Annotated in this window: 41 protein-coding genes (1 of these 41 cut by a window edge); 11 read left to right on the top strand and 30 right to left on the bottom strand. The window is 67.2% G+C overall.

What is annotated here, in order from left to right; all coding sequences use genetic code 11:
* Positions 1 to 171 precede the first annotated feature (171 nt).
* From trxA to QZ670_RS03695, 7 genes are all read right to left on the bottom strand, one after another.
* The gene (trxA, locus tag QZ670_RS03725; RefSeq protein WP_007404159.1) at positions 172 to 492 is read right to left on the bottom strand and encodes a thioredoxin; all 321 of its coding nucleotides are present in this window, start codon (positions 490 to 492) and stop codon (positions 172 to 174) included.
* A 52-nt stretch (positions 493 to 544) separates the two neighbouring features.
* Positions 545 to 3,988, bottom strand: coding sequence for a double-strand break repair helicase AddA (gene addA, locus QZ670_RS03720; protein ID WP_294252392.1), 3,444 nt, complete (start codon positions 3,986 to 3,988; stop codon positions 545 to 547).
* A 102-nt stretch (positions 3,989 to 4,090) separates the two neighbouring features.
* Positions 4,091 to 7,030, bottom strand: coding sequence for a double-strand break repair protein AddB (addB, locus tag QZ670_RS03715; protein WP_294252390.1), 2,940 nt, complete (start codon positions 7,028 to 7,030; stop codon positions 4,091 to 4,093).
* 213 nt (positions 7,031 to 7,243) lie between these two features.
* Positions 7,244 to 7,996, bottom strand: a complete 753-nt coding sequence (locus tag QZ670_RS03710; RefSeq protein ID WP_294252388.1) for a nucleotidyltransferase family protein — start codon at positions 7,994 to 7,996, stop codon at positions 7,244 to 7,246.
* The gene (locus tag QZ670_RS03705) at positions 7,993 to 8,964 is read right to left on the bottom strand and encodes a phosphotransferase (protein WP_294252409.1); all 972 of its coding nucleotides are present in this window, start codon (positions 8,962 to 8,964) and stop codon (positions 7,993 to 7,995) included. The genes QZ670_RS03710 and QZ670_RS03705 overlap by 4 nt, the downstream gene beginning before the upstream one ends.
* Entirely contained in the window at positions 8,961 to 9,419 is a 459-nt protein-coding gene (tsaE, locus tag QZ670_RS03700; protein WP_294252386.1) for a tRNA (adenosine(37)-N6)-threonylcarbamoyltransferase complex ATPase subunit type 1 TsaE, read from the bottom strand. The genes QZ670_RS03705 and tsaE overlap by 4 nt, the downstream gene beginning before the upstream one ends.
* Entirely contained in the window at positions 9,416 to 11,755 is a 2,340-nt protein-coding gene (locus QZ670_RS03695) for a PAS domain-containing sensor histidine kinase (protein ID WP_294252384.1), read from the bottom strand. Before QZ670_RS03695 ends, tsaE begins: the two co-directional genes overlap by 4 nt.
* 331 nt (positions 11,756 to 12,086) lie before the next feature.
* Between QZ670_RS03695 and QZ670_RS03690 the strand changes: the two genes are divergently transcribed.
* On the top strand, positions 12,087 to 14,999 hold the full coding sequence (locus QZ670_RS03690; protein ID WP_294252382.1) for a TonB-dependent receptor: 2,913 nt from the start codon (positions 12,087 to 12,089) through the stop codon (positions 14,997 to 14,999).
* Positions 15,000 to 15,173: 174 nt separating this feature from the next.
* Here QZ670_RS03690 and ahcY read toward each other — a convergent pair whose 3' ends face one another.
* On the bottom strand, positions 15,174 to 16,592 hold the full coding sequence (ahcY, locus tag QZ670_RS03685) for an adenosylhomocysteinase (protein ID WP_294252407.1): 1,419 nt from the start codon (positions 16,590 to 16,592) through the stop codon (positions 15,174 to 15,176).
* Positions 16,593 to 16,712: 120 nt separating this feature from the next.
* Entirely contained in the window at positions 16,713 to 17,285 is a 573-nt protein-coding gene (locus tag QZ670_RS03680; RefSeq protein ID WP_294252380.1) for a YqgE/AlgH family protein, read from the bottom strand.
* A 102-nt stretch (positions 17,286 to 17,387) separates the two neighbouring features.
* Between QZ670_RS03680 and QZ670_RS03675 the strand changes: the two genes are divergently transcribed.
* Positions 17,388 to 17,870, top strand: a complete 483-nt coding sequence (locus QZ670_RS03675) for a peroxiredoxin (RefSeq protein ID WP_294252378.1) — start codon at positions 17,388 to 17,390, stop codon at positions 17,868 to 17,870.
* Positions 17,871 to 17,965: 95 nt separating this feature from the next.
* The gene (gene dcd, locus QZ670_RS03670) at positions 17,966 to 18,520 is read left to right on the top strand and encodes a dCTP deaminase (RefSeq protein ID WP_010543264.1); all 555 of its coding nucleotides are present in this window, start codon (positions 17,966 to 17,968) and stop codon (positions 18,518 to 18,520) included.
* A gap of 190 nt (positions 18,521 to 18,710) precedes the next feature.
* On the opposite strand, the gene QZ670_RS03665 is transcribed toward dcd, so the two are convergent.
* The 4 genes from QZ670_RS03665 to QZ670_RS03650 all read right to left on the bottom strand — a co-directional run bounded on the left by QZ670_RS03665 (position 18,711) and on the right by QZ670_RS03650 (position 26,327).
* A complete protein-coding gene (locus QZ670_RS03665) occupies positions 18,711 to 19,736 on the bottom strand; it encodes an aspartate-semialdehyde dehydrogenase (protein ID WP_294252374.1) in 1,026 nt (341 codons plus the stop codon).
* Positions 19,737 to 20,044: 308 nt separating this feature from the next.
* Positions 20,045 to 21,865, bottom strand: a complete 1,821-nt coding sequence (locus QZ670_RS03660; protein WP_294252373.1) for a methyl-accepting chemotaxis protein — start codon at positions 21,863 to 21,865, stop codon at positions 20,045 to 20,047.
* Positions 21,866 to 22,160: 295 nt separating this feature from the next.
* The gene (locus QZ670_RS03655; RefSeq protein ID WP_294252371.1) at positions 22,161 to 24,020 is read right to left on the bottom strand and encodes a methyl-accepting chemotaxis protein; all 1,860 of its coding nucleotides are present in this window, start codon (positions 24,018 to 24,020) and stop codon (positions 22,161 to 22,163) included.
* Between the two features lie 129 nt (positions 24,021 to 24,149).
* On the bottom strand, positions 24,150 to 26,327 hold the full coding sequence (locus QZ670_RS03650; RefSeq protein ID WP_294252405.1) for a DPP IV N-terminal domain-containing protein: 2,178 nt from the start codon (positions 26,325 to 26,327) through the stop codon (positions 24,150 to 24,152).
* 255 nt (positions 26,328 to 26,582) lie between these two features.
* On the opposite strand from QZ670_RS03650, the gene QZ670_RS03645 reads away from it, so the two are divergent.
* Positions 26,583 to 26,999 (top strand): hypothetical protein, encoded by a 417-nt coding sequence (locus tag QZ670_RS03645; protein WP_294252369.1) that lies wholly within the window; start codon positions 26,583 to 26,585, stop codon positions 26,997 to 26,999.
* Between the two features lie 28 nt (positions 27,000 to 27,027).
* Here QZ670_RS03645 and QZ670_RS03640 read toward each other — a convergent pair whose 3' ends face one another.
* Entirely contained in the window at positions 27,028 to 27,420 is a 393-nt protein-coding gene (locus QZ670_RS03640) for a GAF domain-containing protein (protein ID WP_294252368.1), read from the bottom strand.
* 390 nt (positions 27,421 to 27,810) lie between these two features.
* On the opposite strand from QZ670_RS03640, the gene QZ670_RS03635 reads away from it, so the two are divergent.
* The gene (locus QZ670_RS03635) at positions 27,811 to 28,119 is read left to right on the top strand and encodes a hypothetical protein (RefSeq protein WP_294252366.1); all 309 of its coding nucleotides are present in this window, start codon (positions 27,811 to 27,813) and stop codon (positions 28,117 to 28,119) included.
* Between the two features lie 168 nt (positions 28,120 to 28,287).
* Here the strand turns inward: QZ670_RS03635 and rplS are convergent, their stop codons facing one another.
* Genes rplS through QZ670_RS03610 form a run of 5 tightly spaced genes read right to left on the bottom strand, consistent with a single transcriptional unit; the run spans position 28,288 to position 30,471 of the window.
* Entirely contained in the window at positions 28,288 to 28,674 is a 387-nt protein-coding gene (rplS, locus tag QZ670_RS03630) for a 50S ribosomal protein L19 (protein WP_064309669.1), read from the bottom strand.
* A gap of 1 nt (position 28,675) precedes the next feature.
* On the bottom strand, positions 28,676 to 29,410 hold the full coding sequence (gene trmD, locus QZ670_RS03625) for a tRNA (guanosine(37)-N1)-methyltransferase TrmD (protein WP_294252364.1): 735 nt from the start codon (positions 29,408 to 29,410) through the stop codon (positions 28,676 to 28,678).
* Positions 29,407 to 29,784 (bottom strand): type II toxin-antitoxin system VapC family toxin, encoded by a 378-nt coding sequence (locus QZ670_RS03620; protein ID WP_294252362.1) that lies wholly within the window; start codon positions 29,782 to 29,784, stop codon positions 29,407 to 29,409. The genes trmD and QZ670_RS03620 overlap by 4 nt, the downstream gene beginning before the upstream one ends.
* Positions 29,777 to 30,046 carry an AbrB/MazE/SpoVT family DNA-binding domain-containing protein gene (locus QZ670_RS03615; RefSeq protein WP_294252360.1) on the bottom strand — a complete coding sequence of 90 codons (270 nt, stop codon included), beginning with the start codon at positions 30,044 to 30,046 and terminating at the stop codon, positions 29,777 to 29,779. The genes QZ670_RS03620 and QZ670_RS03615 overlap by 8 nt, the downstream gene beginning before the upstream one ends.
* A 56-nt stretch (positions 30,047 to 30,102) precedes the next feature.
* Positions 30,103 to 30,471, bottom strand: a complete 369-nt coding sequence (locus QZ670_RS03610) for a type II toxin-antitoxin system VapC family toxin (protein WP_294252357.1) — start codon at positions 30,469 to 30,471, stop codon at positions 30,103 to 30,105.
* Between the two features lie 55 nt (positions 30,472 to 30,526).
* On the opposite strand from QZ670_RS03610, the gene QZ670_RS03605 reads away from it, so the two are divergent.
* A complete protein-coding gene (locus QZ670_RS03605; RefSeq protein WP_294252355.1) occupies positions 30,527 to 31,429 on the top strand; it encodes an NAD(P)/FAD-dependent oxidoreductase in 903 nt (300 codons plus the stop codon).
* A 13-nt stretch (positions 31,430 to 31,442) separates the two neighbouring features.
* Here the strand turns inward: QZ670_RS03605 and QZ670_RS03600 are convergent, their stop codons facing one another.
* From QZ670_RS03600 to ffh, 4 genes are all read right to left on the bottom strand, one after another.
* Positions 31,443 to 32,864 carry an aspartyl protease family protein gene (locus QZ670_RS03600; RefSeq protein WP_294252354.1) on the bottom strand — a complete coding sequence of 474 codons (1,422 nt, stop codon included), beginning with the start codon at positions 32,862 to 32,864 and terminating at the stop codon, positions 31,443 to 31,445.
* Positions 32,865 to 32,963: 99 nt separating this feature from the next.
* Entirely contained in the window at positions 32,964 to 33,464 is a 501-nt protein-coding gene (rimM, locus tag QZ670_RS03595) for a ribosome maturation factor RimM (RefSeq protein ID WP_294252352.1), read from the bottom strand.
* A gap of 63 nt (positions 33,465 to 33,527) precedes the next feature.
* Positions 33,528 to 33,914, bottom strand: coding sequence for a 30S ribosomal protein S16 (gene rpsP, locus QZ670_RS03590; RefSeq protein ID WP_294252351.1), 387 nt, complete (start codon positions 33,912 to 33,914; stop codon positions 33,528 to 33,530).
* Between the two features lie 48 nt (positions 33,915 to 33,962).
* Positions 33,963 to 35,444 carry a signal recognition particle protein gene (ffh, locus tag QZ670_RS03585; protein WP_294252349.1) on the bottom strand — a complete coding sequence of 494 codons (1,482 nt, stop codon included), beginning with the start codon at positions 35,442 to 35,444 and terminating at the stop codon, positions 33,963 to 33,965.
* 236 nt (positions 35,445 to 35,680) lie between these two features.
* On the opposite strand from ffh, the gene QZ670_RS03580 reads away from it, so the two are divergent.
* The gene (locus tag QZ670_RS03580) at positions 35,681 to 37,279 is read left to right on the top strand and encodes an EAL domain-containing protein (RefSeq protein ID WP_294252347.1); all 1,599 of its coding nucleotides are present in this window, start codon (positions 35,681 to 35,683) and stop codon (positions 37,277 to 37,279) included.
* Here QZ670_RS03580 and QZ670_RS03575 read toward each other — a convergent pair.
* Positions 37,254 to 37,832: a DUF924 family protein gene (locus QZ670_RS03575; protein WP_294252345.1), complete on the bottom strand. Its 579-nt coding sequence runs from the start codon at positions 37,830 to 37,832 to the stop codon at positions 37,254 to 37,256. The genes QZ670_RS03580 and QZ670_RS03575 overlap by 26 nt on opposite strands.
* Between QZ670_RS03575 and mtaB the strand changes: the two genes are divergently transcribed.
* The 4 genes from mtaB to QZ670_RS03555 are packed head-to-tail and all read left to right on the top strand — an operon-like array spanning position 37,832 to position 42,370.
* Positions 37,832 to 39,058, top strand: a complete 1,227-nt coding sequence (gene mtaB, locus QZ670_RS03570; RefSeq protein ID WP_294252343.1) for a tRNA (N(6)-L-threonylcarbamoyladenosine(37)-C(2))-methylthiotransferase MtaB — start codon at positions 37,832 to 37,834, stop codon at positions 39,056 to 39,058. The genes QZ670_RS03575 and mtaB overlap by 1 nt on opposite strands.
* The gene (gene ftsY, locus QZ670_RS03565; protein ID WP_294252341.1) at positions 39,055 to 39,990 is read left to right on the top strand and encodes a signal recognition particle-docking protein FtsY; all 936 of its coding nucleotides are present in this window, start codon (positions 39,055 to 39,057) and stop codon (positions 39,988 to 39,990) included. The genes mtaB and ftsY overlap by 4 nt, the downstream gene beginning before the upstream one ends.
* A complete protein-coding gene (locus QZ670_RS03560; RefSeq protein ID WP_294252339.1) occupies positions 39,983 to 40,606 on the top strand; it encodes a septation protein A in 624 nt (207 codons plus the stop codon). The genes ftsY and QZ670_RS03560 overlap by 8 nt, the downstream gene beginning before the upstream one ends.
* A 6-nt stretch (positions 40,607 to 40,612) precedes the next feature.
* A complete protein-coding gene (locus tag QZ670_RS03555; RefSeq protein ID WP_294252337.1) occupies positions 40,613 to 42,370 on the top strand; it encodes a chloride channel protein in 1,758 nt (585 codons plus the stop codon).
* Between the two features lie 40 nt (positions 42,371 to 42,410).
* Here QZ670_RS03555 and QZ670_RS03550 read toward each other — a convergent pair whose 3' ends face one another.
* The 6 genes from QZ670_RS03550 to QZ670_RS03525 form a co-directional block, all read right to left on the bottom strand.
* Entirely contained in the window at positions 42,411 to 43,034 is a 624-nt protein-coding gene (locus tag QZ670_RS03550; protein ID WP_294252335.1) for a superoxide dismutase, read from the bottom strand.
* Between the two features lie 102 nt (positions 43,035 to 43,136).
* Positions 43,137 to 44,492: a family 43 glycosylhydrolase gene (locus QZ670_RS03545; protein ID WP_294252333.1), complete on the bottom strand. Its 1,356-nt coding sequence runs from the start codon at positions 44,490 to 44,492 to the stop codon at positions 43,137 to 43,139.
* Entirely contained in the window at positions 44,489 to 46,036 is a 1,548-nt protein-coding gene (locus tag QZ670_RS03540; protein WP_294252402.1) for an alpha-L-arabinofuranosidase C-terminal domain-containing protein, read from the bottom strand. Before QZ670_RS03540 ends, QZ670_RS03545 begins: the two co-directional genes overlap by 4 nt.
* Entirely contained in the window at positions 46,036 to 49,287 is a 3,252-nt protein-coding gene (locus QZ670_RS03535) for a glycoside hydrolase family 2 TIM barrel-domain containing protein (RefSeq protein ID WP_294252331.1), read from the bottom strand. The genes QZ670_RS03540 and QZ670_RS03535 overlap by 1 nt, the downstream gene beginning before the upstream one ends.
* Before the next feature lie 81 nt (positions 49,288 to 49,368).
* Positions 49,369 to 50,874, bottom strand: a complete 1,506-nt coding sequence (locus QZ670_RS03530) for a tryptophan halogenase family protein (protein WP_294252329.1) — start codon at positions 50,872 to 50,874, stop codon at positions 49,369 to 49,371.
* Positions 50,875 to 50,976: 102 nt separating this feature from the next.
* On the bottom strand, positions 50,977 to 53,578 hold the 3' portion of the coding sequence (locus QZ670_RS03525) for a TonB-dependent receptor (RefSeq protein WP_294252327.1). The gene runs 185 nt beyond the window's last position; the window shows 2,602 of its 2,787 coding nt (coding positions 186-2,787); its start codon lies off the right edge, out of view; its stop codon occupies positions 50,977 to 50,979.

Here is a 53,578-nt window from a genome sequence, read left to right as displayed (position 1 = left end):
TGCGGGAGGGGCTATTTTCTGCCGGTTGCGTTGGACTGAACACACCCCTCCCGCTTGCGGCGGGGGTTTTTATGCCGGGTGCGTCGGGCTGGGCACGCCCCTCCCGCAGGCGGGAGGGGACCGAGGGGAGGGAAGGTGTCTCACCGAGACCGTCCCGAAACCGTCTACACCTTACAGCGCGCCTTCGAGCCAGGCCTTGATCCGGCCCTTGGGCTCCGCGCCGACCTTGGTCGCGGCGGCGGCACCGCCCTTGAACAGAATCATCGTCGGGATACCGCGCACACCGTAACGGCCGGGCGCGTCGGGATTGTCGTCGATGTTCAGCTTGGCGATCGTCACCTGCTCGCCCAGTTCCTCGGACAGTTCCTCCAGCGACGGGCCGATCATCTTGCACGGTCCGCACCACTCGGCCCAGAAATCGACCAGCACCGGCTTGTCGGAGTTCAGGACGTCCGCTTCGAAGCTGGCGTCGGTGATCTGCTTGGTTGCCATAGTCTCAATACTCCTTGGATTGTCATCCATCTAGGACGCCCGGGTCGGTCGCTCAACCACCGAGCGCCAAGCTTTGCTCCCGGTCGCGATAGCCGGGCTTGTGCGCCGCCAGCAGTGCGTCGGGCACGGTGATCAGGCGCGGCCCGGCCGTATAAAGCAACGAGACCGACACCCGCCGTCCCGGGAAGATCACCTCCAGCGCGGCGGCATAACCCGCCATTTGCGCCAGATGGAATGCGGGCACATCGTCGATCTTGCCGGGGGCGCGGCGCCCCGTCTTATAGTCGATCAGACGGATTTCGTCCGCGCCGATCAGCAGCCGGTCGACCCGACCCGAAACGACAAGCCCATTGGCCAGCGTCGCGGCGATCGGCGCTTCGGCGAGCGAACCGGGCCCGAACAGCGGCGCAAAGGCCGGATCGTCGAGGATCGCAAACACGGCACCCGTCACGTCGGAGCGCAGGGCGGCATCCTCGACACCTGCGGCTTGGGAAAGCCAGCGCTCGGCCGCCCCCCGCCGCTGCTCCGGCACCACCGGTGGCAGGCGTTCGAGCAAGCAGTGGATCAACCGTCCCCGCTCGGCCGCGGCGCGCATGGCGGGTGTGGGGGGCGGATCGGCGACCATGTCCTCGCCCAGCTGCGACGGTGCGAGCGGGCGCGGCGGTCGCGACTCCTGCGGCGCGGGAGTATGAACCCAGTCGGGCAGCCGCGTTTCCTCACGCGCCGTCGACACGATCACGGTGCCGGTGCGAGCCGCGACCGGCGGTTGTGGCAAGATGCCGAGGAACTGGCGCGACCGGCCGTCACCCGGCTCGACCTCGGGCACGCCCAGCGCGGTCATCGCGCGGGCGCAGGTCGCGTACCAGCTATGCATCGGCGGCACGCCCGCCGCCCGCTTGCCAAGCGCCCCGCCGACCACCAACTGCTCCTCCGCCCGCGTCGCCGCGACGTAGAAGAGCCGCCAATGCTCGGCCAGTTCGCGCGCGGCGATCTCGGCGGCCACGGCATCCAGCGGCCCGCCCCGTTCGTCGGCGCGCGGCGGGAAGACCGGGATCGGCAAGGCCCCCGGCTCGGGCGTCCAGCGCAGGATCGAGCGGGGGCTCGCGGTCGGATCGGCGGTGGCGTCGGCCAGGATGACGAGCGGCGCCTGCAATCCTTTCGAGCCATGGGCGGTCATCACCCGCACCGCGTCAAGCGGTGCCGAGGGATCGCGCACGATCTCGACATCGCCGCGATCGAACCAGTCGAGGAAGCGCTGTAGCGACGGCGTCGCGCGCGTCTCGAAGGTGAGCGCGGCGTTGAGCAGTTCCTCGATCGGATCGCGCGCCTCCTCGCCCAGCCGCAGCAGCAGCTTGCGCCGCCCCTGCAGCGGGCCGGACAGGATTTCCTCGAGAAAGCGGTAGGGCGTGGCGAGGTCGGCGCGGCGCAGCAGGTCGTAGAGCGGCGCCAGCTTCTCGGCCGGCTGGCGCTCGCGCAGGTGCCGCCACAGTCCGCCGCGCTCGCGCACGGCCGCGGCCATCAGCTCCTCCTGGCTCCAGCCGATCAGCGGCGAGACCAGCAGCGATGCCAGCGACAGATCGTCCTCGGGCTGGAGCGCGAAGCGGATCGCCGCGAGCAGATCCTGCACCGCCAGCGGCGCGTTCAAGCGCAGCCGGTCGACGCCGGCAACCGGCACGCCCTCGGCATAGAGGCGGGCGACGATCAGCGAGGCGAGCTCGCCACGCCGCTTGACCAGCACCATCACGTCGCCCGGGGCGAGCATCCGGCCCTTGCTGGCGAGCGGCAGGTTGCCCACCCAGCCCTTGATCTGCCGGGCGATGCGGGCGGCGAGCGCGCGGGTGGCGTCGCCGATCCACTCTTCCTCGTCGGCCTCGCTGCCGCCCTCGATCACCGGCGGCCACAAAGTCACCGTGCCGGGGCCCGGCACTTCGCTGGCGTGCGGCTCGCTGTCGCTCATCGGGCCCATGCCGGGCTCGGGCAGCAGGTCCAATGCGGTATCGACGAACTCCAGCACCGGGCGGGTCGAGCGGAAGCTGTGGGTCAGCGACAGCGATTCCAGCTCGCGTGCCTCCACCTCGTAGTCCGGACGGAAATTCGCCAGCCGCTTGAACCGCTCGAACGCCGCCTGGAAGAAGATCGGGTCGGTGCCCTGGAAGCCGAAGATCGCCTGCTTGTAATCGCCCACGGTGAACAGCGTGCGCAGCCGATCGCCGCGTGCACCCTCGCCCGCGAAGAACTCGTCGGCCATTGCCGAGACGATCGCCCATTGCCGCGGATTGGTATCCTGCGCCTCGTCGATCAGCACATGCTCGGTCACCTGGTCGAGCTTGTAGCGCACCCATTCGCCCATCCCTTCCTGGCGGAGCAAGGCGATGGTGCGGCCGATCAGGTCGTCGAAGTCGACCGCGCCCAGCCGGCGCTTGGCGGCGGTATAAGCGCGGGCATATTCGCGGCCGGCTTCCAGCCCGCGCGCGAGCAGGTCGACATAGGCGGCACGCACTCGCATCGCGAGCAATTCGCCGCAGCGGCCATGGAGCCGCATCGCCGCCTCGGCATAGTCGGGATCCTGCGGCGCCTGGCCCTTGGCGAAGCTGCGCGGATCGCCCTTGGCCGTTGCCCAGACGAGGTGGAGATCAGCCAGCGTGTCGGCGCGCTGCTCCGGCGAGCGCGCAAGCCAGGCGGCGATCACGTCCGCGCGCTCCAGTCCGCGGGCAGTGCCCCATTCCCTGTTGGCAGAAGCGATAGTGCGTAGCGTTTGCACATCGAACCCATCGTCGCAGCAGCTTGTTGCGAGCGACTCCGCGATATCGCCCACGGGCAGGTCGAACGCCCTCCGCAGCCAGGGCTGGATGCCGATGGGCAGCCCCTCCAGCGCCTCGCCGGCCCGTGCGCATTGCTGCAGGAACCCTTCCGCCCCACCCTCGCCGAGCCGCAAGGAGAGCGCGCCGATCGCATCGATCACGCCTTCACGGCCCTCGCGCCGGGCCTCGACCAGCATCTCCGCGAGCGTTTCGCGGGCCAGCACCGCCTCCTCGCGCGCTTCCAGCGGGCGGAAGCCGGGCACCAGTCCCGCCTCGATCGGGAAGGCGGCGAGCAGCGACTGGCAGAAGCTGTGGATCGTCTGGATGCGGATGCCGCCGCCTGGCGCATCCAGCACCTTCGCGAACAGCGTGCGGGCAACGGCACGGCTCTCGGGGCCGATGCTCTCGCCCAGCGCGGCGAGATCGGCGGCGAGCTCCTCATCCTTCGCCCGCACCCAATAGGCCAGACGGCCGGTAATCCGCTCGGACATCTCGGCCGCGCCGGCCTTGGTGAAGGTGAGGCACAGGATCGCCGAGGGATCGGTGCCCGCGAGCAGCAGCCGCCACACGCGCGCGGCGAGCACCTGCGTCTTGCCGGTCCCTGCCGAGGCCGACAGCCAGATATGGCGACGCGGATCGCTGGCGCGCTGCTGGTTGCCCTTCAGCGGGTGAAGCTTGGCGGGACTGCGGCTCATGGGCGGCGTTCTTCCACCCTTGCCCCTGCGAAAGCAGGGGCCCAGGAGTCGCGAGGGAATCCCGTGTGGTCCTGGGCTCCTGCTTTCGCAGGAGCACTGAACTTACTCACGCCCATACCATTCATCCCGGCGCATCAGCTGGTCATATTCCGCATAGGGCGCGTATTCCGGCACCAGCTTGGCGGTGAACGGGCGCTCGCCGGTCAGCCACTCGCCCGCCGCCGCGGCGAAATGCTCGGCGGCGATGCTGACGAAATCCTCGGCCGGCACCGGCTCGCGCTTCTTCGGATCGACCGGCGAATCGACATAGCCGAACGCGCCGCTCTTCGGATTGCGCGCCAGCGACCAATATTCGAATGCCCGCGCCGCGCCCTCGATACCCTCGAACCCGCCGCGCTCGGCGATCAGCCCCAGCAGCCCGAGCTGCAGGCTGAACCCTGCCTTCACCGCGCGCGTGCTCGGCGGCTGCCCGGTCTTGTAGTCGACGATCGCCAGCGCGCCGCCCTCCAGTCGATCGAGCCGGTCGAACTTGCCGCGCAGCGTCACGCCGGCGAAGTCGATCGAACCGTCCCGCTCCACCGCCAGCACCGTGCGGCCCCTCACCCCCTGTTCGACCAGCTCGCCAGCGATCCAGTCGATTGCCTCGATCAGCCGCGGTTGCCACAGCGCGCGGATCAGCGGGTGGGTACGCGTGTCGGCCAGCATCGCCTCGGCGCGGGCCCGAAGCAGGTCCGGGCGGCAATCGTCCTCTTCGAACCAGCGCTGGAGCACGTCGTGCACCGCGGTGCCGCGCCACGCCGCGCTGGGATCGGCATCGACGGGATCGAGCGGCATCAGCCGCAGCATCCGCCGCGCGTAGAAGGCATAGGGATCCGCCTTGAGGCGATCGACTTCGGTGACTGAAATCACCCGGGGCCGATCCTTGGCGGGCGGCGAAGGCTCGGGCCGCGCGACCGGCGCAAAGGCGCCCGGCGCGTCGATCGCCGCCATCCACGCGGCGAGGTCGCCTGCCCGCTCCAGACCACCCGACAGCGCCTCCAGCCGCAGCCAGAAGCGCGAAGCGATGGTCGGCGCGCTCGCGTCACGGCGGGCGCGGGTAAGCAGCACATCCTTCGCCCCCAGGCCGATCGCGAGATCATGCGCCGAGACGCCGATCCGCCGCTCCAGCCCCGGCAGCCCCAGCTCGGCACGGATGCGCGGCGCGAGCCACGGGTCCGGCGCGGGCAGCCCCGGCCACACGCCCTCGTTAAGCCCGCCGAGGATCATCAGGTCGGCGCTGTGCAGCCGCGCCTCGATCAGGCCGAGAATGGCGAGCCGCGGATGCCCGCCCTGCGGCGGCCGCACCGCGACTTCGTCCATCAGCGTGCGCAGCATGGGCGCGAGGCTGTCCGGCTCGGCCAGCGCCGGGCCATGTGCGGCCTCGCGCTCCAGATCGTCGAGCAGCAGCGCGGCGGCGCGGCCGTCTTCGCGGCTCCACAGCATGTCACCGCCCAGTGCCTGCGCTGCCTCTCGAAGCGCTGCGACCAGCTCGGCGAGCGGCTGCGCGCCCCCGGCGAACACTGCCTCCAACGGCGCGAGCAGTGGCCGCGCCGTCTCCCACCAGCGGGCAGCGGTGCGGCGAAGCGTCCCTTCGCGGCCGCCCTGCTCGGCGAGATGCGCGTCGACACCGCCAAGTCCCGGCGCCGGGCGCGGGCCCCGCAGCGCGAGGTCGAGCGCGCGGGCGCCGTCCAGCCAGGCGGCACGGTCGTTCGGCTGCACCAGCGGGTGCTTGAGCAAGGTCAGCAGCGGCATCGGCGCGAAGGCCTGTGCCGCCGCATCGGCCAGCGCCAGCAGCAGCGTGCCCGGCGGGGTGAGCGACAGCGGCTGGCCGGCGGAGTCGTCCACCGCGATCCCCCAGCGCGCGCAATGCGCCGCCACACGGCGGGCAAGCGCGCGATCGGGAGTGACCAACGCGGCCGTGCGCGCCGGCGTCTCCAGCGCCTCGCGCAGCGCCAGCGCGATCGCCTGGGCTTCCTCGGCGGGGGTCGCGAGTTCGAGCGCGCGGACGCCGTCCAGCCGCCGCTCGCCGGCGGGCAGGTCGGTCCAGCGATGGGTGAGCTCGGGCGGCTGCATCGCGGAGGCGATCGCCTTGCTGCGCGCGGGCGGCGCATCGAGCTCGCTGGCGACGCGCCATTGCTGGAACTCGCCGCGCGCCACGCCCATCCGGTCGAGCAGCAGCTTGAGGTGGAATTGCGGGTGCGTCTCGAGCGCGCGGCGGCGGCGCCCGGTGGCGGGGTCCGGCTTGTGCGGTCCGAGCGACTCCCATTCGTCGTCGCCCATCGCGGTGGCGAGCGCGGGGAGCACCACCATGCCCTCGGGCAGCCCCGCCACGACCCGCAGCAGCCGCGCGATGGCGGGCGCCGCCGTGGTGATCCCTGCGGCGCAGACGAAGCCCGACGGTGCCGTGGCCTTCCACCGCGCGGAGACGCGATCGAGCAGGCGCCGGCGCCGCTCGGGCAGATCGACGCGCCCCAACTTGGCCAGTTCCTCGGGCCAGCGGGTCAGCACGATCTCGAACAGCGCGAGCGAACGCTCCCAATGCGCCGACAGCTCGGGGCCAAGCTCGAGCTCGCGGAGCCGCCGGGGCGAAACTTCCTCGACCAGCAACTGGTCGAGCGTCGCGCCGAGATCGCCGGCCAGCCGCACCGCCTCCGCCGCGTCGAGCCGCGCATCATGCCCCTGGAGCAGCCGCGCGAGGATCATCCGCCGCTGGAGCGGATCGACCGCGGGAGGGACCGGTTCGGCATCGTCGACCGTCTCGAACACCGCCTCGTCGAGTTCGGGGTCGCCGATCGCAACCAATCGGGGCAGCAGCAGCCCGCCGCCGCTCTCGCGCACGAACGCGTCCTGCATCGCGCGCTTGGCGCGGTTGTTCGGCAACAGCACCACGCCGCGCGCCAGCCGCAGCGGGTCCGCCCCGAAGCGGCGGATCAGCCCGATCGCCAGCGCATCGGCAAAGGCCCGGTGCGGCGGGATCGTGTAGAGGTGCAGGGCGTGCGACATGCGGCTCGGCAAAAGGGGAACGGAGCGCGAACCTTAGCGGGGTTGCACCAGACGGCGCAACCTTCGAAGCAGCTTATCCTCCCCCTCCAGGGGGAGGTGGCGCGCAACGCGCGGCGGAGGGGGAGGATGCCAGAACGGAAACGATCGTGCTTCCTCCCCCTCCGTCAGGCTGCGCCTGACACCTCCCCCTGGCGGGGGAGGATATGGGTGGGCTTACAGCTCCGCGAGGGCCAGTTCGGTTTCGCGGATCGCCTTGGGCGAGCCGACATCGAACCACAGCCCCTGGTGCACCGCGCCCCAGAGACGCCCGGTTTCCATGGCGCGGTTCCAGAACAAATTGGTCGAGAACGGCCCCTCGGGCCAGTCGCGGATCACGCGCGGCGACAGGATCTGGATGCCGGTGAACACGAAAGGCGCCAGCCGGCCCGGCTTGCGGCGCTCGGTGATCCGCCCGAACGCGTCCAGCCGGAAATCCCCCTGCCCGCGATGGCAGGTGGCGCGCGCCAGCGGCACCAGCAGCAGCAGCGCGTCCATCTTGGCATCGTCCCATTGGGCGGCGAGCAGCCGGATCGCATCGCTGGGGCCATCGAGCCACAGATTGTCGCTGTTGACGCAGAGGAAGGGCTGGTCGCCCAGCAGTTCGCGGGCCTGGACGAGGCCACCGCCGGTCTCGAGCAACTGCTTGCGCTCGTCCGACACCAGCAGCTCCATGCCCTTCACCCGGGCGCGCAAATGCGCCTCGAGCTGGTCGGCGAGGTAATGGACGTTAACCACCGCGCGCTCGACCCCGGCCGCCGCCAGGCGATCGAAGACATGGTCGATCAGCGGCTTGCCGGCGACCTCGATCAGCGGCTTGGGCCGGGTGACGGTGAGCGGACGCATCCGCTTGCCGAGGCCGGCAGCCATCACCATCGCGGTCCTGGGCACCGGCGCTGCGGGCTGCGGGCGGAGCGAATAGATCGTCATGCCGCCACCTGCATCGGATCGCCGCGCTTCTCCGGCGGCACATTGGCGGCGAACCAGTCCGCCACCGGCTTGAGCGCCGGATGCGCGAGGTCGCGCTCGAGATAGGTCCACACGCGCGGACAGAGCGACGGGTAGCGCGGCTTGCCGTCGCGCTTCCACAGCCGGGTGAAGATACCGAGGATCTTGGCGTTCCGCTGCGCGCCGAGCACGTGATAGGCGGTGTCGAACGCCTCTCCCGCGCCGGTCGCGTCCCGGTAGCGGGCAAGCATCGCCGCCTCGGTCGCCTCCGGCACGTCGCGACGCGCATCCTGGAGCAGGGAGACGAGATCATAGGCGGGATGGCCGGCAAGCGCGTCCTGGAAGTCGAGCAGTCCCAAGCCTTCGCCACCCTCGATCAGCATCAGATTCTCAGCATGATAATCGCGCAGCACCGTGACGGGGCGATGACCATCGAGCAGCGGCGCCAGCACCGCATCCCAGGCGCCGCGATAACCGGCGGCATCCACCTCCAGCCCGACGGCCGGGCAATACCATTCGATGAACAGCCCCGCCTCGCGCTGGTAGACGGCGAGGTCGTACGGCGCCTCGACACCCGCCGGCGCCTCGTGGAGCCGCACCAGCAGATCCACCGCCGCGCCGTAGAGGCCCAGCTCGCGCGCCGGCTCGGCATCAACGGTCTCGCGCAGCCGCACGTCGCCGAAATCCTCCAGCAGCACCAGGCCCTGCGCCAGGTCCTCGTGCAGGATCGCGGGAGCGGCGAAGCCGAGGTCGGTCAGCCAGCGCGCCACGGCCAGAAACGGGCGCGGGTCCTCATGCGGCGGCGGCGCGTCCATCAGGATCGCGCTGCGGTCGCCCTCGACGACGCGGAAATAGCGGCGGAACGAGGCATCGCCGGCAACGGGGAGGATGTCGGCTCCTGCCCAACCGGCAGAAGCGAGAAAAGCGGGCGCCGCGGGCGGCGGAGTCATGTCAACGGCCATCGGCCTTCCCATGCCGCCGGCACGCGCGCTGTCAAGCTACGGGTGCCGTCCGCCGCGACCGCCAGCGTCAGCCACAAGGCGTCGTGCCATGCCGATGCGGGCAGCCGCTCGGGCCATTCGACCAGCAGCAGCGCATCGTGGCGGGCGTCGTCGAGCCCCAGCTCCTCGGCCTCGTCCGGGTCCTCGATCCGGTACAGGTCGACGTGCAGCACCGGCAGCCGCACCTCGGGCACATCATAGGGCTGGACGATCGCGAAGCTCGGCGACGGCGCCTCGCCCTCCAGTCCGAGGGCGGCGAGCAGCCCGCGGGCAATGCTGGTCTTGCCGGCCCCCAGTGGTCCCGACAGCGCGATGACGTCGCCGGGGCCGATCACTGCCGCCAGCTTCGCACCAAGCGCCAGCGCCTCTTCGAGCGAGGCGAGCAGGATAGTGTTTTTGGTCATCCGCGCGGCAACTCTACCGTGACGAGCGTCCCCTGCCCCGGCTCGGAGATCAACTCGATCCGCCCGCCATGCGCCTCGACGAACTGCTTGGCGAGCGGCAGGCCCAACCCCAGCGCGCGGTCGCCGCCGCGCGAGGTGCCGACCTGCGCGAACCGGTCGAACGCGCGCGCCACCGCCTCGGGCGGCATACCGGGGCCATCGTCGCTGACGATCACCCGCGCCACCCGCGCATTGCCGTCTAGATGCAGCAGCACGCGGCCGCCCTCCCCCGTGTTGGAGACCGCGTGACGCAGCAGATGCTCCACCGTCTGGCGGATGCGCCGGGCATCGCCCTGCACTACGCCGACCGTGCCCGCATCCTCGATCACCAGCTCGATTGCCTTGCCTTTGGCGAGCGGCGCGATCACGTCGGCCGCGCTGGTCGCGGCGAGCTCGACGTCCACCGTCTCGCGCTCGATCGGCTGGCCCTCGCTCTGGGTGAGATCCAGCACGTCGTCGATCAGCCCGCCGAGCCGATCGACCGACATCAGGATCGCCTCGACATATTCCTTGCCGTCGGCGCTCAGCTTGCCGGCAAAGCCGCCCTGCAGCATCTCGCCGAAGCCCTTGATCGAGGTGAGCGGCGTGCGCAGCTCATAGCTCATATTGGCAACGAAGGCGGTGCGGACTCGGTCGGCCGCTTCCAGCGCCTCGTTGCGATCGCGAAGGGCCCGCTCCACGCGCTGGCGATCGGTGGTGTCGAGCATCGTCACCAGCGCGTTGCCGTCGGGCAACGGCACCGCGGCAATGTCGAAATGGCGGCCATTGGCGAAGGTGATGCTGGAGCCGCGCTGCTGGCGATCCTTGGCGGCGAGCCGGATCAGGTCGCCGATGATCTCGGCGCGGGCCGCGTTGACCAGCTTGCCGCCCGCCGCCTTGACGATCGTGGCGATCTGCGGGTGGCCGTCGAGAAAGCCGTCCTCGAAGCCCCAGACTTGGCGGAACTTGCGGTTCCACAGCTGCAGCCGCCCCTTGCCGAACACCGCGACCGCTTCGGCCAGGCTGTCCAGCGTGGCGGTGCGCACCTGCTGCATCTCGCCATGTTCGCGCTGGAGTTCGAGCTGCTGGGTCTGATCCTCGAAGATCAGCAGCAGCCCGCCTTCGGGCAGCGGCTGGGCGACGACGCGGAGGTGCGTGGTGCCGATGCTCCAGCTCTCCTCCACCGCCTCGGGCGAGGTGAACCATTCGCGGCGCTCGGCCTTCCAGTGGGGGAAGTCGCGCACGTCGGGCAGCTTGCGCGCCTCGCGCATGCGTTCCAGCACGCGGTCGAATTCGGGGCGGTCGGCCAGCCACTCGTTTTTCATCGCGAACAGGCGGCGGAAGGGCTGGTTGCAGAACACCAGGCTGCGATCCGAGCCGAACTGCGCGACGCCGGCAGACATCCGGTCGAGCATCGCCCGCTGCGCCTCGGCGAAGCGCTTCAGACCGCCGCGGGCGCGCTCCAATTCCTCGATGTCGACCGCAAAGCCCGCGATGCCGCCGGTCGGCAGCGGCACGTCGTGGAGGCGCAGCATCCGCCGCGCACCGGCGATCGTCGCGGGCATCGCGGCCGATTGCGGCTCCTGCGTGTCGCGCGCGATCGCGGCGTTGGCGAGCGGACCGCCCAGCCCCGCGCCGTCGACCAGTTCCACGCCGCGCGACACCACGTCCTCGGCATCGCGGCCTTCGACCGCGCGCACATAGGCGGTGTTGACCATCAGCAGCCGCAGATCGGGCCCGCGATACCACATCGGCATCGGCGCGGCCTCGATCAGCGCGGTCAACGCGTCGAAGGCGGCGCGCAGCCGATCGGCCTCCCGCTCCAGCGATCCCACCTCCGCCTGACTGTCGGTCGAGTCGAGCACCCAGAGCAGCACGCTACCCGGCGTCTCCACCGCCTCGGAGGCGCGCTCGCCGAGCACCAGCAGCATCCGTTCGGAGCCGCGCACCGGCAACGACAGGCGGAAGGACTGGCCGGCACGCTGCGCCGCCTCCACCTGCTCGCCGAGCAAGGCAACGTCTTCGGGATCCAGCCCCGAATCCTTCTGTGACAGGCGGGCGAGCGAATCGACCGGTCCGTCCAGGCCCAGCCAGGCCGCGAGACGCGGCGACATCTCGATCCTGCCATCGGCGCGAACCAGCATCGGCAACGCCGGCGAGGTGCGGGCAAAGCGCAGCAACCGGCGGTTCTGCTCATAGGCGGTGCGTGCGGCGGCGCGTGCCGCGAGCCCGGCATAGAGCGCCCAGACCGCCGCGATCAGCACGAACGCAAGCACGGCGCCGACGATGGCTGCGCCACTCTGCGATAGAACGATCACCAAAGGGTCCCCAGGCCTGCCACGCTTCGTCCTTAAGCCAATGCAGCTCGGTGCGAAAAGCATTTTGGGCACACGTCCCCACGGGGGACTGAACCCGACACGCCAAAACATTTCAGAAACATCATCGAAATGAAAAAGCGAAACATTGAATTATTGTAGAAATACTTCCAAAAATCGCAATTGTTGCGAATTTGCTACACAGATGAATGGAATGACATAAAAGTCCTAACGGGCCGTAGCGCGCACCAAATTCACCCCCTACTCCGCTGCCGGTTCACGCATGCGTAACCGCGCATGCCAGTTTGTTTCAGTACGAGTTAGGACGTTTTCTATGTATCTTTTGCGTCGCCACCATCTTTTGGCAAGCACGCTGCTTGGAAGCGCACTGATCGCGATTCCGGCCGCTTCCGCACAGACCGGCGCGGACCAGACCGCCGGTACCCAGGACCAACCCTCCGAAATCGTCGTGACCGGTTCGCGTATCGCCTCGCCGGCCGCCGCATCGGCCTCGCCGCTGCAGGTGATCAGCGCTGAGCAGATCCAGCAGCAGGGCGCGATCAACGTGCAGGAAGTGCTGCTGCAGAACCCGGCTTTCGGTGCCCCCGGCATCAGCCGCACCAATTCGAGCTTCGCCACCCAGGGCGCGGGCGCCGCGACGGTGAACCTGCGCAACCTCGGCGAAGATCGCACGCTGGTGCTGGTCAACGGCCGCCGCTTCGTCTCGGGCCAGCCGGGCAGCCAGGCGGTAGACCTCAACGTGATCCCGACCGGCTTCATCGAGCGGATCGACACGCTGACCGGCGGCGCCTCGGCCGTCTATGGTTCGGACGCGGTCGCCGGCGTGGTGAACATCGTCTACAAGAAGAATTTCGAAGGCCTGCAGGCCGATGGCCAGCTCGGCATCACCGATCGCGGTGATGGCTTCGACCAGCAGTACAGCCTGCTCGGCGGCAAGAACTTCGCCGACGGTCGCGGCAACGTGATGCTGTTCGGCAGCTATTCGAAGCAGGGCACCGTGCTGAAGCGCGATCGCTCGACCGAAGCGGGTTCGAGCGCGGTCGATTCGTCGAGCGCCAGCTTCACCCCGAATGATCCCGAGCGTCCCTTCCTGTCCGGCTTCACGCCCGGCGGCCGCATCTATGCGGGCGACCAGACGTTCAGCTACAACACCGGCTCGCTGGTGAACTGCACCGACATTAGCTGCGGCGGCTTCAACCGTTCGGACTATCGCTACCTCGCCGTCCCGGTCGAGCGCTATGTCGCCGCCGGCCGCGCGAACTTCGAGTTCTCGTCGGCAGCCAATGTCTGGGTCGAGGGCAACTACGCCAAGACCAAGGTGCGCACGGAGATCGAGCCCTTCCCGCTCAGCTCCGATCTGGTCGATATCGCCACCGGCGGCCAGGTGCCGATCGAGTCGATCGTCGCCGGCACCCGCTATCGCAACCCGTATGTGCCGAACGCGATCTTCAACGCCGCGACCGACACCGACGGTGACGGTCTGCGCGACGTCTATTTCGAGCGTCGCCTCGCCGATTTCGGCCCGCGCACCTCGTCCGCGGACCGCGACCTGTTCCGCATCGCCGGCGGCGTGAACGGTTCGTTCGCCGGGGATCGCTGGAGCTATGAAGTCTATGGTATCTACGGCCAGAGCAAGGAGCATCAGACCGGCTCGGGCCAGTTCGACAGCACCAAGTTCACCCAGGCGCTGAACGCCTATACCGATCCGGCAACCGGCCAGATCGTCTGCGCCGACCCCGCCGCGCGTGCAGCAGGCTGCGTGCCCGCCAACATCTACGGCATCGGCACGCTCGCGCCGGCCGCCGGCTATATCGAGGCGCCGACCACGCTCGATGCCAAGGTCACCCAGACGGTGTTCGGCGGCAACGTCACCGGCAAGCTCTTCTCGCTGTTCGGCGCCGACGAGGTCGGCATCAACATCGGCACCGAGTATCGCCGCGAGACCAGCAGCAACACCTTCGACCTTCTCACCCAGCAGGGCCTGAACGGCAACAATGCGCTGCCGGCCACCTCGGGCAGCTTCCACCTCTGGGAAGGCTTCGGCGAAGTGATCGCGCCGCTGCTTCAGGATCGTCCGTTCTTCCATGCCCTGAACGTGCGCGGTGCGATCCGCGTGTCCGACTATTCGACGGTCGGCACGACGGTCAGCTACAACTATGGCGGCGAGTGGGCGCCCGTGGAGGACATCCGCTTCCGCGTGATCGCCGCGCGTTCGGTGCGTGCGCCGAACATCAACGAGCTGTATCAGCCTGCACAGCAGGACTTCCCGAGCGGCCTGCAGGACCCCTGCCTTGGCGTGACGGCGGCCACCGGCGGTACGCTCGGCACGCAGTGCCGCGCAGCCACCGGTGTCGCCGCGAACATTGCCGCCAACGGTGCCTTCGCGGTGAGCCAGGCGGACAAGCAGGGCATCACCAGCTTCGGCGGTGGCAATCTGAACCTGCAGGAAGAAAAGGGTGACTCGTTCACGGCCGGCGTCGTGATCAACCCCCGCTCGATCCGCGCACTGCGCAACCTGGTCGTGACGGTCGATTACTTCAATATCCGCATCAAGGACGCCATCGTCTTCACCCCGCTCCAGTACACGCTGGCGCAGTGCTACAATGGCGGCGTGCAGTCCTACTGCTCGCAGATCGTGCGCCGTGCGGCGGCGGTCGGCGCGAACAGCGTCGGTTCGATCGACGAGGTCAACACCACCTTCCGCAACAGCGGCGGCCTGAAGACCTCGGGCATCGACACCACCGTGACGTGGAACCAGAACCTGTCTGACTGGGGCCTGGCCGGCAATCTCGGCCTGCGCGGTTCGTACACGCACCTGTTCACCGGCTATACCGTGCCGGTGCCGAACGCGGACCGCGACTATTTCGCCGGTGAGATCGGCGCGCCGCGCGACAAGTTCACGATCAACGGCAACTATGCGATCAACGGCGTCGGCCTGACGGTCACCGGTACCTGGCTGAGCCAGTCGAGCATCGACGACCAGCTGACCGGCGAACGCCCGGGTACCGATCCGTCGGTCCGTGCACGTCCGCAGTTCTACCTGGACTCGCAGCTGCGCTTCCGCGTCAACCGCCAGTACGAGTTCTTCGTCGGCGGCGACAACCTGCTCGACAACAAGCCGCCCTACCTCGCCGATATCGGCGCCTCGGCCGGCCAGGACACCGATGCAGGCGTCTACGATCCGATCGGCCGCCGCTATTATGCGGGTGTCCGGATCGCCTTCTGATCCGAACTGCTTTCGACCTGATAAGGGGGCCGGCAACGGCCCCCTTTTTTTTTATGTCTGCCCGGGCGAGCCGTACACCGAATCCCGTGCCACCGGCTGCCGAGCGGCACGCATACGAAAAGGGCCGCGCTCCCTTCGGAGCGCGGCCCTCGTGGCTTCAATCGCGGAAAGCGATCAGTAGCGGTAGTGGTCCGGCTTGAACGGGCCTTCGACCGGAACGCCGATATAGGCGGCCTGCTTCTCGCTCAGCTTCGACAGATGCACGCCCAGCTTCTCGAGGTGGAGTGCGGCGACCTTCTCGTCGAGGTGCTTCGGCAGGACGTACACTTCGTTCTTGTAGTGCTCGCCGCGGGTCCAGAGCTCGATCTGCGCCAGCGTCTGGTTGGTGAAGCTGGCCGACATCACGAAGCTGGGGTGACCGGTGGCGCAGCCCAGGTTCACGAGGCGGCCCTTGGCGAGCACGATGATCTGCTTGCCGTCCGGGAACTCGACCAGGTCGGTGCCGGGCTTCACTTCGGTCCACTTGTAGTTCGACAGCGCCGAAATCTGGATCTCGCTGTCGAAGTGGCCGATGTTGCAGACGATCGACATCGGCTTCATCGCCTTCATGTGATCGGCGGTGATCACGTCAGCATTGCCCGTCGCCGTCACGAAGATATCGGCGCGCTTGACCGCCTCGTCCATGGTGACGACCTCGAAGCCTTCCATCGCCGCCTGCAGCGCACAGATCGGATCGATTTCGGTCACGAGCACGCGGGCGCCGCCGTTGCGCAGCGACTGGGCCGAGCCCTTGCCCACGTCACCGAAACCGGCAACCGCGGCGACCTTGCCGGCGAGCATCACGTCGGTGGCGCGACGGATCGCGTCGACCAGCGATTCCTTGCAGCCATAGAGATTGTCGAACTTCGACTTGGTGACGCTGTCGTTGACGTTGATCGCCGGGAACGGCAGCTCGCCCTTCTTGGCGATCTCGTACAGGCGGTGCACGCCGGTGGTGGTCTCTTCCGAGACGCCCTTCAGGTTCTGCACGGTCTTGGTGAGGTAGCCCGGATACTTGGCGACGAACGCCTTCAGCGCGCGCTGGAATTCAACTTCCTCGTCATTCTCCGGCTCGCCCAGCGTCGCGCCGGCTTCGAGCTTGGCGCCCCACAGCGCGAACATGGTCGCGTCGCCGCCGTCGTCGAGGATGATGTTGGCGGTGGTGCCGTCACCGTCGGCGCCCCAGTTGAAGATGTCGCCGACATAGTCCCAATAGTCGGCCAGGCTCTCGCCCTTGACCGCGAACACCGGCACGCCGGTCGCGGCGATCGCGGCGGCGGCGTGGTCCTGCGTCGAGAAGATGTTGCAGGTCGCCCAGCGGACCTGCGCGCCGAGCGCGGTCAGCGTCTCGATCAGCACGGCGGTCTGGATCGTCATGTGCAGCGAACCGGTGATGCGCGCGCCCTTGAGCGGCTGCGATGCGCCGAATTCCTTGCGGAGCGCCATCAGGCCGGGCATCTCGGTCTCGGCGATGTTGATCTCGGCACGGCCGAAATCGGCGAGCGCGATGTCCTTGATGACATAGTCGTTTTTAGCCACGGGCTGCTTCTCCAGTTGCAGGCAAATGCTGGCGCACCGGGAATCCTCCCGGCCGCATGGGTGCGCCCCCTACCCGCTTCGGGTCAGGCGCGCAATGTTAATATAAAGATATCTTTATATGCCGTTCGGCCGAATTCAAGCGGTACCCGTGCTATTTGCGAGCAGCCGCGGATCGATGCCTGCGCCGACGAACCCCTCGGCCCAGCGCTCGTACACATCCGTGTCGTAGAGCAGCGCCAGATCGGCGGGCGTGTTGAACCAGCCATGGCGGGTCAGCTCGGTCTCCAGCTGCCCCTCGCCCCAGCCGGCATAGCCGAGCGCGACCAGCCAGCGGCTCGGCCCCTTCCCCTCGGCGATCGCGCGCAGCACGTCGATCGTGCCGGAGAGTTGCCAGCGGCCGGCGACGTCAATCGTGTCCTGCCCGCTCCAGTCGGCCGTATGCAACACGAAGCCGCGGCGCGGCTCGACGGGCCCGCCGAAATGCACCGGCACGTCGGGCACGTCGCCGGGATCGATCTCGAACTGTTCGAGCAGGTCGTGCAGGCCCAGCCCCTCGATCGTCGCGCCGATGCCGATGCCCAGAGCGCCTTCGGTATCATGGGCGCACATCGCGATCACCGCGCGCTCGAAGCGCGGGTCGCCGATGCCGGGCATCGCCAGCAGGAACTGGCCGGTAAGGGAAGGCGTCGAATCCATGCTATCCACCATATCGTTCGCCCTCCCTACGGGCCACGCTTGAATTTGTTGCGCGGGATGCGATGGAGGCGGGGCGGCCGTGCGGCCGCAGGATTCGTACAAGGAGAGAGCAGCATGACGATCCAGACCGGCGATCGCATCCCCGACGCCACGCTCGTCAAGGTCACCGCCGAGGGTCCGGACCAGGTCCAGGCCCCCGCCTATTTCGCCGGCCGCAAGGTCGCGCTGTTCTCGGTGCCCGGCGCCTTCACCCCCACCTGCTCGGCCAAGCACCTGCCGGGCTTCGTCGAGAAGGCAGACGCAATCAAGGCCAAGGGCGTCGACGAGATCGCCTGCACCGCAGTCAACGACTTCTTCGTGATGAAGGCCTGGGGCGAGGCAAACGGCGTGGCCGACAAGGTGACGATGCTCGCCGACGGCAACGGTGCCTTCGCCGAGGCGCTGGGCCTGACGCTGGACGGCACCGGCTTCGGCCTGGGCAAGCGCGGCCAGCGCTTCGCGATGATCGTCAACGACGGCGTCGTCGAGCAGCTGTTCGTCGAGGCGCCCGGCGCGTTCGAGGTCAGCTCGGCGGACTATGTGCTGAGCAAGCTCTGATCGACCCACCTCCTCCCTGCCGCCGCGGGGAGGAGGATGCGATTGCGGGGCGGTCCGCTTGACGAGTGCCGCCCCGCCCCGCACTACCCGCGCCCATGTCCATTCTATCCGACCGCTGGATTCGCGAGCAGGCGCTCAACCACGGCATGATCGAGCCCTTCGTCGAGAGCCAGCGCCGCGAAGGCTGCATCAGCTACGGCCTCTCCTCCTACGGCTATGACGCCCGCGTCGCCGACGAGTTCAAGATCTTCACCAATGTCGACAGCGCGGTGGTCGACCCGAAGAATTTCGACGCGAACAGCTTCGTCGACCGCAAGACCGATGTCTGCGTAATCCCGCCGAACAGCTTCGCCCTCGCCCGGACGGTGGAGTATTTCCGGGTGCCGCGCGACACGCTGGTGATCTGCCTCGGCAAGTCGACCTATGCGCGCTGCGGGATCATCGTGAACGTCACGCCGCTGGAACCCGAATGGGAGGGCCATGTGACGCTGGAGTTCTCCAACACCACGCCGCTCCCGGCCAAGATCTACGCCAATGAAGGCGCCTGCCAGTTCCTGTTCCTCAAGGGCGAGCAGCCCTGCGAGACGAGCTATGCCGATCGTGCGGGCAAGTACATGGGCCAGCGCGGGGTGACCCTGCCGCGGCTGTGAGGCCCACAATCCTCCCCTGTAAGGGGAGGTGGCGCGCGTAGCGCGACGGAGGAGTGTCAGCGCTGGAGGCGTGGACCACCCCAGCAGCGCTGACACCCCTCCACCACCGCCTGCGGCGGTGGTCCCCCTCCCCCTCCGGGGGAGGATCTGAGACGAAAAAGGGCGGCACCTTGGCGCCGCCCCGCTCCCTTTACGCCTTCTGCAGGTGGCGCCGGCCCAGCAGTTCCGCGATCTGCACCGCGTTCAGTGCCGCGCCCTTGCGGAGATTGTCCGACACGCACCACAGCGACAGACCGTTCTCGACGGTCGAATCCTCGCGGACTCGGCTGACATAGGTCGCGTACTCGCCTACGCTCTCGATCGGCGTCACGTACCCGCCATTCTCGCGCTTATCGACCAGCATGATGCCCGGTGCCTCGCGCAGGATCTTCTGCGCGTCCTCGGCCGACAGTTCGTCCTCGAACTCGAGGTTGATCGCCTCGGAGTGGCCGACGAACACCGGCACGCGCACGCAGGTCGCGGTCACCTTGATCTTGGGATCGAGGATCTTCTTGGTCTCCACGACCATCTTCCACTCTTCCTTGGTCGAGCCGTCGTCGAGGAAGCTGTCGATGTGCGGGATCACGTTGAAGGCGATCTGCTTGGTGAACTTGGCCGGCTCCACTTGGTCGCCGACGAAGATCGCGCGGCTCTGGTTGAACAGCTCGTCCATCCCCGCTTTGCCCGCGCCCGAGACCGACTGGTAGGTCGCGACCACCACGCGCTTGATCTTGGCGGCATCGTGCAGCGGCTTGAGCGCCACCACCATCTGCGCGGTCGAGCAGTTCGGGTTGGCGATGATGTTGCGCGCCTTGTAGCCGTCGATCGCCTCCGGGTTCACCTCGGGCACGATCAGCGGCACGTCCGGGTCCATCCGGTAGAGCGAGGCATTGTCGATCACCGTGCAGCCCGCGGCGGCGAACTTGGGCGCATATTTGGCGCTGCCTTCCGAGCCGATCGCGAACAGCGCCATGTCCCAGCCCGTGGGATCGAAATGCTCGATGTTCTGGACCTTGTACTGTTTGCCGGTCTCGCCATAGTCGACCATGTCCCCGGTCGAGCGCGACGACGCCAGCACGGCGAGCTCGTCGATCGGGAATTCCCGCTCGGCCAGGATGTTGAGCATTTCGCGACCGACATTGCCGGTGGCGCCTGCGACGACGACACGGTAACCCATTTGTACCTCTTTCTTGCCCGCGCCGACACCTGCGGCGTGGAGGCTCTTTAGTGGGGATGGAGGGTGGAATGCACCAGCATTCCGCTGCTTCGCTGCATAAAGCGCAGCTATCGCGCCCGGATTACGGGCGCGGTGTAATTCGCGTGGATTTGGCGCGTTTTCGAAGCATCGCGTCTTCCGCTAGCAGAAACATGCTTGCGTGGCGATCCCCTTTTTGCGCAATTTCATGCCGCGCCCCACATCTACACAAAAATAAAGGCCCGCCTTCATCCAGAGACGAAGGCGGGCCAGTGTTGAACGGCTGGCGGTCAGAAGCTTGCCCATTCCTCCACTTTAGCGCCGGTCGAGCGCACCGCGCGCACGCTGGTCGCGTGCGCCGCGTTCGAGGCGACCGGCAGGGCATGAACCCTGGAACGGACGGGTTTGCGGTGGCTGCGGTCGCCGGCGTTGAAGCGCGAGGCCTGCTCGGTCAGCGCGTTGACCTCCGAGCTGAGGTTGCGGGCGGCAGCCGAAGTCTGCTCCACCATCGCAGCATTCTGCTGGGTGGTCTGGTCGATGCTGTTGACCGCCGTCGCCACCTGGGTGACCGCCGTGGCCTGGACCTGGTTGTCCCGGGCCATGGTCTCGAGCAGCGAATGCACTTCGTTGACGTCGCCGACGATCGCGCCGAGCGCACTGTCCACACGGCGGACCATGTCGACCGCGGCGTTGATGTCGGTCTGCGTCGCGGTCAGCTGGTCGCGGGCGCGGCCCGCCTCCTCTTCGGCACGCATCGCCAGCGCCGAGACCAGGTCGGCGACGACCGCGAAGCCGCGGCCCGCTTCCCCTGCCCGGCCGGCTTCGACCGCCGCGTTCATCGCGAGAACGCGGGTCTGGAAGGCGATCTTGTCGAGGCCCTCGATCACGGTGTCGATACCCTTGGCGCTTTCCGAGACGCGGCTCATCGCCTGCATCGCCTCGTCCGCCACGGTGCGGCCGGTATCGACCACGTCGATCGCCCCGTTGGCGCGCTCCACCGTCTTCGTAGCCGCCTCGGCAGTCGCCTTGATGCGCTGGTCCATCTGGCTGACCGCAGCCGAGGTTTCCTCCAGGCTGGCGGCCGCGCCTTCGGTGCGACGGGCAAGATCCTCGCTGGCCTGCGCGATTTCGGCCGAGCCGGTCGAGATCGTCTGCGCGCTTTCGATCACCGCTGCGATCAGTTCGCGCAGCGAGGCCACGGCCGCGTTGAAATTCTGCTTCAGCTTTTCATATTCGGGGTCGAACCCTACGTCGATGGTTGCGGTGAGGTCGCCGCCGGCGAGCTTGTTCAGGCGGTCTTCGAGCGTCTCGACGACCAGCACCTGCGCGGCATCCGCCCGCTTCTTGGCTTCGGCGAGTTTCGCTTCGCGGACCGCCGCTTCCTTGAATACCAGCACCGACTTCGCCATGACGCCCACCTCGTCGCCGCGGTCGGTGCCCGGCACGTCGACATCATGATGCCCGCCCGCCAGCGCGCGCATCGTTTCCTGCAGCTTGCCCAGCGGCCCGGCAATCTGCGCTCGGGTGACGACGATGGCGGCGCCCATGCTCGCCGCGATGGCGGCCAGCGCGACGCCGAGCAGCGTCAGCGCCGCCGCATTGGAGCTGGCGGTCAGCGCGGCGGAAGCCATTTTACCCTCTGCCGCCCGCTTGTCGTTATAGTCCTTGATTGCCTTGGTCAGCGCATCGGCCCGCTCGTCCGCCTGCGCGAGCAGTGCCTTTGCCGGATCGTTGCGATCCGCCAGCCCCGCCGCGATCGCGGGTGCAAGCAACTTCTGCAGATCATCCATGTTGGAGTCGATCGGTGCGAGATCCGCCGCGCTCTCCTTTTCGGCGGCGATAACCTCGCGCAGATAGTCCTGCGCCTGCTGGTACGCCCTGACCTCGTCTGCCGCTGCCTTCTTTGCGTCGGACGAGCTGCCCTCATAGACAAGCGTCTTGTACGCATTGTACATCATGGCGTTGCTCAGCCGGTTGACGCGAATGAGGTTGGCCGAGTTCGGCATCTTCACGTCGGTCAGCTGGGAATAGTTCGCGTCGATGGTGCGCATGACGCTGCCGCCATACCAGGCCACACCCAGGGTCACGATGCCGAGCAAGCCCAGCATCATCATTATCTTATACTGTATTTTAAAGTTCATGATCATTTGCGCGCGGATTCCTTCATTGCGCCTGTCAGAAGCGCCAGATATTCACGCGGAAATTATAGTGGTCCGGCCGCCCCCGCGGTGGCGATGGCCTCCGGCACTGCGCCTTGTGTTTGAAAAGGCCAGATAGATCATTTTTGATTCATGCGGCATGACCGCTTCGCCATGCTATCCGCACCAACGCCAAGAGCCCGCCCGCGTCCTGATGACGCGAGCGGGCCCCGGCATGCCCATAGGTGATCGGCGCAGCGGGACGCGATCAGAAGCTCGCCCATTCCTCCACTTCGGCGCCGGTCGACCGCACGGTGCTGACGCTTGTGGCATGCGGCGCATTCGAAGCGACCGGCAGCGCATGGACCTTGGAGCGCACCGGCTTGCGGTGGCTGCGATCGCCGGCGTTGAAGCGCGACGCCTGCTCGGTCAGCGCGTTGACTTCCGAGCTGAGGTTGCGCGCGGCGGCCGAAGTCTGCTCCACCATCGCGGCATTCTGCTGGGTGGTCTGGTCGATGCTGTTGACCGCCGTCGCCACCTGGGTGACCGCCGTGGCCTGGACCTGATTGTCCTGCGCCATGGTCTCTAGCAGCGAATGGACCTCGTTGACGTCGCCGACGATCGCGCCGAGCGCGCTGTCGACCCGGCGGACCATGTCGACCGCGGCGTTGATGTCGGTCTGCGTCGCGGTCAGCTGGTCGCGGGCGCGGCCGGCTTCCTCTTCGGCGCGCATCGCCAGTGCCGAGACCAGGTCGGCGACGACCGCGAAGCCGCGGCCCGCTTCCCCTGCACGGCCGGCTTCGACCGCCGCGTTCATCGCGAGAACGCGGGTCTGGAAGGCGATCTTGTCGAGGCCCTCGATGACGTTGTCGATGCCCTTGGCGCTTTCCGAAACGCGGCTCATCGCCTGCATCGCTTCGTCCGCCACGGTGCGGCCCGAGTCGACCACGCCGATGGCGCCGGTGGCGCGCTCGACGGTCTTGGTCGAAGCGGCGGCGGTCGCCTTGATGCGCTGGTCCATTTCGTGCACCGCGGCCGAGGTTTCCTCGAGGCTGGCAGCGGCGCCTTCGGTACGGCGGGCAAGATCCTCGCTGGCCTGCGCGATTTCAGCCGAGCCGGTCGAGATCGTCTCGGCGCTCTCGATCACCGCAGTGATGAGTTCGCGCAGCGACGATACGGCGGCGTTGAAGTTCTGCTTCAGCCCTTCATATTCGGGGTCGAAGCGGGTTTCGATGGACGCGGTCAGGTCGCCGCCGGCGAGCTTCCCCAGGCTATCCTCAAGCGTCTCAACGACGATCTGCTGCGCGGCATCGGCACGCTTCTTGGCCTCGGTCAGCTCTTCCTGGCGCAGCGCGGCTTCCTTGAAGACGAGCACCGACTTGGCCATCGTGCCGACTTCGTCGCCGCGCTGGGTGCCGGGCACCTCGACATGGTTCTGGCCGCCCGCCAATGCGCGCATCGTATCCTGCAGCTTGCCGAGCGGGCCGGCGATCTGCGCGCGGGTGACGAAGATGGCCAGGCCCATGCTTGCGACGATGGCGGTGAGCGCGACGCCGAGCAGCGTCAGCGCAGCAGCATCGGAGCTGGCGGACAGCGCGGACGACTGCTTCTTCGCCTCGGCGACGCGGCCATCGTTGAACGCCTTGATCTTCGCCGTGAACGCGGTTGCGACGCCGTCGGCCTTGGCCAGCAGCGCCTTCGCTTCGACATCGTTGTTGGCGAGGCCCTGCTCGATCGCCGGCGCCACTGCATTCTGGAGTTCCTCCAGAGCACTGCGAATGGGCGCCAGATTGGCCGCTGCCGTCTCGGTCGCCTCGACTTCGTTCAGATAGTCGACGGACTGCTTGTATGCCGCAGCCTCGTCAGCCGCTGACTTCTTGGCCTGCGCCGACGTACCTTCATACACGAGGGTCTTGTACGCGGCGTACATCATCGTCTGGGTCAGTCGATTAACGCGGATCAGTTTCGCCGTGTCCGGGTGCACGACGTCGGTCAGCCGCGTATAGTCCGCATCGATCGACTTCATGACTCTGCTGCCATACCAGGCGACGCCCAAGGTCACGATGCCAAGCAAGCCCAGCATCATCATGATCTTGAACTGGATTTTGAGGTTGGCCAGGAATTGCACGCTCAGTTCCTCCTAGGCGCAGCCCGGAGGTGCGCAGATCTCCCACCTGCGCATTATAGAAGAGGGGGCGTGCCGCACTGCTACGACACGCCCCCGGTCTTCTACGTATCCGTGTGTGTTCTTAAGATCTTACTTGACCAACGATCGATCAAGGAAGTTCAGAACTGTAGTCCATAAATGCTCGCTGATGCCCGGACCGCCCACCCGGTGGGTCTGCCCCGGATACAGCATCATCTCGAACGGCACCTTGTGCTGCTGGAGCGCGGCGTACATTGCCGTACCGTTCTCCAGGACGACATTATCGTCCGACATGCCGTGGATCATCAGCAGCGGATCGGCGATATTCGCCGCGTCCCCCAGCGTGCTGGACGCCTTGTACGCGTCCGGAACCCGGCGCGGATCGCCCATGTAGCGCTCGGTATAATGGGTGTCGTACAGCTCCCACTTGGTCACCGGCGCACCGGAAATGCCCGCGGCGAAGGTGCCGGGCGCCGCTTCCAGCATCTTCAGCGTCATGTAGCCGCCATAGGACCAGCCGTAGGTGGCGATCCGCTTCGGATCGACGAAGGGCAGCGATTTCAGATAGGCTGCGCCGGCCAGCTGGTCCTGGACTTCCGCGCTGCCCATCGCGTGCCAGATCGCGCTTTCGAACGCGACGCCGCGATTGGCCGAACCGCGATTGTCGATCTGGAACCAGATATAGCCGTGCTGGACCAGATATTGCTGGAGCGATCCACCCCAGGCGCGGCTGACTGTCTGCGAATGCGGCCCGCCATAATGCTGGAAGAACACCGGGTAGCGCCTGCCGGGCTCCAGCTTCGGGGTGATCATCTCCCAGTGCAGCTCGGTGCCGTCAGGCCCCTTGATGGTGCCGAAGGTCCGCTCGCGATGCGCAGCCAGATAAGGGTGATAGGGGTGGCTCGCATCGCCGACCGCATTTTCCTGCACCCAGGCGATCCGCTTGCCGTCGGCATCGGCGAGATAGACCTGGCGCGGCTGGTTCGGGCTGGAGCGGCTGACGATCGCACGGGTGCCGCTGGCGTCCATGCTCGCGGCGTTCCACCAGCCGCGCTGGGTCAGCCGGCTGACGGCGGCGGGCTTGCGATAATCGACCCAGTAGAGATGCCGTTCTAGCGGGTCGTCCTTGTTGCCCTGGAAATAGAGCCGGCCGCGCTTCTGGTCGACGCTGATGCCGTCGGGCGCCACTTCCCAGCCGCCCTTGGTCAGTTGGGTGAAGGTGCCCGCCTGCCAGCGATAAAGATGGCCGTGACCGTCCCGCTCGGACCACCAGATCAGGCTGCCGTCGTCGAGCGGCTTGAGGCCGTAGCTGAGGTTGATCCAGCTCTTCGGTGCCGCCTTCTCGCTGAACAGCACGCGCGATGCACCCGTAGCGGGATCGACGGCGAGCAGATCGAGCTGGGTCTGCGCGCGGTTCTCGCGCTGCACATACAGCGTTTTGCCGTCCGCCGCCCAGTCGACGCGGGCGAGGTAGATGTCGGGATCCGCGCCGAGATCGACCTTCACCCGCTTCTGCCCCGCGGGATCGAGCACATAGAGCTCGACGAGCACATTGGCGGTGCCGGCCTTGGGATAGCGCTGCTGGACGATGCTGGTGCCCTCGGCACCGATCGCGGCACGGGTGACGATGCCGACCGGCGCCTCGTCGAAGCGCTCGACCGCGACATAATTGTCATTGGGCGACCACCAATAGCCTTCGCTGCGCGCCATTTCTTCCTGCGCGACAAACTCGGCCTCGCCCCAATGCACCGGGCCGGCGCCATCCTGGGTAACGCGCGTCGCCTTGCCGCTGGTCAGGTCCATGATGACCAGGTTCTGATCCTGCAGGTAGCTGGCGAACTTGCCTGCCGGGCTGAGCGCCGCATTGAGCTTGGGCCCGGCAGCCGCAGGCAGCTTGTCGACCGTGCCGTTCAGCCGCGCACGGAACAGTTCGCCTTCCAGCGGCACCAGGATCGACTGTCCGTCGGGGGCCCAATCATAGGATATGATCCCCTTGGTGCCGCCGATGCGGGCGCGCTCGCGCTGCATCTTCTCGGCCTCGGAGAGTTCGGCGCCCGAGCCGAGCTTCTCCGAATCGACCAGCATGCGCCACTGGCCAGTGGCGGTATCGAGCGCCCAGAGGTCGTAGCGCTCGCGATCCGCGTCCCGGTTGCGCAGCAGGGTGAGATACTTGCCGTCCGGCGACAGCTGCACCGCGCGCGGCGCCGGGCCGTCCAGCGCAGGGCTGGCAAAAATCCGCTCCAGCGTCAGAGGCTTGCCGGTCTGCGCCTGCGCCGCGGCATCAGCCATGCTCACCCCCATCGCGATCGCCGCCCCGGTAACGCCCAGCATCCATTTGCGCATCCAACACTCCGCCCTTCCGGCGCCCAATGGCCGGCAGCGGGTGGTTTATCGCGCCGGGCCCGCGCGTAAAGAGGCGGCGGCCGCCCGGCTACAACCGTTACAACTAGCGGACGGGCGATCGGACACTTCCGCACAGTCACTAACAAGTTGTTTAGAAGGCTAATGAAAGGCAAGGCGAATTAAAGATATTCAAACGTCGGAATGAATATACTCGACGCGAGGTGTGATTATGGTAAAGTCCGGATCACACAAGTTGCCGGAAACACGGCAGCCGCGGTGGAGCCGCGAAGCGGGGCGCGCTCGATCGATCAGGAGAAGTACCGCATGTCGGTGGACCGTCTCGGCAGGATAGGTTCGGGTGTTCCGGTAGAATGCGCCACGCGGTTGCTGGAGCAGAACTGGCCGCGTTCGACGCTTCTCACGCCCGCCGATATCGGATTGGGCGGCCGGGAAACGGCCGCCGCCGAATTTCTCGGCATGGTTGAATCGCTCAGCGATGCCGGGTTCCTTGCTTATGAGGCACTGGTATTCAACAGCGACGGCCCGATGCTGGTCGATGCCACCCTAACCGCCCGCGGACGCGCGATGCTGGCGAGCGAGACAGACCGGGCGAACTGAACGCGCTTCCCGCCCCCGCGGCCGTCCGTCAGTGGACGCTGGGTTGCGCGCAATCGATGCGACCAGCAAGCGCCTGCAGCAATGCGATGTCCGCATCCTCGAAACGACGCTCGTCCCGATCGAGCACGGTCAGCGCGCCGACCCGGCGACCGTCACGCCACAAAGGCACCGACAACTGGCTGCGATAGCCGAGCGCCATCGCTTCGATCGGGTCGGACAGCCTACGAGCGGAATCGACGGCTTCGACGCCGTCGGCGGTTGCGAGCACGGCACGCGATCCGGTGCGGAGGACCGCAATGTCGCCGCGGAGCAATATCACCGCAGCACGTACAATCCGGCTTTCCTCAGGCATCATCTCGCCCGCGGCACACTGGCCGAATCGATCATCCAATTTCAACGCTGCAACGCCCCAAGCCGACATGACTACACCCTGATGAAAACGGTTGTATCGTAAGCGACTCGCGCAGTTCCGGGCAGTACGGAGTTTTACCAGCGGCACAGTTACCGGCACGGGGACTGGGGGATGTTCCAGAACGAGACGAACACGGAAGTTATCAACCGGTAAATTCGTTTCGGATGCAATCCACGTCTAGGCAGAATTTGCCTAGTCGCGTAAATGCTGCGTCACAGCACGACTCCGGGACCGGAAAAATCCGATTCGGCGGATGTGCGCATAGGAATGTTGCGGAACCGGCCGAGGGTCGATGGCGTGGTTCTGATAGATGCAGTTTTGAGCAGATGATCGGTGGGTTCGCGTAGGGCTCTTCGGGTTGCACAAAAGCATGCGGACCATGTTGCTGAGGAGGACCTGATGTCGATGAGCGGGGAAGGTCGTGAGGCGCTGGGCGCCCTCGATTCGCGCTGCATTGTCGCAATCGCCGATGCGTTGCAGCGCAGCTGGCCGGGCAGTGCAACGCTGACCCCGACGGCGCTGGACCTTGGCGCGTCGCTGGATCGCCACCACGCCTTCGTCGCGGCCGTGCAGGGCCTCTGCGATCGTGGCCTTCTTGCCTATGAGGCGCTGCTGATCGGCATCGGCGGACCCGAGGTGCGCGACGCGGCGCTCACGGCGCGCGGGCGCGCCCTGCTCCAGAACGAAAGCTTTCGCGCCGCGGCGTAAGCCACGCGATCCTCCGCCGATACCGGATGCGCCGCGACGGATCCCGTCTGCGGCGCTTTTCTTTTGTGTGAGGGATGAGAAAACCGGCCACGGCGACCGATGCCGGCAACGAAAAAGGCGTGCGAACCGCAGGGTCCGCACGCCTTTCGCGTTCTGGGAAGACCAGCCTTATTCGGCGGCCTGCGCCTCGGTGCGGGTATCGCGGCGCTCGGCGATACGCGCCGACTTACCGGTACGACCACGCAGATAGTAGAGCTTCGCACGACGCACGACACCGCGACGCACGACCTCGATCGAATCGATGTTCGGCGAATAGAGCGGGAACACGCGCTCTACGCCTTCACCGAACGAGATCTTGCGGACGGTGAAGTTCGAACCCATGCCCTTGTTGGCGCGCGCAATGCACACGCCTTCGAAGTTCTGCACGCGGGTACGCTCGCCTTCGACGACCTTCACACCGATGCGGACGGTGTCGCCCGGGCGGAATTCCGGAATCTTCTTGGCTTCGTTGAACTTGGCAATCTGCTCGGCTTCGAGCGTCTGGATGAGGTTCATCTCAGTCAGTCCCATGTTTTCGCCGCGCGCCAGAGGGAGACTGGACCCGAGCGCCCTCATGACGCTCCCAAAGATCCGGCCTCCTTAGCCGTGTATCGGTCTCCGCCATAGCGCGTCGCCAGGCTTCGATCCTCGCATGATCCCCCGATCGCAGCACTTCGGGGATCGTGCGCCCTTCCCATTCGACAGGTCGGGTATATTGCGGATATTCGAGCAGCCCCGTTTCGAAGCTCTCGTCCATGCCGCTGGAAGCCGCGCCCATTACGCCGGGAACGAGCCGAATGCAAGCATCGAGCAGCGTCAGGGCCGCCATTTCACCCCCGGAGAGGATGTAGTCGCCGATCGAGACCTCCTCGATGTCGCGCGCTTCGAAGATCCGCTCGTCGAACCCCTCGAAGCGGCCGCATAGCACGATGGCCCCCGGGCCCGCCGCGAGCTCACGCACGCGGTCCTGCGTCAGCGTTCGTCCACGCGGCGTCATCGCGAGGAGCGGGCGTCCTTCGCGGGGAACGCTGTCGATGGCCGCCGCCAGAACGTCGGCGCGCAGCACCATCCCCGCCCCGCCCCCGGCCGGCGTATCGTCCACCGAGCGATGCTTGTCGGTGGCGAAGTCGCGGATCTGCACCGCCTCCAGCGACCACAGCCCTTCGCGCAGACCGCGCCCGGCCAGCGAGATGCCGAGCGGGCCCGGAAACATCTCGGGGTACAGTGTCAGGATAGTTGCAGCGAAGGTCACAGCGTCCAGTTCTCGAGCTTGAGGTCAGGGATGTCGGCGAAATCCCGTTCGTTGTTGGTGATCAGCGTCAGGCCGGTCGCAATTGCCTGCGCTGCGATCAGCCGGTCGAGGCGGGCGCGGCGGAAGGGCAGCCGGGCATAGACCTCCGCAGCGGCAGCGTCGAACGGCAGCAGCACGACGTCACGAAGAAAGCTCTGCAAGGCACGTTCGGCTTCCGGCGCTCGAATGCCGAGCCGGACCTCCGCATAGCTGATGGCCGACACGGCCAGGCTGCCGCGCGCCTGCTGGCGGACGCGCGCGTTGAGCGGCACCACCGAACCCTGAAGCAGGTAGATGCAGATATTGCTGTCGAGCAGAAAGATCGGGTCAGGCATCGCGCCGTAACTTGCGCAGATCCCAGTCGAGCGGGCGCTCTTCCAGTTCGCGGTCCTCGTCCGGGATCAGCTTCAGATGCGGAAGCGCGCCGATCCAGTCGCCGCTGATCTTCTCCTCGCCGTCCACCGGCTCCACCGAGAAGCCGCGGCGTTCCTCGCGCAGCACCACTTCGGCGCCCTCCTTCAGGCCCAGCGCCTTGGGCAGGCGCAGCGCCAGCGAATTCCCCGACTTGAAGATCCTGGCGCGATATTCCTCGCCCATGCGCTGCCTCCGTATATACGCAATGTATATACATTCGGCGCGGAAGCGCAACGCGCTCAGAACCAGTCTTCGATCCGCAGCCCCGGCACGGCACGGAAATCGCGGCCGTTATGGGTAACCAGCGTCGCTCCCAGCGCGAGCGCGTGCGCGGCGATCAGCCGATCATGACGCCCCCGCGCGGCGCGCGCCGCGGGGAACGCGCGTGCAGCCACCGCATCGAAGTCCAGCACGGGGATCGTCTTGAGCAACGCATCCAGCGCGGCGCTGCCCTGCCCGGCCCCGTCCATCAGCTCTGCAAGGCTGATCGCCGAAACCCCAATGGCGCCCGGCTCGGCCGCCTCGATCCGCCGCGCGACCGGCGCGCCGCCGCCCCGCAACAGACGGATGCAGACGCAGGTATCGAGCAGATAATCGGGCGTGGCCATCCCCTGCCCTACAACCGATCGGGGAACCTGTCGCAAGCCCAAGCGCTGGCGCGCGATGGACGATTGCATCATCATCGGCGGCGGCCCGGCGGGGCTCACCGCGGCCATCTATCTCAGCCGCTATCATCTGAAGATTCGCCTGTTCGACTGCGGATCGAGCCGCGCCGCGCTGATCCCCTGCACGCACAACCATGCCGGCTATCCCGAGGGCATCTCTGGCCTCGACCTGCTCGCGGCGATGCGGACCCAGGCGGAGAAATATGGCACGGTGCGCGAGGCGGCGAAGGTTACGCGCCTGCGGCCGATCGAGGGCGGGTTCGCGGCGCGAATCGGCGAGCGGGAGGTACGCGCGCGATCGGTGCTGCTGGCGACCGGCGTGATCAACCACCGCCCGCCAATGCCTGACGACCTCCACGACGCGGCGCTGGCGCGGGGCCAGATCCGCTACTGTCCCGTGTGCGACGGCTATGAGGTCACCGACAGGCGCGTCGGCGTGTACGGCACCGGCGAACACGGCGCGCGCGAGGCGCTGTTCATCCGCAGCTTCACGCAGGACGTGACGCTGATCGCCCCCGATCGCCATGACCTCCCAGCGGAACAGATCGCGCAGCTGGACGCGGCAGGCGTGGCGCGCGTCGAGGGCCCGGCTACCGACTGGAAGCTCGAGAAGGATCAAATCCTCCTCACGACGCCTACGGGGCCGTTGGCGTTTGACAGCCTCTACCCTGCGCTCGGCTCGCATATCCGCTCCGAGCTGGCCATCGAGGCCGGTGCCCGCGCCGACGACAGCGGCTGCCTGGAAGTGGATGACCACCAACGCACCTCGCTCCCCGGCCTGTTCGCCGCCGGCGACGTTGCCAAGGGGCTCGACCAGATCAGCCACGCGATGGGCGAAGCGGGGGTCGCGGCGACGACGATCCGCAACATGCTGAACGCGGAAGCGCCGCTCTGGCGGTAGAAACCTGCCCCTTTCACTGCCCTGGACCGGTAAGCCCCGGCAACACCGCGCGCCGCCGCGCTCGAGCGGTGTTTTTCCAGAAAGCTCCCAAATCGGGCGCATTGAGTACGGTGGAACAGGCACCGGCCGCCTCGCGCCCCGAACCCTTGGTGCACCGATCGAATGCCTCCGTCACCCGCCCGACACCGACCGGCTCAAGCAGCGGCATCGGCGGCGCCGACCCAAGGCGCGCGGAGAGTTCGGCAGCACCAAGATAATCCCTTGCGACAATGGACACCGTTTCCCCGCCGCAGATGCGGGCCTGCACGGTCTGCCCGACGGGCGGATTGATATCGCCATAGAACCCCTTGAGCTCCGCGATAGTCCTGCCGTTGAGCGCACAGATCCGATCCCCGGGCTTCAAGGTCGTTTCCGACGCCGGGGAGCCGAGCATCAGGTGGGTAATCAGCAGCCCGTTGAGGTCTTTGCGGTACTGGTTTCCGACATGACTTGGATCGAGCACGTCGGCGGTTCGATCCGGCCCATAGAGGAGCAGCCCGCCCCCGCCTGCGTCGAGCATGAAGCTGGATCGCCGCAACACGCCATATCCGACCGATGCAGCAAAACCCCGGCCGGAAAGCGGCCCGCCCGCCGGTTCTATCGAGGCGAAAATCGGCCCCCGGCGGATACCGCCAATCTCAACCGATGGGAGACTGACCCTGCCCGATATCAACGGACCACCACTGCCGACGCTCCGGATGTCGCTGCGCTTGTGCACACAGCGCTGCAATTCCTCGCGCTCCGGCACCAGATGCAGGTCGCTGTCGGAACCGCTGTCGAGCACCGCCCTGACGGTCACCCCGCAAATCGTCGCGTCGAGCGTCACGAAACGACTTTTGGGATCGATGCGGACAGGGATCGTCATCGCGCCCTTCGGAAGATCGCCCGCGATGAGAAACCGCGCCCGACGCTGCTGCCACTCGACCTGCAAGGCCCATTTGCGAAGGAATTCGATCCCGATCGAGGCCTGCACCCGCTTGTCGCCGCCAAAGGACTCGTCCGTCACCGTGACGGGCTCGTTCTTCATATGGATGCCGCCGATGATCAGTTCGGCAACCCGCGCCCGCGGATAAAATTTCGTACCACCATAGGCCTCAGTAGCGACCGGCTTGCCGAACTTGGCCTTCTCCGTCTCGGTCAGCAATTTGGACGAAAGCAGCACGCTGCCCGGCAGCGTCGATCCCGTATCGACATCCGCATAGGTGGCATGCCCGTTGACCGTGATCGGCAGGATCAGGCCATCGCCTTCATCGGCGTCGAGCGGCATCCACCGGAGCGCAGCCTGGGCGTCGAAGCGGAACGATGGGAGGTCTTCTTCCGCTGGATTCTGGGCGCGCGCTGCGGACGCAAGGACCAAACCGACCACAACTGAAACCGCGAAAAGGCCGATACGCATCTACCTGCCGCCATCTCGGTTCGAAAAGGTAACGACAGTCGGAAGATATCGACAACCGGACTCGGCGCAATGGAGTTCGTTAGCGGGCCGATCCTACTTCTATTCCACGAACGCGCTGGCGACGACGAGCTTCTCGTCATCCCAGCTCGGCACGGCCTCGGGCCGCATCGGCACCATGAAGCGCTTGCCGTCGGGGCGTTCGATCTCGATCACGTCCCCCGCGCCATAATCGTCGATCGCGACAACGCGGCCGATCGCGACCCCGTCCTCACCCAGCACGGGCAGGTCGAGCAGGTCGATATGGTAGTATTCGCCCTCGCCCAGCGGCGGGAGGGCGGCGCGCGGCACCGTCAGTTCGGTGCCGCGCAGTGCCTCGGCGGCATTGCGGTCCGCCACTTCGGCAAAGCGGGCAATCACGCCATTGGATCCCCCGCGCACCGACTTGAGCGTCAGCGTGCCGCCGTTGAAGCTCTTGTGCGCGGCCAGATCCTCGGCGAACACCTTCAGCCGCACCTCGCCGGCGATGCCGTGCGCGCCGATCACGGCGGCGAGCGTCACCGGGCGATCGCCGCGGGTCGAGGGAGCGGAAGGTTCTGCCATGATGGGATGCAGCGACGCACGAGCCATCCCTCCCGCACCAGCGCGCGGGAGGGATGTTCAAGCTCAGGCCTCGGCGGTCTCTTCGGCCGGCGCGGCAGCGGCTTCGGCAGCAGCCTTGGCCTTCTCGGCACGCTCCTCGGCGCGCTCCTTGGCCTTCTCGCCCGGCTCGGCCTTCTTCGGGTTGTTGCGGGCCGCACGCTCCTTGACGCCGGCGGCGTCGAGGAAGCGGAGGACACGATCGGTCGGCTGCGCACCGACGCCCAGCCAGTAGGTCGCGCGCTCGTTGTCCAGCTTCACGCGCTCGGGCGAATCCTTGGCGAGCAGCGGGTTGTACGTGCCGATCTTCTCGATGAACTTGCCGTCGCGGGGCGCACGGGCGTCGGCAACGACGATCCGGTAGTACGGGCGCTTCTTGGAGCCGCCGCGCGACAGACGCATGGAGAGAGCCATTCTACTTCACTTCCTTCTAGAGATACGATTGAAACAGGTTGAACTAAGTTACTTCTTCTTCAGCAAATTCTCGAAGCCCGGCGGCAGCTTGGCGCCGCCCGGCAGACCCGGCAGGCCGGCGCCCAGCTTGTCCATCATCTCGCCCATCTCGGCGCCGCCCAGGGCATTGCCGATGCCGCCCATGCCGCCGCCCGGGCCGCCCTTGGCGAGCATGCCCAGCATGCCCTTCAGGCCGCCCATCTTCTTCAGGCGCTTCATCGCGGTCTGCATCTCCTGATGCATCTTGATGAGCTTGTTGACGTCCTGCACGGTCAGGCCGCTGCCCTTGGCGATGCGGATCTTGCGCTTGGCGTTGAGCAGCTCGGGCTTGGCGCGCTCCTTGGGCGTCATCGAACCGATGATCGCGTCCATGCGGATCAGCACCTTGTCGCCGCCGACCTGGTCGACCGCGGCCTGCGCCTTCTTCATGCCGGGGATCATCCCCGCCAGCGCGCCGATGCCGCCCATCTTGCGCATCTGCGCCAGCTGTGCGCGCAGGTCGTTCATGTCGAACTGGCCCTTGGCGAGCCGGTTCGCCATGCGCTCGGCATCTTCCTGCTCGATCGACGCCGCAGCGCGCTCGACCAGGCTGACCACGTCGCCCATGCCGAGGATGCGGCCGGCGACGCGCTTCGGGTGGAACGGCTCGATCTGGTCGAGCTTCTCGCCCATGCCGGCGAACTTGATCGGCTGGCCGGTAACCGCGCGCATCGACAGCGCCGCGCCGCCGCGCGCATCGCCGTCCATCCGGGTGAGGATCACGCCGGTCAGCGGCACCTGCGCCGAGAAGTTGCTGGCGACGTTCACCGCGTCCTGGCCGGTGAGCGAGTCGACGACGAGCAGGATTTCCTGCGGCTTGGAGATGTCGGCGACCGCCTTCATCTCGTCCATCAGCGCCTGGTCGACGTGGAGACGGCCGGCGGTATCGAGCATCAGCACGTCGAAGCCCTGGAGCTTCGCCGACTGGAGTGCGCGCTTGGCGATGTCGACCGGCTGCTGGCCGGTGACGATCGGCAGCGTCGCCACTTCGGTCTGGGTGCCGAGCACCGCAAGCTGCTCCTGCGCGGCCGGACGATTGACGTCCAGCGACGCCATCATCACCTTCTTGCCCTGCTTCTTCAGCAGCTTGGCAAGCTTGGCAGTCGTGGTGGTCTTGCCCGAGCCCTGCAGACCGACGAGCATGATCACCGCCGGCGGGGTGACGTCGATCGCCAGCTCGGCGGTATCGGCGCCGAGCATGTCGACCAGCGCGTCATGGACGATCTTGACGACCTGCTGGCCCGGCGTGACCGACCGCAGCACCTGCTGGCCGACGGCCTGCTCGGTTACCTTGTCGACGAACTCGCGGGCGACGGGCAGCGCGACGTCCGCTTCCAGCAGCGCCACGCGCACTTCGCGCATCGCGGTCCGGACATCGGCCTCGGCGAGCGCGCCACGTCCGCGCAGGCGCTCGAAGACGCCGCCCAGCCGATCGCTCAAACTCTCGAACATGATGCCCAGATCACTCCAATTCAGTCCATGTCCCGCCAAACGCAAAACACGCCGGCGGACGAAACCTCGTCGGCCGGCGTCACCCCTTGGGGTGGCAAATGTCTCGCGTCCACGGAGGAACGGTGGGTCCTCTTAGCCGCAGTGGCGGGAGAAAGCAACCTCTACGGACTTAACCCGATCTACACGCCTTGCATGGGAAAACGCCGCTTCGTTAGTACGAGGGGCGTAGTGCGTCGATGACGCGGCAGCAGCATCAGGGCCGGCAGAACCGGCGGCAGGAGCGCGTGGCGGCGATCTTCAACGCGCTGTGCGTCGTCTCCGCGCTGCTCGCACTCGCGATCGGTGCGGTACTTGCCTTCGACCATGTCGAGCAGATCGTGCCGGGCGGCTGGCTGCTCGGCGTACAGGCCGTCAACCTCGTCCTCATTCTCCTCTGTGGTCGCCGTCTGGCCACGCGCCCCGCGCGTCGCGGCGCCGGCGAGCGCACACAGAGCGTCGCCAGCCGCGACCCGCTGACCGGCTTTCTTCACCGCAACAGCCTCACCGAGGAAGGCGCCGCGATGTTCGCCCGCGCGCACCGCCGCAGCCACGCGGTGGCGATGCTGGTGTTCGACCTCGACCGCTTCAAGGCAATCAACGATCTGCACGGCCACGCGATCGGCGACGCGCTGATCCGCACCGTGGCGCAGGAAGTCGCGCAGGCTCTGCCCCAGATGGCGCTGGCCGGTCGGCTGGGCGTCGACGAGTTCGCCTGCGCCTTTGCCTTCGATCCGCGCGAACCGGCAACCGTCGAGCGCATCGCCGAGCGGATCGTCACGCGCCTCGCCCAGCCCTTCGAGGTGGACGGCCATGTGCTGCACATCAGCTGCTCGCTCGGCATCGCCCGTTCCGACTTCGACTGCCCGAGCATCGACGCGCTGCTGCGCACCGCCGACATCGCGATGCACCAGGCGCAGAAGGCGGGGAAGAACCGCTTCGCCTGGTTCGACCCGGCGATGGAGCGCGCGCTGCAGGTGCGCAGCGCGCTCGAAAGCGGCCTGCGCGTCGCTATACCGCGCGAGGAGATCACCCCCTATTTCGAGCAGCAGGTCGATCTCGCCTGCGGGCGGCTGCACGGCTTCGAGGTGCTCGCCCGCTGGGAGCATCCGACCCATGGCATGATCCCGCCCGACCGATTCATCCCCGTGGCCGAGGATGCGGGGCTGATCGGCGACCTGTCGCTGTCGATCATGCGGCAGGCCTTCCATGCCGCGCGCGACTGGGATCCGGGGCTCAGCCTGTCGGTCAACATCTCGCCGGTGCAGTTGCGCGATGCCTGGCTGGCGCAGAAGATCATCAAGGTGCTCACCGAAACCGGCTTCCCTGCGCACCGGCTGGAAGTGGAGATCACCGAAAGCGCGCTGTTCGACAATCTCGCGCTGGCCCAGTCGATCGTCGGTAGCCTCAAGAACCAGGGGGTGCGGCTGGCGCTGGACGATTTCGGCACCGGCTATTCGTCGCTCGCCCATCTTCGCGCCCTGCCGTTCGACCGGATCAAGATCGACAAGAGCTTCATCCTCTCGCTCAACCAGAGCGCGGACTCCGCCGCGATCGTCAACACCATCCTGCGGCTGGGCGAGAGCCTCAACCTGCCGATCACCGCCGAGGGGGTGGAAGACGCCGCGATCGAAGAGCGGTTGCGTGCGATCGGCTGCGCCAAGGCGCAAGGCTGGCTGTACGGCAAGCCGCTGTCGATCGCGGGCGCACGCCGCCTGCTCGCCGAGCGGCGGCTGATCCTCCAGCCGGGCCCGCGGCTGGAGGGCGGCGATGCTACCAGCCAGCTCCAGGCTGGCTGAGATAGTCGAGCTCGTCGGGCGTGGAGATGCGCCCCAGCGCTTCGTTGCGTGCGGGGAAGCGGCCGAAGCGGTAGAAGACCTCGGCATGATCGCGCGCGTAGGCCATCAGTTCTTCATCTTCGAGGCTGGCGAAGCAGCGCAGGCTGAGCGCCTGGAGCTCGGCATCCTCCGCATGCTCGAAGGGCATGTAGAGGAACTGGCGCTGTTCCTTGGTCAGGCGCCGGTCCCAGCTGCGCTTCAAGGCGAGCCTGGCGAGATGCTGTGCCAGCGGGTCGCCGGCGAACGCCTCGGCCTGCCCGCGATAGATGTTGCGGGAGAATTGATCGAGCAGGAGGATCGCCGCGAGCAGCGTCTCGGGATCCTCGTCCCAGCCCGCCGCATCGCTCGCCAGCACCCGATCGCGCAGGTCACCGAACAGATCGGCGATCTCGCGATCGACCCCATCGGACTTCAGGAACCATTGTTCGGGCAGCAGCGCGTCGAACCAGAAGGCCAGTACCTGGCCCGCCCGGTGTTGGACTTCTGCGGTCGGCGTCCTTAGATCGCTGGCCAATGTCCCTCTCCTCGCCTCTCATCCTTAACATGGGCTGCCGGCTGAACCTAGCCGAAGGTGAGTCGATCCGTGCGCTGCTGACCGGGCGAGACGCGATCGTGGTGAACAGCTGTGCGGTGACCAACGAAGCGGTGAAGCAGACCCGCCAGGCGATCCGCCGCGCCCGCCGCGAACGGCCCGAGGCGGAACTGGTCGTCACCGGCTGTGCCGCGCAGATCGATCCGGCTGCCTTTGCGGCGATGCCCGAGGTGGACCGGGTGATCGGCAATGCCGAAAAGCTGCGGCCCGAGGCCTGGGCATCCGAGGTCAGGGTGCAGGTGCAGGACATCCTGGCCGTGCGCGAGACCGCGCCCCACCTCGCCGCCAGCTTCTCCACCCATGCGCGAGCGTTCGTGGAGGTGCAGAATGGCTGCGACCATCGCTGCACCTTCTGCGCGATCCCCTTCGGACGCGGGAACAGCCGGTCGGTGCCGGCGGGTGCGGTGATTGATCGGATCGCGATGCTCGCCGAAGCGCATGGCGAAGTGGTGCTGACCGGCGTCGATCTCACCAGCTACGGCCATGATCTGCCGGGTGCTCCCACGCTGGGATCGCTCGTGGAGCGCATCCTCCGTCACGTCCCCCGCCTCCAACGGCTGCGACTTTCCTCGCTGGACGGGATCGAAGTCGACGACCGGCTGTTCGCGCTGCTCACCCAGGAGCCGCGCGTGATGCCACACGTCCATTTGTCGCTCCAGGCGGGCGACGACATGATCCTCAAGCGGATGAAGCGCCGCCACAGCCGCGCGCAATCGGTGGCGCTGGCCGAGCGCCTTCGCGCCGCGCGACCCGAGATCGCTATCGGTGCGGACCTGATCGCCGGTTTTCCGACCGAAGACGAGACAATGTTCGCCAACACGCTCGCGCTCATCGCCGATTGCGGCGTGGTGCATGCGCACATCTTCCCCTATAGCCCGCGCGCCGGCACGCCCGCCGCGCGCATGCCGCAGGTGGCGCCCGCCATCATCCGCGACCGCGCCGCCCGGCTGCGCGCTGCGGCGGCCGAGCAACGGACGCACTGGCTGGAAGCCCTGGTCGGCAGCCGCCAGCAGGTGCTGGTCGAGCGCCCGGGCGACCGCGGGCATGCAGAGAATTTCGCCGAGGTGCGGCTGACCGCCCCCCGGCAGACTGGAGAAACGGTGAACGTGACGATTGCACGCGTCGAAGACGGAAAGCTGGTCGCATGAGCGGGCCCGGCTGGCATGAAAAGCTGCTCGGCGGCTTTCGCAAGACGTCGGACCGGCTGCTCGGCAACCTCGCCGGTCTGTCGCTCGCCCGGCTGGACGAGGCGACGCTGGACGAGATCGAGGAAGCGCTGATCGCCTCGGACCTCGGCCCCGCCACCGCTGCCAAGGTCCGCGCGCGGCTCGCCGAAGGGCAGTTCGAGCGCAATCTGGAAGAACTCGGCATCCGCGTGATCGTCGCCGAGGAAGTGGCCAAGGTGCTCGAGCCGGTCGCCAAGCCGCTCGAGATCGAGGCGTTCCCGCGCCCGCAGGTGATCCTCGTCATCGGCGTCAACGGATCGGGCAAGACGACGACGATCGCCAAGCTCGCCAAGCAGCTGGTCGACCAGGATTACAGCGTGATGGTCGCCGCCGGCGACACCTTCCGCGCCGCCGCGATCGGCCAGCTCAAGACCTGGGCGGAGCGGATCGGCGTGCCGATCGTGGCGGGCGCCGAGGGTGGCGACGCCGCCGGCATCGTGTTCGAGGCGGTGAAGCGCGCGACCGAGATCGGCACCGACGTGCTGATCGTCGACACCGCCGGCCGCCTGCAGAACAAGCGCGAGCTGATGGACGAGCTGGCCAAGGTCCGCCGCGTGCTCGGCCGCCTCAATCCCGCCGCCCCGCACGACGTGGTGCTGGTGCTCGACGCCACCACCGGCCAGAACGCGCTCAACCAGATCGAGGTGTTCAAGGAAGTCGCGGGCGTCACCGGCCTCGTCATGACCAAGCTTGACGGCACCGCGCGCGGCGGCGTGCTGGTCGCGGCGGCGGAGAAATACGGCCTGCCGATCCATGCGATCGGCGTCGGTGAAAAGGTCGACGACCTGCGCGGCTTCGACCCGGTCGAGGTCGCCCGCATCATCGCCGGCGTGGAGGAACTGACCCATGGCTGATGTCGCCCCGCCGCCCAAGGCCTCCGCAGGTCTCCGCATGGCGCTGGATTACGGCCCGCTGATCGTGTTCTTCGCGGTCAACAGCCTGGCGCCCGGCGTCCAGCTCCAGCGCATCTTCACCGCCACCCTCGCCTTCATGATCGCGATGGCGGTGGCGATCGCGGTCTCCTGGTGGAAGACACGCCACGTCTCGCCGATGCTGTGGATCACGGGCGTGCTGGTGCTCGTGTTCGGCGGGCTGACGCTCTATTATCACGACCAGACCTTCATCCAGGTCAAGCCGACCATCGTCTATGCGATGTTCGCGGTGATCCTCGGCTACGGCCTGATCACCAACAAGCCGCTGCTCCAGACCATGCTCGAATCCGCCTATCCGGGGCTGAGCGCCAAGGGCTGGCGGCTGCTGACGATCAACTGGACCGTGTTCTTCGTCGCGATGGCCGTGCTCAACGAAGTGATGCGCCACATGCTCGACTGGGACCGCTGGGTGACGTTCAAGACCTGGGTGGTGATCCCGCTGACCCTGGTCTTCGCCATCGCCAATATCCCGATGCTGCTGCGCCACGGCCTGCAGCTGGAAAAGCCCGAGGACGCGCCCGTCCCGCCGGAAGGCTGATCGCGCATGGGCCTGCCGCGCCACCCGGCGACTTTCCACGCGGTGCGCGCGGCGAACGGACTGCGCCGGCAGATCCGCTCGAACACGCTGCTGTTCCTGGTGCTGGCGATGGGCGTCGGCGCGGTCGCCAGTCTGGCCGCCATCGCGATCGGGCAGAGCGCGCGCGGCATGCAGCGGTTGCTGTTCGGGCTCGCGGTAGGCGAGCATCTCAGCGCCGCCAGCCATATGGCGCCGCTGCGGCTGCTCGCCCTGCCGGTGGGCGGCGCACTGCTCGGCTGCACGCTCTGGCTGCTGCGCCGCCGCAAGACGGTCGACGTGGTCGAGGCCAACGCGCTGCACGGCGGCCGCATTCCTGCGCGTGATACCGCAACCGTGGTCGGCCAGACCTTGCTCTCCAACGGCTTCGGCGCCTCGGTGGGGTTGGAGGCCGCCTATGCGCAGGCCGGCGGCGGGCTGGCCTCGCTGCTCGGTCAGCGGCTCAAGCTGCGCCGCGCGGACCTGCGCACGCTGATGGCGGCGGGGGCCGGTGCGGGCCTGGGCGCAGCGTTCGGCGCACCGCTCACCGGCGCCTTCTACGCGTTTGAGATTGTGCTTGGAGCCTACACGCCGGCGATCGTCGCCCCGGTGGTGCTCGCCTCGCTGACCGCCGCGACCATTGCCCGGACGCTGGGCATTCACCCCTATGTGATCAGCGCGGGCGGCGCGCATGCGATCGGCACCGCCGACTATCTCCTCTATGCGCTGCTCGGCGTGCTCTGCGCCGGCTTCGGCATTGCGCTGATGCGGCTGGTGGCGCTGGTCGAGGCCGGCGTCCGCCGCAGCCCGATCCGGCCCGCCTGGGCGCCGCTGATCGGCGGCGTGCTGATGATCCCGCTCGCCCTCCTCTCCCCGCAAGTGCTGTCGAGCGGGCACGGCGCACTGGACATCAACCTCGCCGCGACGGCGACCCTCGCCTCGCTGGGGCTGGTGATCCTGCTCAAACTGCTCGGCTCCGCGGTATCGCTCGGCTTCGGCTTTCGCGGCGGGCTGTTCTTCGCTTCGCTGTTCCTCGGCGCGCTGATCGGGCGCTTCTATCAGCTGACGCTGGCCGAAGTCCCGGGCCTCCACCACCTCGCGCCGGACGATGCGGCGGTGGTCGGCATGGCGGCGCTGGCGGTGGCGGTGGTCGGCGGGCCCATGACGATGTCGCTGCTGGTGCTGGAAGTGACCCACGACTTCAGCATTACGGGCGTCACTATCGCCGCGACGCTGATCGCCAGCACGATCGTGCGCGAGATGTTTGGCTACAGCTTCTCGACCTGGCGCCTACACCTGCGCGGCGAGACGCTGCGCAGCGGCCGCGATGTGGGCTGGGTCCGCGCGCTCACCGCCGCACGGATGATGCGCCGCGACGTGGCGACCATTCCCGCGGAGACCGACATCGCGACCTTCCGCGCGCGCTTCCCGCTGGGCTCAACCAAACGGGTCGTGCTGCTCGACGGCAAGGGGCATTATGCGGGGATCGCCGAGACCGCGGCGGTATGGAGTCCATCCGCGGATCAGGCGGAGCGCATCGGCAGCATGGCGAAGTTCGTGGACAGCGCGCTGTCTCCCGACATGACGATCGCGGAAGTGCTCGAAGCCTTCGACGCGAGTGTGGCGGACGATCTGGCGGTGTTGTCGAGCGACGGGCAGGTGCTGGGGCTCATTACCGAGAGCCATGCGCGCCGCCGCTATGCCGAGGAGCTGGAGAAGGCCCAGCGCGAATTGTACGGGGAAAGTTGATCCCCCCGCCCGGATACCGGGCGGAGGGATTGACAAGGCCTCAGCCCTGCTGGTCGGCGCGGCTCGCGCCTTCGCCGTCGAGGTTCTGGGCAACGAATTGCCAGTTTACCAGCTTGGTCAGGATGGTGTCGACGAACGACGGACGCGCGTTGCGATAGTCGATGTAATAGGCGTGTTCCCACACGTCGATCGTGAACAGCGGCTTCACGCCGTGCGCGACGGGCGAGTCGCCGTCATGGAACGAGGTGACCTTCAGCGTGTCGCCGTCGAGCACCAGCCAGCCCCAGCCGCTGGCGAAGTGGCCGACCGATTCCGCCTTCAGCTTCTCGAGCAGCGCTTCGTGGCTGCCGAAGTCGCGGGTGATCATCTCGGCCAGCTTGCCGGTCGGCGCCGCATAGTTCGGCGTCAGGCACTGCCAGAAAAAGCTGTGGTTCCAGATCTGCGAGCTGTTGTTGAACAGGCCCTTGTTGCCCTTTTCCTTGGCGTAGGCGATCACCTCGGTGAGCTTCTTGCCCTGGAGTTCGGGGATGTCGGCGACCAGCTTGTTGCAGTTGTCGACATAGGCCTTGTGGTGCTTGCCATGGTGGAAGTCGAAGGTCTCGGCCGACATGTGCGGCGCGAGCGCGTCCTTGGCGTACGGCAGTTCGGGAAGTTCGAAGGCCATGTCATGCTCCTCTTGGAATTGGAAAGCTTGTCCGCCCGCCTAACGCATGGGACGGCCTCGCGCCGCAACATTTTTTGTTTCGCCCCTGATCGATACCGCCGATCAGAAGAGCTGCCACTCCCACACGCCGGCGTTCGCAGGCACGCGCAGGCGGAGATAGCGGGCGGAGACGGCCAGCGGCAGCGTGATCGGCGAGCCGCCGGCGCCGGGTTTGGACGCCACGTTCCGCCAATGCGTGCCATCGGCTGACGCCTCGATCGCCACGTCATAGGGGCGGTTGGCATATTCCATGCGCAACTGGGCCGTGCGAACCGTGCGTACCCTGCCGAGATCGGCGACGAGCAACGGCGCTGTGCCGGGCGCCGGGCGCCAGAGCGTCGCGTAGTTGTCGTCCCCTGCCCGCTCGGCACCGTGTACCGCATCCGCAGACGCGCCCTTTAGCGTGACCGGCAGGCCACGCATGCGGCGGGCGACAAAGCCGGTAACCGCACTGCCATGGCTCGGCGTGACCTTCGCGATAGTGCCATCGGCATGGATCGTCAGCGGATCGACGGCGATCTGGCGCAGCGTCGCATCGTCGCCCGGCCGGGGCCAGGGCAGCGACTGGCGGTGATAGAGGATATAGGGCTGCTGGTCGACGCGGAAGATCGCGTGATGGCCAGGGCTGATCACGTCCTTGGCCCTATCGGTGGACAGGATCGGGCTGTCCGGTCCCTCGCGGAACGGCCCGAACGGCGTGTCGCCGATCGCGTACCGCACCTTGTACGTGTCCTCGGTCGTCTTGCCGTCGCTATAGGTGAGGACGTAGTGCTTGCCCGCCTTCACCAGGAACGGGCCCTCGAAATAGTTAGCGGGGGTGACGTCCTTGGGCTCGCCATCGAAGGTCACCATATCGGGCTTCAGCTTGACGACGAAGCAGTGGCCGTTGGTCCAGTTCAGCCCCGAACCCCAATACAGATAGGCCGTGCCGTCCTCGTCGATGAAGGCCTCGGCATCAATCATGTGATAGGCGGGGGCGAAATCCTTGGCGATGAGCGGCTTGCCGCCGTTCGCATCGGCCCAAGGCCCGGCAGGCGACGGCGCGCTGCCCACCCACACCTCGGATCCGACCGAGACATACATGTACCAGCGCCCGTTCTTGGCCTTCACGACCGAGGGTGCCCAGACCTTGGAGTCCCCCGAGGTCGGGCTGGTCGCCGCCGCCTTGGTCGGCCAGGCGGGTGTGGAGAAGGTCCAGTCCCGGCCGTTGGCAGAGGTCCACATCCCCAGCGTGTCGGCGCCCCAGGGATCGATGGTGGCGTAGATGTACCATTTGCCGCCGTCATGGACGATCGACGGATCGGCGAAATAGCCGGGGAGCAGCGGGTTGCCGTCCCCCGGCGTATCCCACTTCAGGGCCGGGGCGTCGGCGGCGGCGAGCAAGCCCGCCGCCACCATCAGAAGAACCGCCTTGCTCACTTGATGTCGAGCATCACGATCGCCTTGGCGGGAACCTGCACCGTCAGGGTACCGCCCGAAAGCGTCGCGCCGGTGAATGCCGCCGGCTTCACGACGTCGGGCGCCTTGAAGTCGTTATGCGCGTCCATCGTCGCGCCGGTGAGGAGCTTGCCGGTCACCGCCGCGCCGGTCACGCCCTCCAGCTTCACGCTGACGCTCGCCGGCTGGTTGGGATCGACATTGACCAGGCCGACATGGACCACGCCGTCCGTGCCCCGCACAGCGCTGGCGCTCACCGCGCGCATCGTCCACTGGTCCTTGTTGTACCAGCGGGACTGCACGTCGACCGGCAGCACCGTGCCGTCCATATAGTCCTTGTACAGGTCGAACGCCCAATAGGTCGGCGTCTTCACCATCTTGGCGCCGTCGGTCAGCAGCATCGCCTGGAGCACGTTGACCATCTGCGCGATGTTGGCGCCGCGCACGCGATCCGCATGGCGCGCGAAGATGTTGAAGTTGAGCGCCGCGACCATCGCGTCCCGCAGGCTGTTCTGCTGGTAGAGGAAGCCCGGATTCGTGCCCGGCTCCACATCATACCAGGTACCCCATTCGTCGACGAGCAGCGCGACGCGCTTGGCGGGATCATATTTGTCCATGATCTTGCCGTGCTCGGTCAGCAGCTCGTCCATCTTGAGCGTCTTGGAGAGCGTGCGCGCCCAGCTTTCCTCGTCGAAGCCGAGGGCGGCACCCTTCTTCTCCCACGGGCCCGGAACCGTGTAATAATGCACGCCGATGCCGTCGATCTGGTCGCCGGCCTTGCGCATCATCACCTCGGTCCAGTTATAGTCGGCGGTGTTGGCGCCGCTGGCGATCTTCATCAGCTTCTGCCCCTCGGGGACCTTGAGGAAGGTCGCATAGCGGCGCGTCACATCGGCGGCATATTCCGGATGCATGTTGCCGCCGCAGCCCCACAGCTCGTTGCCGATGCCGAACATCGGCAGCTTCCACGGCTTCTCCCGGCCATTGGCGCGGCGCTGGTTGGCGATGGTCGACTGGGTGGGAGAGGTCATATACTCCACCCACTCGGCCATCTCGCTAGGTGCTGCCGAACCGACATTGCCCGAGACATAGGCCTCGGCGCCCACCACCTCGGTGAAGTCCATGAACTCGTTGGTGCCGACGGCATTGTCCTCGGTCACGCCACCCCAGTTGGTGTTGACCTTCACCAGCCGCTTAGACTTCGGACCCACGCCTTCGCGCCAGTGATATTCGTCGGCGAAGCAGCCGCCCGGCCAGCGGATGACGGGAACCTTGATCGCCTTGAGCGCGTCGATCACGTCGCGGCGGAAGCCCTTCACGTTCGGGATCTTGCTGTCGGTGCCGACATAGAGGCCGCCATAGATGCCGGTGCCGAGATGCTCGGCGAACTGGCCGAACAGGCGCTTGTCATATTTCGGGCCGGCCTTGTCGCCATGCACCGTCACGGCATCGCCGCCGGTCTGCGCCAGCGCCGGCAAGGCGGGCATGGCGGCGATGAGCGCGATCGCGCTGATGAGGCTTCGCATCATTCTTTCTCCGTCGCGCGCGCCGGGCGCGCCTTGGCTGGGGTAGTGCCCTCGCCCGCGAACGGGGTTAGGCGGAAATGGATCGAGGTGGGCACCAGCTGGGTGCGGTATTTGGGGAGCGGCTTGCCGAACTCGCTCCACTGGGTGTCGCCGCCGACGCCCCATTGCGCGGCATCGATCAGCAGCGTGCCCTGGGCCTTGGGCACCACGTCGGTGCTCTTCCAGGTGCCGGGTTCGTGCCGGTCGAGATCGGCATAGGGGAAGGCGAGCGCGTTCATCATCAGCGGCGTATCGCCCTGCACCCGCAGGCCGGCACCGCCGCCGATCAGCTCCATCCAGCGGACATCGACCTTGTTGCCGGTCTCCTGCGGGCGGATGTAATCATGGTTCTGCTCGGCGATCGCGCCGCGCCATAGCCCGATCGGGGCCGAGGTCTTGCGGTCGACATAGCTTTCGTGCGGGCCCCGGCCATACCATTCGACGGTCTTGAGGCTGCCCGGCGTGGTGAAGGCGAGGCCGATGCGGAACGGCGGCGGCAGCTGGCCGGATACCGGCTCGAACCTGCCGTCGACCGCGACCGAGCCATCCCCGGACATCCGATAGACGCTGGTGAAGCGCACCGCGCCCGCGCCCATGGTGTAGGCGACGCGCACCTCGGCGCCGTCCTCGCCCAGATCCTGGACCTGCACCGAGGATACGGTGCGTGTCTCGCTCATCCCCTTCCAGGCGGCGAGCTGCTTGTCGGTGCTGATGCCGATGTCGTTGTCGGTCACCGCGCGCCAGAAATGCGGTGCGCCGCCGCTGAGCAGCGTCTTGCCCCTCGCGGCATAGCGATCGACCAGTCCGGTCGCGCGGTCCACCACCAGCGTGGCGCCGCCGGCGGAGAGGGTGATCGCCCCCTGCCCGTCCTGCGTCGTCACCTTGCCCCTGGGCGCGGCGACCTCGGCCGTGCGATAGGCCGGATCGAGCGCGAACTGCTCCCAGCCGATCACCGTCCCGCCCGGCACCAGCGGCACGGCATCCGGCTTGGCACGGGCGCGGATCGTGACGAAATACTCGGCACCGGGCTTGCGGGGGATGCCCGCCAGCGGCAGCGCGATGGTGCCCGCGCCGTGCGCCGCCACGTCGGGCGTGGCCAGCGCGCCGCTCGCCACCGCAACGCCATTCTCCTGCACTTCCCAGTCGAAGGTGAAGCCGGACAGGTCGCGGAAGTCGTGGCGGTTGCGCACCGTCACCGTGCCGCCCGCGGCATCGAAGCCGTCGAACTGGATCGGCGCATAGACCTTGCGGAGCTCGTAGAGCTGCGGGTTGGGCGTACGGTCCGACTGGAGCAGACCGTCGCCGAACTCGATGTCGCCGCCGGGGTTCGGGCCATATTCGCCGCCATCGCCCCAATAGCGCCGCCCGTCCTTGGTATAGCGGTACATCGACTGGTCGACCCAGTCCCAGGCGAAGCCGCCCTGCAGCTTGTTCGGGTGGGCGTAGATGGTGTCCCAATATTCCTTCAGATTGCCGCCCGAATTGCCCATCATATGGGCATATTCGCACTGGATCACCGGCTGCTTGAAGTTCCAGTTGGTGGCGTAATCCTCCAGCTTCACCGCCGGATCGTACATCGGCGCGTAGATGTCGGCATAATAGTTGGGCCGGTGGTCCTGGATACCGTCCCAGGTACCCCAGCCGAGATAGGAGACCAGCCGGCCCGGATCGACCGCCTTCGCCGCTGCGGCCGCCGCCTCGAAGTTCGGCCCGATGCCGGCCTCATTGCCCAGCGACCAGAAGATCACCGAGGGGTGGTTCTTGTCGCGCTGGACCATGTTGACCACGCGGGAGACGTGTGCGTCCTTCCACGCCGGATCGAATCCCACCTGGAGTTGCGAGCGGCGTTCGCCATGCTTGTTGGCATAGTCCATGTACGCGTGGCTCTCGATGTTCGCCTCGTCCATCACATAGAGGCCGTAGCGATCGGCGAGCTCGTACAGATACGGGTCGTTCGGATAGTGCGAGGTGCGGATCGCGTTGATGTTCGCCCGCTTCATCAGCTGGATGTCGTGCTCCATCGACGCGCGGCTGACGACGTGGAAGGTCTCCGGATCATGTTCGTGGCGGTTGACGCCGCGGATGGTGATCGGCTTGCCGTTGACGCTGACCAGCCCATTGCGGATCTCGACGGTGCGGAAGCCGATCCACTGCGGGGTCGCCTGCACGACCTTGCCCTCGGCATCGACCAGCTCGACGAGCAGTGTGTAGAGATTGGGCGTCTCGGCAGTCCAGGGGCGCACGCCGGGCACATCGGCGGCGAGCGTCACCTTCTGCGCCGCACCGGCGGGAAGCTGCGTCTCGCGGACCAGCACCTGCGTGTCGCCATCGAGCAGCGTCATCCGCGCGGTGAGCGGCGCGGTGCGATCGGTCAGCGTCAGCTCGGTCGAGAGCTTGCCGTCCTTGTAGGCGGCGTCAAGCCCGGCATGGACGAACAGGTCCGCCACGCGCGCCTTGGGTGCCGCCGCCAGATAGACCGATCGCTCGATGCCCGAGACACGCCAGAAATCCTGGTCTTCCAGATAGCTACCATCGGACCAACGATGGATCTGGATCGCGATGGTGTTGCGGCCGGCATGGACCAGCTTGGTCACGTCAAACTCGGAAGGCAGCTTCGAGTCCTGCGAATACCCCGCCTCGACCCCGTTCACCCACACCTGATAGGCCGAACCCGCCGCGCCGATGTGCAGGATGACGTCCTGCCCCGACCAGTTCGCCGGCAGCTGCACATCGCGGCGATAGGAGCCGACCGGGTTGGTCGCGTGCGGGATCAGCGGGCGGTTGGCCGGGAAGGGATAGGTGATGTTGTTGTACCGCGCCTGGTCATAGCCCTCGGCCTGCCAGTCGGCGGGAACCTTGATGCGCTTCCACTTGGCGACGTCATAGTCGGGCTTCTCGAAGCCGTTCGGCACCGCGTCCGACGAGGGCGAGAAATGGAACGACCATTGGCCGTCGAGCAGCAGGTAGCGGCTCGACTTGGCGGGGTCGCCCGCCAGCGCGGCGGCGCGGCTCTCGTACGGAAAGTGCGTGGCGCTGGCCGGCATCTTGCCGCGCGCGAACACCGCCGGGTTCTCCCAATCGGGGCGGCGCGGATCGACCTGCACCGGCTGGACCTGCGGCGCGTCGCCGATCTTCGGCCCGTCCTGCGCCATTCCCATGCCGGAGGCGAGCGCAACCGTCCCCACCGCCGCCAGCAACCCGAACTTGTTCACGCTGATTCCTCCCGCCCCATGAGTGCATACTGCAAAGGCTGATTGTTTCGGTCAAATTTCTCGGAGTAATTTCCGTGTAATTTATCGTTGCAGCGCCCCGCTCTCCTGCAGGAAAGCCTCGTGCGTCGGCATGCGCGAGGCCGCCAGCGCCGTCACCTCGGCGATCCGGGCCAGCCGCGCCGCCGCCTCCTCGCGCGGCATGCCGTCGGCGATCGGATCGTAACCGCTGGGGTCGATCCCCTGCCCGTGCAGCACCGCCAGCCAGCTGGTCTTGGAGAACAGCTCGTCCGCCTCGCGATAGAGCCGGCCGCTGGCCCGGTAGATGGCGATGCGATCGGCCAGCGTGTCGGGCAGCTCCATGGTGCGCAGGTGCCGCCAATAGTCGGTGTCGTCGCGCGCGGTGGCGTGGAAGTGGAGGATGAGGAAGTCGCGGATCGTCTCGAACTCGGTCGCCATCAGCCGGTTGTAGCGGCGGATGTCGGCGGGCGTGCCGCCGCCGACCGGCAGCATCTCCAGCAACCGCGCGATGCCCGCCTGGACGAGATGGATGCTCGTCGATTCGAGCGGTTCGAGAAAGCCGCTGGCGAGGCCGAGCGCGACGCAGTTCTTCTCCCAGAAGCGCGCGCGACGCCCGGCTTGGAAGCGCAGCAGCCGGGGTTCGGCGAGCGGCGTGCCCTCGAGGCTGTCGAGCAGCTGTGCCTCGGCCTCGGCATCCGAGCAATGCGCGCTCGCATAGACCAGCCCGTTGCCGACGCGGTGCTGGAGCGGGATGCGCCACTGCCACCCCGCCTCCCGTGCGGTGGAACGGGTGAAGGGCGAGCTGCCCTCCGGGCCCAGCGTGCACGGCACCGCGATGGCGCGGTCGTTGGGCAGCCACTGCGCCCAATCCTCGAACGCCACGCCCAGCGTCTCGCCGAGCAGCAGCGAACGGAAGCCCGAACAATCGATGTAGAAGTCGGCGGCGATCCGCGTGCCATCCTCCAGCACCACGCCGGCGATCGCGCCATTCTCGCCCCGCTCGACCGTGACGATCCGGCCTTCCTGCCGCCGCACGCCCCATTGCTCGGCCTTTCCGCGCAGGAAGCCCGCATAGAGCCCCGCATCGAAATGATAGGCATAGCCGAGATGGGTGAGCGGGTTGTTGCCGCTGGTCGCCGGTCGCTGGAACCTGCCCAGCCGCGCCGCCGCCGCGCAGATCGAATAGGCCTCCAGCGGCGCCGCCTCGCCCGCAAGCCGCGCGCGCTGCCACAGCGCCTCGAACGGGATCGCGCCGAAATCGATGCCGTGGATGCCGAAGGGATGGAAGTAGCGCGTGCCCTGCGCACGCCAGTCGACGAACTCGATGCCGAGCTTGGCCGTGCCCTTGGTCGCGCGGAGGAACTCGGCCTCGTCGATGCCGAGCAGCGCGTTGAACGCCTGGATCGGCGGGATCGTCGCCTCGCCCACGCCGACCGTGCCGATCGCCTCGGACTCGACCAGCGTGATGGCGATGGCGCGCGTGTCGAGCACCCGGCCGAGCGCCGCCGCCGCCATCCAGCCCGCAGTGCCGCCGCCGATGATCGCGACATGCGAAAGCGGCGCGCTCATGCTGCGCGCCGCCCGTTGAACGTCGAAAGGTGGAAAGCCGTCACCCCGCGCCATGCTCCGATCAAAGAGGGCAGGAGCAGCCGCCTGCCCCGGCCCACAGGGTCAATAGGTCGCGCGCAGCGACAGGCCGAAGCGCCGGTCGTTGAGCTCGTAGCGCAGCGGCGCGGCCGGCGTACCGATGTAGATCCGGTTCATCCGGTTGTTGAGGTTCACCACGTCGGCCGAGATCGCCACCTGCTTGGTCAGGTTCACGCTCACCGAAGCGTCCAGCGACGCGTAGGGCGCGGCATATTGCGGGATGCCGTTGGCGCCGCTGCCCTGGGTCTGGTCGAGATAGCTCGACCGCCAGGTCCACGCCACGCGCGCGGTGACCGGGCCCTTCTCGTACAGGCCGACGATATTGTAGCTGTGCTTCGACAGCTTCTCCAGCGGCAGCTGCTGCGACACGTTTTTGCCTGCCAAGGCAAAGGGGTTGGTCACACTGGAGTCGACATAGGTATAGTTGGCCTGGAGCCCAAGTCCGCTCAGCGGTCCCGGCAGGAAGTCAAAGAACTGGTTGTAGCCAATCTCTACGCCCTTCACCGTGCCGGTACCCGAATTCACCTGCGTGGTAATGTCGTAGGTCGTGCCGTTGAACACGCCGGTGACGATACCGCTTGCCAGGAAACCGTTGACCTTCTTGTAGAAGAGCCCACCGGTCAACGAGCCGGTCGGCGCGAAGTACCATTCCGCGGTCACGTCGAAATTGTCCGAGCGGATCGGATTCAGCTGCGGATTACCCGAGCTGGCGCTGGGATGGCCGGTGGCCGGGTTGATCTGGTTCGGGTTGTTGAGCGTGAGGTTGGTGGAAAGCTGGTCAAAGTTCGGGCGCGCCAGGCCCTTCGAATAGGCGAAGCGCATCTGGAAGCTGTCGGTCAGCTTGGCGCGAAGGTTAAAGCTCGGCAGCGCCTTGGTATAGTCCTTGCTCACGCTGATCGGCGCCGAGGTGCCGTCATTGTTGAACTGGGTGCCGATTGACGTCGTCTTGGTCTTCACCACGCGGACGCCGACGCCGCCGTCGAACGCGATGCCACCCAGCTCGAAGCCGTAATCGGCGATCGCCCAGCCGGTATAGGTCTTCTCGGTCTGGCTGTTGAGATCGCCAGGCTTGAAGCTGTCCTGGGTCTGCGCGCCGAGCAGCGCGTACAGCGCCTTGGTCTGCGCCCAGACGCCGTCGCCCGCCGGGAAGGCCGGATAGAGCAGGCCACCCTTCACCGTGTTGCCGTCAAACCAGTTCTTGGACGGGCCGGGCATGGAGAGCTGCGGATTCTTGCTGAGCGGCACGAGGGGCGTACCGGTCGGCGCGCCGCAGTTCGGATCGGCACCGAGCGACGTGACGCACACGCCGTGCCAGGTGCCGCGCAGGTCGATGCTGTTGTCGGCATAGCGTGCGCCGGCACGCAGCTTCTTCAGCAGTCCGCCCTCGACGTCATATTCGATGTCGCCCGCGAAGGCCCAGGTGTCGGCATCGTTCCGCTGCAGCGAGTCCGCGATATAGGGCGTGGTGTAGTTGGCCGGGTTATTGAGCACCCCCTGCTCGCGCACATCCCATCGCGGGTATTTGCCGCGCAAGTCGAAGTCGACACTGACCGGATGCGGCGCGCTAAGGGCGTCCTGCCCCGAGCGGTTGTAGAGCGACAAGACATGGCCGTTGCGATCGGCGTTATAATACGAGGTCAGATACTGCGCATCGAGATTGACCTTCAGCCGCTCTGTCGGCTTCCATGCCGCATTGAGCGTGAAGTTCTTACTGCCGCTCCACAGCTGCTGGTCATAGCGACCGGTTTCGAACGTTTGCGGATATAGCGTGCCGCTGGTTGCATAGCCTTCGTTGTTGAAGGTGAAGGCTGCACCGGGCGCCGGCGCCGTGCCATACGAGATAACCTTGTTATCCGGGCCGTAGACGTTCGAACGATTGTTATAATCGTAGAAATAGGCGCCGGTGCGATTGAACCAATATTTGGTTACCTGTGCCTGCGCGGTGACCAGCAGTGCGTCGCTCGGCTTCCACTGGATCGCGCCGGCGACGCCCAGCCGCTTGCGATCGCCGCTGTCGTCATAGATTTCCGGGCCATAGGGGATCTGCGCGTTGGCCGGCGCCCCCGCGATCGATCCGGGCTGCGCTTCCGCGAACGGACCGATCAGCAGGCCGTCCTGGCGGTAGCGGCTCTTCGAATAGACCGCGTTGATCAGCACGCCGATCTCACCCTCGCCGGCCTGGAAGCGGTTGCTGTACAGGCCCGACACGGCATAGCCCGGCTTGTCGATGCGGTCGTAATAATTGCCGCGGATCGTGGCGCTGATCACCTGGCCAAGGGAGTCGAACGGCTTGCGGGTGCGCAGGTTGACCGCGCCGCCGACGCCGCCTTCAATGATGTTGGCAGGCGCGTTCTTGTAGACGTCGATGCCCGAGAGCAGTTCCGGCGGCACGCCTTCGAGGTCGAACGCACGCCCGCCCGAGGCCGAATAGACCGCACGGCCGTCGAGGAAATTCTGCACCTGGGTAAGGCCGCGCACGGTGATCGCCGGCTGGGTGCGGTGGTCGAAATCGGTGGCGCCTTCGCCGTAGCGGCGCTGGATCTGCACGCCGGTGATGCGCTGCAGCGCCTCGGTGGTGTTGGCGTCGGGTAGCTTGCCGATGTCCTGCGCCTGCACCGAATCGACG

Source organism: uncultured Sphingomonas sp., assembly GCF_913774285.1.
In the GTDB taxonomy this organism is placed as follows: Bacteria; Pseudomonadota; Alphaproteobacteria; order Sphingomonadales; family Sphingomonadaceae; genus Sphingomonas.
The sequence above is the reverse complement of the archived record's forward strand: the minus strand, read 5'-3'. Positions and strand labels throughout refer to the sequence as shown.

What these genes read in the sequence shown, in the direction of transcription:
- mtaB (WP_294252343.1), top strand. Translation starts at nt 37,832, where the DNA reads ATGTCCCTCTCCTCGCCTCTCATCCTTAACATGGGCTGCCGGCTGAAC.
- QZ670_RS03675 (WP_294252378.1), top strand. Translation starts at nt 17,388, where the DNA reads ATGACGATCCAGACCGGCGATCGCATCCCCGACGCCACGCTCGTCAAG.
- QZ670_RS03660 (WP_294252373.1), bottom strand. Translation starts at nt 21,865, where the DNA reads ATGATGCTGGGCTTGCTCGGCATCGTGACCCTGGGTGTGGCCTGGTAT.
- QZ670_RS03705 (WP_294252409.1), bottom strand. Translation starts at nt 8,964, where the DNA reads ATGACTCCGCCGCCCGCGGCGCCCGCTTTTCTCGCTTCTGCCGGTTGG.
- QZ670_RS03540 (WP_294252402.1), bottom strand. Translation starts at nt 46,036, where the DNA reads ATGCGAAGCCTCATCAGCGCGATCGCGCTCATCGCCGCCATGCCCGCC.
- QZ670_RS03615 (WP_294252360.1), bottom strand. Translation starts at nt 30,046, where the DNA reads ATGGGCGAGGAATATCGCGCCAGGATCTTCAAGTCGGGGAATTCGCTG.
- QZ670_RS03610 (WP_294252357.1), bottom strand. Translation starts at nt 30,471, where the DNA reads ATGGCCACGCCCGATTATCTGCTCGATACCTGCGTCTGCATCCGTCTG.
- QZ670_RS03560 (WP_294252339.1), top strand. Translation starts at nt 39,983, where the DNA reads ATGGCTGATGTCGCCCCGCCGCCCAAGGCCTCCGCAGGTCTCCGCATG.
- QZ670_RS03620 (WP_294252362.1), bottom strand. Translation starts at nt 29,784, where the DNA reads ATGCCTGACCCGATCTTTCTGCTCGACAGCAATATCTGCATCTACCTG.
- ffh (WP_294252349.1), bottom strand. Translation starts at nt 35,444, where the DNA reads ATGTTCGAGAGTTTGAGCGATCGGCTGGGCGGCGTCTTCGAGCGCCTG.
- rplS (WP_064309669.1), bottom strand. Translation starts at nt 28,674, where the DNA reads ATGAACCTCATCCAGACGCTCGAAGCCGAGCAGATTGCCAAGTTCAAC.
- addA (WP_294252392.1), bottom strand. Translation starts at nt 3,988, where the DNA reads ATGAGCCGCAGTCCCGCCAAGCTTCACCCGCTGAAGGGCAACCAGCAG.
- QZ670_RS03555 (WP_294252337.1), top strand. Translation starts at nt 40,613, where the DNA reads ATGGGCCTGCCGCGCCACCCGGCGACTTTCCACGCGGTGCGCGCGGCG.
- tsaE (WP_294252386.1), bottom strand. Translation starts at nt 9,419, where the DNA reads ATGACCAAAAACACTATCCTGCTCGCCTCGCTCGAAGAGGCGCTGGCG.
- trxA (WP_007404159.1), bottom strand. Translation starts at nt 492, where the DNA reads ATGGCAACCAAGCAGATCACCGACGCCAGCTTCGAAGCGGACGTCCTG.
- QZ670_RS03710 (WP_294252388.1), bottom strand. Translation starts at nt 7,996, where the DNA reads ATGACGATCTATTCGCTCCGCCCGCAGCCCGCAGCGCCGGTGCCCAGG.
- QZ670_RS03550 (WP_294252335.1), bottom strand. Translation starts at nt 43,034, where the DNA reads ATGGCCTTCGAACTTCCCGAACTGCCGTACGCCAAGGACGCGCTCGCG.
- QZ670_RS03690 (WP_294252382.1), top strand. Translation starts at nt 12,087, where the DNA reads ATGTATCTTTTGCGTCGCCACCATCTTTTGGCAAGCACGCTGCTTGGA.
- ftsY (WP_294252341.1), top strand. Translation starts at nt 39,055, where the DNA reads ATGAGCGGGCCCGGCTGGCATGAAAAGCTGCTCGGCGGCTTTCGCAAG.
- QZ670_RS03645 (WP_294252369.1), top strand. Translation starts at nt 26,583, where the DNA reads ATGAATATACTCGACGCGAGGTGTGATTATGGTAAAGTCCGGATCACA.
- QZ670_RS03680 (WP_294252380.1), bottom strand. Translation starts at nt 17,285, where the DNA reads ATGGTGGATAGCATGGATTCGACGCCTTCCCTTACCGGCCAGTTCCTG.
- rimM (WP_294252352.1), bottom strand. Translation starts at nt 33,464, where the DNA reads ATGGCAGAACCTTCCGCTCCCTCGACCCGCGGCGATCGCCCGGTGACG.
- QZ670_RS03650 (WP_294252405.1), bottom strand. Translation starts at nt 26,327, where the DNA reads ATGGCTGATGCCGCGGCGCAGGCGCAGACCGGCAAGCCTCTGACGCTG.
- QZ670_RS03580 (WP_294252347.1), top strand. Translation starts at nt 35,681, where the DNA reads ATGACGCGGCAGCAGCATCAGGGCCGGCAGAACCGGCGGCAGGAGCGC.
- QZ670_RS03530 (WP_294252329.1), bottom strand. Translation starts at nt 50,874, where the DNA reads ATGAGCGCGCCGCTTTCGCATGTCGCGATCATCGGCGGCGGCACTGCG.
- addB (WP_294252390.1), bottom strand. Translation starts at nt 7,030, where the DNA reads ATGTCGCACGCCCTGCACCTCTACACGATCCCGCCGCACCGGGCCTTT.
- dcd (WP_010543264.1), top strand. Translation starts at nt 17,966, where the DNA reads ATGTCCATTCTATCCGACCGCTGGATTCGCGAGCAGGCGCTCAACCAC.
- QZ670_RS03635 (WP_294252366.1), top strand. Translation starts at nt 27,811, where the DNA reads ATGTCGATGAGCGGGGAAGGTCGTGAGGCGCTGGGCGCCCTCGATTCG.
- QZ670_RS03640 (WP_294252368.1), bottom strand. Translation starts at nt 27,420, where the DNA reads ATGTCGGCTTGGGGCGTTGCAGCGTTGAAATTGGATGATCGATTCGGC.
- QZ670_RS03605 (WP_294252355.1), top strand. Translation starts at nt 30,527, where the DNA reads ATGGACGATTGCATCATCATCGGCGGCGGCCCGGCGGGGCTCACCGCG.
- rpsP (WP_294252351.1), bottom strand. Translation starts at nt 33,914, where the DNA reads ATGGCTCTCTCCATGCGTCTGTCGCGCGGCGGCTCCAAGAAGCGCCCG.
- QZ670_RS03665 (WP_294252374.1), bottom strand. Translation starts at nt 19,736, where the DNA reads ATGGGTTACCGTGTCGTCGTCGCAGGCGCCACCGGCAATGTCGGTCGC.
- QZ670_RS03600 (WP_294252354.1), bottom strand. Translation starts at nt 32,864, where the DNA reads ATGCGTATCGGCCTTTTCGCGGTTTCAGTTGTGGTCGGTTTGGTCCTT.